Annotated in this window: 49 protein-coding genes, 1 CRISPR repeat array and 1 riboswitch (2 of these 51 cut by a window edge); of the genes, 41 read left to right on the top strand and 8 right to left on the bottom strand. The window is 36.2% G+C overall.

Going from position 1 to position 57,671, the window contains the following annotated elements:
* From THEXY_RS11540 to THEXY_RS11445, 20 genes are all read left to right on the top strand, one after another.
* Positions 1 to 466, top strand: the 3' portion of a protein-coding gene (locus tag THEXY_RS11540) for an RAMP superfamily CRISPR-associated protein (RefSeq protein ID WP_013789016.1). The gene continues 86 nt to the left of window position 1, outside the view; the window shows 466 of its 552 coding nt (coding positions 87-552); the start codon falls outside the window, past its left edge; the stop codon is at positions 464 to 466.
* Positions 463 to 1,584, top strand: coding sequence for an RAMP superfamily CRISPR-associated protein (locus THEXY_RS11535; RefSeq protein WP_013789015.1), 1,122 nt, complete (start codon positions 463 to 465; stop codon positions 1,582 to 1,584). The genes THEXY_RS11540 and THEXY_RS11535 overlap by 4 nt, the downstream gene beginning before the upstream one ends.
* 3 nt (positions 1,585 to 1,587) lie before the next feature.
* Positions 1,588 to 2,058 (top strand): hypothetical protein, encoded by a 471-nt coding sequence (locus tag THEXY_RS11530; protein WP_013789014.1) that lies wholly within the window; start codon positions 1,588 to 1,590, stop codon positions 2,056 to 2,058.
* A 5-nt stretch (positions 2,059 to 2,063) separates the two neighbouring features.
* Positions 2,064 to 2,813 carry a type III CRISPR-associated RAMP protein Csx7 gene (gene csx7, locus THEXY_RS11525; protein ID WP_013789013.1) on the top strand — a complete coding sequence of 250 codons (750 nt, stop codon included), beginning with the start codon at positions 2,064 to 2,066 and terminating at the stop codon, positions 2,811 to 2,813.
* Positions 2,806 to 3,585, top strand: a complete 780-nt coding sequence (locus THEXY_RS11520; protein WP_013789012.1) for an RAMP superfamily CRISPR-associated protein — start codon at positions 2,806 to 2,808, stop codon at positions 3,583 to 3,585. Before csx7 ends, THEXY_RS11520 begins: the two co-directional genes overlap by 8 nt.
* Positions 3,572 to 4,426 carry an RAMP superfamily CRISPR-associated protein gene (locus THEXY_RS11515; RefSeq protein WP_013789011.1) on the top strand — a complete coding sequence of 285 codons (855 nt, stop codon included), beginning with the start codon at positions 3,572 to 3,574 and terminating at the stop codon, positions 4,424 to 4,426. Before THEXY_RS11520 ends, THEXY_RS11515 begins: the two co-directional genes overlap by 14 nt.
* Positions 4,427 to 4,439: 13 nt before the next feature.
* The gene (locus tag THEXY_RS11510; protein WP_013789010.1) at positions 4,440 to 4,811 is read left to right on the top strand and encodes a hypothetical protein; all 372 of its coding nucleotides are present in this window, start codon (positions 4,440 to 4,442) and stop codon (positions 4,809 to 4,811) included.
* Positions 4,812 to 4,963: 152 nt separating this feature from the next.
* Positions 4,964 to 5,704: a CRISPR-associated endoribonuclease Cas6 gene (cas6, locus tag THEXY_RS11505; protein ID WP_013789009.1), complete on the top strand. Its 741-nt coding sequence runs from the start codon at positions 4,964 to 4,966 to the stop codon at positions 5,702 to 5,704.
* A gap of 14 nt (positions 5,705 to 5,718) precedes the next feature.
* The gene (locus THEXY_RS11500; protein ID WP_013789008.1) at positions 5,719 to 7,476 is read left to right on the top strand and encodes a TIGR02556 family CRISPR-associated protein; all 1,758 of its coding nucleotides are present in this window, start codon (positions 5,719 to 5,721) and stop codon (positions 7,474 to 7,476) included.
* Positions 7,476 to 8,387, top strand: a complete 912-nt coding sequence (gene cas7b / locus THEXY_RS11495; protein ID WP_013789007.1) for a type I-B CRISPR-associated protein Cas7/Csh2 — start codon at positions 7,476 to 7,478, stop codon at positions 8,385 to 8,387. Before THEXY_RS11500 ends, cas7b begins: the two co-directional genes overlap by 1 nt.
* A gap of 64 nt (positions 8,388 to 8,451) precedes the next feature.
* Positions 8,452 to 9,165: a type I-B CRISPR-associated protein Cas5b gene (gene cas5b, locus THEXY_RS11490; RefSeq protein WP_013789006.1), complete on the top strand. Its 714-nt coding sequence runs from the start codon at positions 8,452 to 8,454 to the stop codon at positions 9,163 to 9,165.
* Entirely contained in the window at positions 9,143 to 11,506 is a 2,364-nt protein-coding gene (locus tag THEXY_RS11485; RefSeq protein ID WP_013789005.1) for a CRISPR-associated helicase/endonuclease Cas3, read from the top strand. Before cas5b ends, THEXY_RS11485 begins: the two co-directional genes overlap by 23 nt.
* 163 nt (positions 11,507 to 11,669) lie before the next feature.
* A CRISPR array of direct repeats spans positions 11,670 to 17,297; the repeat unit is 30 nt; unit sequence GTTTTTAGCCTACCTATAAGGAATTGAAAC.
* 42 nt (positions 17,298 to 17,339) lie between these two features.
* The gene (locus tag THEXY_RS11480; RefSeq protein ID WP_013789004.1) at positions 17,340 to 17,645 is read left to right on the top strand and encodes a hypothetical protein; all 306 of its coding nucleotides are present in this window, start codon (positions 17,340 to 17,342) and stop codon (positions 17,643 to 17,645) included.
* 36 nt (positions 17,646 to 17,681) lie between these two features.
* Complete coding sequence (gene cas4, locus THEXY_RS11475; protein ID WP_013789003.1) at positions 17,682 to 18,185, top strand: CRISPR-associated protein Cas4; 504 nt, start codon at positions 17,682 to 17,684, stop codon at positions 18,183 to 18,185.
* Entirely contained in the window at positions 18,182 to 19,174 is a 993-nt protein-coding gene (gene cas1b / locus THEXY_RS11470) for a type I-B CRISPR-associated endonuclease Cas1b (protein ID WP_013789002.1), read from the top strand. The genes cas4 and cas1b overlap by 4 nt, the downstream gene beginning before the upstream one ends.
* Positions 19,175 to 19,186: 12 nt before the next feature.
* Positions 19,187 to 19,450, top strand: a complete 264-nt coding sequence (gene cas2, locus THEXY_RS11465) for a CRISPR-associated endonuclease Cas2 (protein WP_013789001.1) — start codon at positions 19,187 to 19,189, stop codon at positions 19,448 to 19,450.
* Between the two features lie 168 nt (positions 19,451 to 19,618).
* Positions 19,619 to 21,187 (top strand): ClC family H(+)/Cl(-) exchange transporter, encoded by a 1,569-nt coding sequence (locus THEXY_RS11460; protein ID WP_013789000.1) that lies wholly within the window; start codon positions 19,619 to 19,621, stop codon positions 21,185 to 21,187.
* A gap of 135 nt (positions 21,188 to 21,322) precedes the next feature.
* On the top strand, positions 21,323 to 21,805 hold the full coding sequence (locus THEXY_RS11455) for a MarR family winged helix-turn-helix transcriptional regulator (RefSeq protein ID WP_013788999.1): 483 nt from the start codon (positions 21,323 to 21,325) through the stop codon (positions 21,803 to 21,805).
* The gene (locus THEXY_RS11450) at positions 21,799 to 24,024 is read left to right on the top strand and encodes an ABC transporter ATP-binding protein (RefSeq protein WP_013788998.1); all 2,226 of its coding nucleotides are present in this window, start codon (positions 21,799 to 21,801) and stop codon (positions 24,022 to 24,024) included. Before THEXY_RS11455 ends, THEXY_RS11450 begins: the two co-directional genes overlap by 7 nt.
* The gene (locus THEXY_RS11445) at positions 24,024 to 25,895 is read left to right on the top strand and encodes an ABC transporter ATP-binding protein (protein WP_013788997.1); all 1,872 of its coding nucleotides are present in this window, start codon (positions 24,024 to 24,026) and stop codon (positions 25,893 to 25,895) included. The genes THEXY_RS11450 and THEXY_RS11445 overlap by 1 nt, the downstream gene beginning before the upstream one ends.
* A 39-nt stretch (positions 25,896 to 25,934) precedes the next feature.
* Here the strand turns inward: THEXY_RS11445 and THEXY_RS11440 are convergent, their stop codons facing one another.
* Both THEXY_RS11440 and THEXY_RS11435 read right to left on the bottom strand, forming a co-directional pair.
* A complete protein-coding gene (locus THEXY_RS11440) occupies positions 25,935 to 26,783 on the bottom strand; it encodes a 2-oxoacid:ferredoxin oxidoreductase subunit beta (protein WP_013788996.1) in 849 nt (282 codons plus the stop codon).
* 20 nt (positions 26,784 to 26,803) lie between these two features.
* A complete protein-coding gene (locus tag THEXY_RS11435; RefSeq protein WP_013788995.1) occupies positions 26,804 to 28,492 on the bottom strand; it encodes a 2-oxoacid:acceptor oxidoreductase subunit alpha in 1,689 nt (562 codons plus the stop codon).
* A 394-nt stretch (positions 28,493 to 28,886) separates the two neighbouring features.
* On the opposite strand from THEXY_RS11435, the gene THEXY_RS11430 reads away from it, so the two are divergent.
* A complete protein-coding gene (locus THEXY_RS11430) occupies positions 28,887 to 29,666 on the top strand; it encodes an MBL fold metallo-hydrolase (protein ID WP_041592146.1) in 780 nt (259 codons plus the stop codon).
* A 7-nt stretch (positions 29,667 to 29,673) separates the two neighbouring features.
* On the opposite strand, the gene THEXY_RS11425 is transcribed toward THEXY_RS11430, so the two are convergent.
* Positions 29,674 to 30,591, bottom strand: a complete 918-nt coding sequence (locus tag THEXY_RS11425; RefSeq protein ID WP_013788993.1) for a DUF4830 domain-containing protein — start codon at positions 30,589 to 30,591, stop codon at positions 29,674 to 29,676.
* Positions 30,592 to 30,792: 201 nt separating this feature from the next.
* Here THEXY_RS11425 and THEXY_RS11420 point away from each other — a divergent pair, with 201 nt between their 5' ends.
* From THEXY_RS11420 to thrB, 4 genes are read left to right on the top strand one after another with little or no spacing between them, the layout of a single operon-like run.
* Positions 30,793 to 31,233, top strand: coding sequence for an ACT domain-containing protein (locus tag THEXY_RS11420; RefSeq protein WP_013788992.1), 441 nt, complete (start codon positions 30,793 to 30,795; stop codon positions 31,231 to 31,233).
* A gap of 29 nt (positions 31,234 to 31,262) precedes the next feature.
* Complete coding sequence (locus tag THEXY_RS11415) at positions 31,263 to 32,522, top strand: homoserine dehydrogenase (protein ID WP_013788991.1); 1,260 nt, start codon at positions 31,263 to 31,265, stop codon at positions 32,520 to 32,522.
* The gene (gene thrC / locus THEXY_RS11410; RefSeq protein WP_041592145.1) at positions 32,522 to 33,577 is read left to right on the top strand and encodes a threonine synthase; all 1,056 of its coding nucleotides are present in this window, start codon (positions 32,522 to 32,524) and stop codon (positions 33,575 to 33,577) included. The genes THEXY_RS11415 and thrC overlap by 1 nt, the downstream gene beginning before the upstream one ends.
* Complete coding sequence (gene thrB / locus THEXY_RS11405; protein ID WP_013788989.1) at positions 33,570 to 34,475, top strand: homoserine kinase; 906 nt, start codon at positions 33,570 to 33,572, stop codon at positions 34,473 to 34,475. Before thrC ends, thrB begins: the two co-directional genes overlap by 8 nt.
* Before the next feature lie 223 nt (positions 34,476 to 34,698).
* Here thrB and THEXY_RS11400 read toward each other — a convergent pair whose 3' ends face one another.
* Positions 34,699 to 35,937, bottom strand: a complete 1,239-nt coding sequence (locus THEXY_RS11400) for an IS110 family RNA-guided transposase (RefSeq protein WP_195890962.1) — start codon at positions 35,935 to 35,937, stop codon at positions 34,699 to 34,701.
* Between the two features lie 505 nt (positions 35,938 to 36,442).
* On the opposite strand from THEXY_RS11400, the gene THEXY_RS11395 reads away from it, so the two are divergent.
* From THEXY_RS11395 to serA, 4 genes are all read left to right on the top strand, one after another.
* Positions 36,443 to 37,804, top strand: coding sequence for a S41 family peptidase (locus THEXY_RS11395; RefSeq protein WP_013788987.1), 1,362 nt, complete (start codon positions 36,443 to 36,445; stop codon positions 37,802 to 37,804).
* Positions 37,805 to 38,108: 304 nt separating this feature from the next.
* Positions 38,109 to 39,227, top strand: coding sequence for a glycerate kinase (locus THEXY_RS11390; protein ID WP_013788986.1), 1,119 nt, complete (start codon positions 38,109 to 38,111; stop codon positions 39,225 to 39,227).
* 127 nt (positions 39,228 to 39,354) lie between these two features.
* Complete coding sequence (locus THEXY_RS11385) at positions 39,355 to 40,440, top strand: pyridoxal-phosphate-dependent aminotransferase family protein (RefSeq protein ID WP_013788985.1); 1,086 nt, start codon at positions 39,355 to 39,357, stop codon at positions 40,438 to 40,440.
* Positions 40,441 to 40,462: 22 nt separating this feature from the next.
* Positions 40,463 to 42,064: a phosphoglycerate dehydrogenase gene (gene serA / locus THEXY_RS11380; RefSeq protein WP_013788984.1), complete on the top strand. Its 1,602-nt coding sequence runs from the start codon at positions 40,463 to 40,465 to the stop codon at positions 42,062 to 42,064.
* A gap of 33 nt (positions 42,065 to 42,097) precedes the next feature.
* Here the strand turns inward: serA and THEXY_RS11375 are convergent, their stop codons facing one another.
* Both THEXY_RS11375 and THEXY_RS11370 read right to left on the bottom strand, forming a co-directional pair.
* Positions 42,098 to 42,316, bottom strand: coding sequence for a type II toxin-antitoxin system HicA family toxin (locus THEXY_RS11375; protein ID WP_013788983.1), 219 nt, complete (start codon positions 42,314 to 42,316; stop codon positions 42,098 to 42,100).
* Positions 42,295 to 42,720: a hypothetical protein gene (locus THEXY_RS11370; protein ID WP_013788982.1), complete on the bottom strand. Its 426-nt coding sequence runs from the start codon at positions 42,718 to 42,720 to the stop codon at positions 42,295 to 42,297. Before THEXY_RS11370 ends, THEXY_RS11375 begins: the two co-directional genes overlap by 22 nt.
* A gap of 142 nt (positions 42,721 to 42,862) precedes the next feature.
* Positions 42,863 to 42,946: riboswitch (cyclic di-GMP riboswitch) on the top strand.
* Positions 42,947 to 43,090: 144 nt separating this feature from the next.
* On the opposite strand from THEXY_RS11370, the gene THEXY_RS11365 reads away from it, so the two are divergent.
* Both THEXY_RS11365 and THEXY_RS11360 read left to right on the top strand, forming a co-directional pair.
* Positions 43,091 to 43,435: a nucleotidyltransferase domain-containing protein gene (locus THEXY_RS11365; protein ID WP_013788981.1), complete on the top strand. Its 345-nt coding sequence runs from the start codon at positions 43,091 to 43,093 to the stop codon at positions 43,433 to 43,435.
* Positions 43,419 to 43,820 (top strand): HEPN domain-containing protein, encoded by a 402-nt coding sequence (locus THEXY_RS11360; protein ID WP_013788980.1) that lies wholly within the window; start codon positions 43,419 to 43,421, stop codon positions 43,818 to 43,820. Before THEXY_RS11365 ends, THEXY_RS11360 begins: the two co-directional genes overlap by 17 nt.
* A 34-nt stretch (positions 43,821 to 43,854) precedes the next feature.
* Here THEXY_RS11360 and THEXY_RS11355 read toward each other — a convergent pair whose 3' ends face one another.
* Positions 43,855 to 44,673 (bottom strand): histidinol-phosphatase, encoded by an 819-nt coding sequence (locus THEXY_RS11355; RefSeq protein WP_013788979.1) that lies wholly within the window; start codon positions 44,671 to 44,673, stop codon positions 43,855 to 43,857.
* Between the two features lie 559 nt (positions 44,674 to 45,232).
* Between THEXY_RS11355 and pyrG the strand changes: the two genes are divergently transcribed.
* From pyrG to THEXY_RS12850, 4 genes are all read left to right on the top strand, one after another.
* Positions 45,233 to 46,831: a CTP synthase gene (gene pyrG, locus THEXY_RS11350; protein WP_013788978.1), complete on the top strand. Its 1,599-nt coding sequence runs from the start codon at positions 45,233 to 45,235 to the stop codon at positions 46,829 to 46,831.
* A gap of 82 nt (positions 46,832 to 46,913) precedes the next feature.
* Positions 46,914 to 47,336, top strand: a complete 423-nt coding sequence (mntA, locus tag THEXY_RS11345) for a type VII toxin-antitoxin system MntA family adenylyltransferase antitoxin (protein WP_013788977.1) — start codon at positions 46,914 to 46,916, stop codon at positions 47,334 to 47,336.
* Positions 47,326 to 47,757 carry a type VII toxin-antitoxin system HepT family RNase toxin gene (gene hepT, locus THEXY_RS11340; RefSeq protein WP_013788976.1) on the top strand — a complete coding sequence of 144 codons (432 nt, stop codon included), beginning with the start codon at positions 47,326 to 47,328 and terminating at the stop codon, positions 47,755 to 47,757. The genes mntA and hepT overlap by 11 nt, the downstream gene beginning before the upstream one ends.
* A gap of 32 nt (positions 47,758 to 47,789) precedes the next feature.
* Entirely contained in the window at positions 47,790 to 48,242 is a 453-nt protein-coding gene (locus tag THEXY_RS12850) for an acyltransferase (protein WP_013788975.1), read from the top strand.
* A gap of 598 nt (positions 48,243 to 48,840) precedes the next feature.
* On the opposite strand, the gene THEXY_RS11330 is transcribed toward THEXY_RS12850, so the two are convergent.
* Entirely contained in the window at positions 48,841 to 49,701 is an 861-nt protein-coding gene (locus THEXY_RS11330) for a polysaccharide deacetylase family protein (protein ID WP_013788973.1), read from the bottom strand.
* Between the two features lie 99 nt (positions 49,702 to 49,800).
* Between THEXY_RS11330 and THEXY_RS11325 the strand changes: the two genes are divergently transcribed.
* From THEXY_RS11325 to THEXY_RS11300, 6 genes are all read left to right on the top strand, one after another.
* A complete protein-coding gene (locus THEXY_RS11325; RefSeq protein ID WP_013788972.1) occupies positions 49,801 to 51,339 on the top strand; it encodes a DUF4127 family protein in 1,539 nt (512 codons plus the stop codon).
* A gap of 272 nt (positions 51,340 to 51,611) precedes the next feature.
* A complete protein-coding gene (locus THEXY_RS11320) occupies positions 51,612 to 53,960 on the top strand; it encodes an S-layer homology domain-containing protein (RefSeq protein WP_013788971.1) in 2,349 nt (782 codons plus the stop codon).
* 193 nt (positions 53,961 to 54,153) lie between these two features.
* A complete protein-coding gene (locus THEXY_RS11315; protein ID WP_013788970.1) occupies positions 54,154 to 54,837 on the top strand; it encodes a response regulator transcription factor in 684 nt (227 codons plus the stop codon).
* Complete coding sequence (locus tag THEXY_RS11310; RefSeq protein ID WP_013788969.1) at positions 54,834 to 56,222, top strand: sensor histidine kinase; 1,389 nt, start codon at positions 54,834 to 54,836, stop codon at positions 56,220 to 56,222. The genes THEXY_RS11315 and THEXY_RS11310 overlap by 4 nt, the downstream gene beginning before the upstream one ends.
* Before the next feature lie 83 nt (positions 56,223 to 56,305).
* Positions 56,306 to 56,887, top strand: coding sequence for a Uma2 family endonuclease (locus THEXY_RS11305; protein WP_013788968.1), 582 nt, complete (start codon positions 56,306 to 56,308; stop codon positions 56,885 to 56,887).
* A gap of 301 nt (positions 56,888 to 57,188) precedes the next feature.
* Positions 57,189 to 57,671: the beginning of a glycosyltransferase family 39 protein gene (locus THEXY_RS11300; protein WP_013788967.1), read on the top strand. 1,125 nt of this gene lie beyond the right edge of the window; 483 of the gene's 1,608 nt are visible here — the first part of the coding sequence; it begins with the start codon at positions 57,189 to 57,191; its stop codon lies beyond the right edge, outside the window.

Genomic DNA, 57,671 nt, shown 5'->3' with positions numbered 1-57,671 from the left:
ATACTTTGTAAAAGATAGAAGTGGAAAACCTTATATACCTGCATCCACAATAAAGGGAATCATGAGGCAAAACTTCATGTCTTTAATCGATGAAGAGCATCATGACGATATGAAGTGCATATGTCCTGTATGCAAGGTTTTTGGTTCACCTGGTTATAACCCATCTAAATTATATATAGATGACTTATTATTAGATGATGATGTGACTAACATTGGCAGTAGAACTGTAAGGCATTCAACGTCTGTTGATAGGTATAGAAAAGTGGCAAAAGACAATTCTCTAAATTCAATGGAAGTATACGAAGGCGGTACATTCAAAGGGACAATGGACTTATACTTGGATGAAAGTACAGAGAAATATGAAGAACTCATTTTGATATCTTTAAAAATGATAGAAAGCATTGGGGCGGGTAAAAGCAGAGGATATGGATGGGTCCATGTTGATGTTAAGGAGGGGGATGAATGATAAAGGTAAAACTAAACCTGATTTCACCTCTTATAGTAGGTGGCAGAAATTTGGTAGGAAATTTTTTAACTACTAAAGATTACATACCAGGCGACGTTATAAGGGCAGCTATTGCAAGAGAGATTTTGAGAAATTGTCTACTGTACGATGTAGATAAACCAGATAAAGATGGCAGGTACAACTGGATATACATAAGAGATGACGAAAAATGCAGCAGATGTAAGTATAAAGATTGGTGTAGGAATTTTAGCAATATAAGATTTTACAACTTCTATTATGATGGTGCAAGGCCGTTTCCGCTTTCTGCAATGAAATGCAAGTATCACAATGACCATGGTCTTGTAGATGTGCTCTTTAATAAAGAGAGTGAATGTCCAATATGCAAAGGGAGAATAGAGTTTGCTACAGGGTATTATAAAGATGGGAAAATGGTAGATGTTCCTAAAAGACTTTTTACAAGAACAGCCATAGATCCGTATACAAAGACAGCAAGAGATGGAGGATTGTATAGTATATTAGCAATAGAGGAAGGTCTAACATTTGAAGGGTATGTAGACGGAATAGATGAACTTGAAGAATTTAAAATGCTTAGGATTGGCGCAGATACTTCCAGTGGATTCGGCAAATGCAAGATCGAAATATGCAGTGAAGGTGCAAGGAATGAAGTTGATTTGATAGAAAGAATCGAAAAGTTAAATAAAATTGTTGGCAAAAGGCAGTACGGTGGTAAGACATATAAGTCGCTTATAACACTTGATTTTTATTCAGACATGATACCTGATATAGACTATAATATTCCTTTAAAGACGACAGATGATTACAAAGAATTGTGGAAGAAAATATTAAATCTTGGATTTCAATATGACGTGATAAAAGTTTACTCAGAAAGCAATATATATAGAGGTTATGATACATCAAAACAAATGGACGATATGAGGGAAAAACCATCAGTTTATATAGAGAAAGGTTCTGTTGTTTTGATTGGCACAGATGAAGATATTGATGATATCAAAGACAAGCTGTATTTTGTGGAGAAGTCAGGTATCGGCCAAAATACCATAAATGGATATGGGTATGTGAAGATTTGCGATGAAATACATTTGAATGGGGGTAATTAGACAATGAATATAAGTAAAGAGTTAAAACAAAAGCTAATTGAGTATTCAGACGAAATAGCGTCAAAAAAAGACTTTCTATCAATTCACACAAATGATGAAAAAGGTAGAGAAAAAGACAAGATTGGCATATCCCAATACAGGACATTAGCTGAGATTGCCTCAAATATTGATTCTTATGATGAATTTGAACTTTACATAAAGTACAAGGAATCAAAGCGCAATGGCTGGGATAACATCTTTGATGGCATGAAGTATGGAGACAAGATAATAGAATACATGAGGAAAATAAAAAATGATGCAACTGAAGATATTTTGCCAAAGGCTTTAAGCCTATTTTTTGGGTATTTGTACTGGCAATCATCCTACAGAGTAAAGCCAATAAGAACTGATGCAAGTCAAAATAACACTGGATTTGGAAAACAAAACAACAATTCGAAAAATGGGAATAAGTACTATAACAGCAATAAGAGGTGATGTAGATGTTTGATAAATTTGAAAATAGGTATATTGTGAAAGGTACAATTGTAGCTTTAAAGCCTATTCACATAGGTAAAGGTCAAGAAAGCATGGATCCGACTGAAGTTGATTCACCAGTAATAAAAGATGAAAATGGGCGACCTTTAATACCTGGCTCAAGTTTAAAAGGTGTCCTTAGAAGCTTTGTTGAAAGAGTCCTTTCAAGTGGCGCTTTTGAAGGTTATAGGTCATGTCTAATAGTTAATGATGAACCTTGTGTAAATGGTGATTATGTTAAAAAGTTAAAAGATAAGTACGACAAAGATTATAAAAAAATTGCTGAAGAAATATATGAAAGGTCGTGCAATGTATGCAGACTGTTTGGCTCAAACAATTTAGCAGCAAAACTTACTATAAAAGATTTAAACTCGATAGATGAAAAGACTTTTTTTGACATGAGGGATGGCGTTGGGATAGACAGAGATACAGGCACTGCAAAAGATGGAAAGAAGTACAATTACGAGATCACTCCATCAGGTACGAAATTCGAGCTTTATATGACAGGGGATAATTTGGATGACGACGATTTAGAGCTTTTAAAACTTTGCCTAAATGTGCTTAAAAATGGGCAGATATCAGTAGGAGGAATGACAAGCAGAGGTTTAGGAACTGTTAAGCTTATTGACGAGAAGATCTACAAAGTCGATAAATCCAATCTAAAAGAGTACGTATCTAATGGTTTAAGTGAAGAAATGAGGTGGAATGATGTTTAAAGAACTGCACAATGAAGGATATCTTAAATTTTATTTAAAGACGATGAGCCCTCTTTCAATAAAAGCGGCTGACAACAATGATTTTGATCCGACGGTGCCTGACAACAAATTTTTAAGGTCTTATAAAGATGGTAAGTTAACGGTAGTAATGCCTGGCAGCAGTATAAAAGGTGTATTTAGAAGTAGGGCAGAGAAAAAGTTAAAAGGCTGTGATATATTTGGATCTGAATATTGCGGAAAGAAGCTTAGTAGCAGTATGGATGGAAAAGAGCGGTACAAAGAAAGCTGTCCTGCATGTAAAATGTTTGGCAATACTGCTTTAAAGAGCCGAATTCTATTTAAAGATGCTTATCCAATAGGGGAAGTTAAGATGGGCAAGAGAAAGAATGTAGCCATTGATAGGATAACAGGGGCATCGAAAAGAAATGCGTTATTTGAGCCTGAGGTTGTAGAAGATGGTACATTTGAATGCGAAATAAAAATGGAGAATGTGTTTAATTGGCAGATTAAAGTGCTTACGGAAATATTAGATGAAATCGACGATGGGTATGTGGTCTTTGGAGGTATAACATCAAGGGGGTTTGGTCGTATGGCTGTACAAAATGTTCAGTTTACAATGAGATACTACGATAGAAAAAATATATCGGGTTATGATGATTATGGATTTTACATAGAAAGAAAGTTTGACAGGGAAATGTTAAGAGAAAAGTTGTCCAAGTTGGCATTGGATGATGAGTGTTTTGGGAAGGTGGAGTTTGATGAAACCTTATAACTTCGTACCTATATTAGGTGCTAAAAAATACGTAAAATCGCATGAATTAAAAAGTGGAAAGGTTAGAGTAAGTATCGAAGTTGTGACGCCAGTCCACATATTTTCAGGATATTACAATGAAAACGGCAGTACTGTGTATAGAGAATTTGCGAAATACAATGGCAAATACATAATACCTGGTTCATCTTTGAAAGGATGTGCAAGGGCTATAGCTGAGAGCGTATCAAGAAGCTGTATAAGCACAAAACAAGACATACGCAAGATTGGAAAAGATATAAAGGACCAAAATGACTGCATAATATGCGATATGTTTGGCTCATTAGGCAAGAAAAGTAGATTGCGGTTTACTGATTTGGTACTTGTGAAAAATAGCGGCGTAGATATAATAAATATCCCAGCATTTTACGGACCAAAGCCAGAGAACAAGAACTATTATGATGCCGATGGGAAATTTAAGGGTGTAAAATTTTACAACCATGGAGATGTGAATATAATAGAAAAAGGCACAATACCTTGTGAATTTGTGATGCCGGGCAGTATATTTGAGGGGGACGTGTTTTTTGATGATTTAGACGATAATGAATTAGATCTCTTGTGCTTTTCATTAGGATTGAGTGGTGATATATACCTTAAATTAGGTTATGGCAAACCTGCTTATTACGGCTCTGTAAAGGTGAAATCAATAGATGATGATATTGATGCATTGAAAAGAGCTAATAGGTATGGGGAAAATGATGGCGATGTGGCTAAGAATGTGAAAAGATTGAAAGAGCTGCTTTCATGGGACAAAAGACACACAAAGAGTGTATGGCATACTGTAAACAATCAAAGAGGATATTGAAGGCGGTGATAATGTGAAAGATGGTCTCTATGATATGGCAGTAAATATGGGGCAATATTTCGTAAAAAATAAATTGACAAATATATTAGACGTTGTCATAAACCTCTTTGAAAGTGCAAGAAAAACAAGTGCTAATGAAAATGAAGCAAAAACAAAATTTTTTAGCATGCTTAATCTTATAAATAAAGATCCTTTTATGTTAGGCGGCGGGAAGCCATATAAAGAAGCTTTTAAAAAGTTTGTAGAAGGGTATTTATCCATTTTCAAAAACGCAGAGTGTCGCAATAGAGATTTTGCAAGGCTTACTACAGATGAAATGTTTTATGTTTTGTGCTGGGCTAATAGATATGTAAAGTCCTTTGAGCATAGCAAAAGATCTTCTTAAAAAGCGGTATAATCCGCTTATTATTTTTTTCTAAAAATTTTCCATAACTTTAGCAGGAAAATAGAGGATTTTGGAGAATATATTACATTGGAAAAATTTTTAATGCGTATGTGGCGTGGAAATTCTTTCTGAAAATAAGGGGGTAACAAGTGATGAGGGTGGTACTGGAGTTCAGCGGTGACAAAGAGTTGCGCCTGCCTATACAGTACAATCACATAGTGCAGGGATTTATATACAACAGTATGACAGATGGAGATTTCAGCGCATTTATGCACGATGAAGGTTTCAAATACGGGAAAAGGCAGTTTAAATTATTTACGTATTCAAGGCTTGAAGGAGAATTTAGACTTCTAAAAAGAGAGGACAAGATATTGCTAAAGCCGCCATTTAAGCTTACTGTATCTTCTCCCATTGACGAGTTTATATACGACATTTCACAAAACATATTTAAAAAAGACTATTGCGTATTCAACAACCAAACATTTAAGCTTAATTCAATAAACATCGAAAATCCACCTGTATTTAGAGAAAAGGCAAGAATAAAGTTTTTGTCGCCTGTTGTCACATACTCTACAATCGAAGACAAGGGAGTAAGGTATACTTATTACTACTCACCTTGGCATGAAAACTTTTCTGATATTTTGCTAAAGAACTTATTGAAAAAATATGAAGTGATTTACGGCGAGGAGGTAGAAGATCCATATTTTAAACTATACCCTATTGGCGACGAAAATATGAAATATCAAAAAGTCATGAAGTACAAAAATACAGTCATAAAAGGCTGGATGGGAATATATGATGTGGAGTGTAGTCCGGATCTTTTGAAGGTTGCTTACTACTCAGGACTTGGGGCCAAAAACTCTCAAGGCTTTGGTTGCTTTGAGATATTGTAAAAGGGGTGCGCAAAATGCTGGATGCTGTGAAGGACATAGGTGAGATGTCTATAAGTACTGGAAGGAAGAGCCTTTTAGATGTTCTTATAGAGGATCCAAATCAAAATGGTTCGTATAAAAACGTCATAGCCATTAATTTTACAGTAGATGGCGATGACGTGAAGTACAAAGATGTGACGATAGAGGAGACAGACAGCCAAAAAATATCAAGGTACTTGTACTCAAGCGCTGGTGGCAATGGTCCTGGTTATATGCCTGTCGCAAAGATTACAGAGCCTGACAAGACATTTAACGGTAAGATTCTAAGTTGGTTTAAAATCCTTAGCAAAAAAGGATTAAACATCGATGAAGATGAAAGGCGATTTCTCGAAAATTTGAACAGCGCTATTCAAGAAAATAAAGATGAGATATTAGAAAAGATCATAAAGTTCAGAGGGGAATTCCCTAAAAAAGATGGACTTTTGCTCATGCTGAAATTCGTAGAAGGCAGTACATACAAATACATCGGCGATATACCGCTATTTAGAAAACTCCTCGTAGATACAGACAATGAAAAATACAATAAACTTTCAGCAAATGACAAAGTATGTTCAATATGTGGTGAGAAGAAGGATTTGGTTTTTGGCAAGGTTGACACGTACGCTTTCTACACGATTGATAAAACAGGATACATAGTCGGAGGGTTTGACGAGAAAAAATCGTGGAGAAACTTCCCTGTTTGTCCTGACTGTAGATTAAAGCTTGAAGAAGGCAAGAAGTACATAGAAAATAATTTGACGTTTAAGTTTTATGGGCTCAAATATCAACTAATACCCAAATTTCTAATAGGTGAAAGATTTGTAAAAGAAGAAATATTGGACATATTCAAAGAGACAACAAGGCTTGTATCATTAAAAGAATCAACGAAAAAAAGAGTCATAACAGATGAAGACGATATAATGTATTTTTTGAAAGACGCTGATGACTCAATTTCATTAAATTATCTATTTATAGAAAAGCAAAATTCTGCTGAAAGAATACTGCTTCTTATAGAAGACGTATTTCCATCACATATTAGGGAGATTTTCAAGGCGAAAGACACAGTAGATGGCATTTTTAATGAGAATTTTACTTTCAGAAATATACGCAATTTTTTGTCTAAGTCTGACATGAAGAAGCGAGACAGCGATCTTGACGGTTACTTTTTAGATTTAACAGACAGGATTTTTAGAGGCAGGAAAATTGACATAAACTTGATACTAAAATTTATAATGAAACGGGTAAGAGATGAATTCATTCAGAACAAATACTATCAAAGTGCTATAAAAGACGGAATGATGGCAATTAAGTTTTTACAAAATTTAGGATTAGTAGAAATGGAGGTTAAAGCCATGGAGGAAAGACCATTATCAGATTTCTTTAAAAAGTACGAAGAAAACTTCGAAACGCCTATCAAAAGAGGACTTGTGCTATTAGGTGCTCTTACAGAGTTGCTTCTCAGAAAGCAGTGCAAAGATAGAGGTGCAAAGCCTTTCATGAAAAACCTAAAAAGTCTCAAGATGGATGAAAAAGACATAAGAGGGCTTTTGCCAAAAGTTCAGAATAAGCTTGAGGAGTACGATTCATTTGATAAAGGCAAGAGGCTGCTGGCAAAGGAGGTATCAAATTATCTTCTTTTAGCAGGAGATGATTGGCATATGCCAGTAGATGAAATAAACTTCTACTTCGCCTGTGGATTAAATCTTGCAGACGAAATAGCATCAATAATTTATAGCAAAGAGGAGGAACAATGATGAGTAACATTATAAACAACCGCTCAGAGATACTTTTTCTTTATGATGTAAGCTTTGCAAATCCAAACGGAGACCCTGTGGATGAAAATAAGCCAAGGATCGATGAAGAGACAGGTATAAATATAGTGACAGACGTAAGACTTAAAAGAACCATAAGAGATTATTTGGCAGAGTATAAAGGGATGGATGTATTTATCTTGGAGACGAGAGATGAAAGCGGAAAACTGCGGACAAAAGATGATAGAATAAGCGACTTCGGTTCGAATGATGATATCATCAATAAATGCATAGATGTGCGGCTTTTTGGAGCTACAACAGCAGTGAAGGACAAAACTATGACTTTAACAGGTCCCGTTCAGTTTGGATTTGGAAGATCACTTCACAAGGTCAACATGACTTACATAAAAGGCACAACCGTAATGCCGTCACAAAGTGGCAACAGTCAAGGAACATTTACAGAGAAGTATATACTTCCATATTCACTTATCTCATTTTATGGCATTGTAAATGAAAATGCAGCTAAAAATCAGAACATACCTCTTACAGATGACGATGTAGATTTGATGTTGGAAGCAATGTGGAATGGCACCAAAAACCTTATGTCCAATTCAAAGATGGGACACATGCCGAGATTTTTGCTTCAGGTAGTCATGAAAGAAAAAAATTATCAGATAGGTGAGTTAAATAAAAGGATAAAATTTGTCCACAATGTAGAAGACGAAGAATTGAGGGACATTAAAGACGGAAGGATCGAGATAAAAGAATTAATCGAAAGCCTTAATGCAAACAAAGGCAAAATAGAAAAGCTAAGATATGCAGTAGATGAAAGGGCAGTTTTTGCAGTAGATGGTGTCGCATGTGATTTTGGTGATGTGGTAAAGGACTTTCCTGTAGAAAAATTAGGCTTTTAAGATAAATTTAGAAAATATCTCAGGAAAAGATAGTAGCGAAGTTCTTGAGAAAGGAATGTATAGAATGAAACTATTGATATTTGACGTATACGGTGATTTTGGGCATTTTAAGAAGTACTATACCACATCATCGCCGCTTACCTTTTCATTTCCCCCGCCGCCGACTATAAAAGGATTAATAGGTGCGATAGAGGGAATAGGGAAAAAAGATTATTTAAAAGTTCTAAGCTCTGAAAAATGCAAATTGGCGGTGAGAATTCTAAATCCGGTGAAAAAAATCAGGATGGGCCTCAACTTAATAAATACAAAGGATAATTTTTGGATCCCATTTAAAAAGAAAAATCACGAAGCCCGAACGCAGGTAAAGATGGAGCTTTTAAAAGACCCTATGTACAGGATATATTTTTATCACACAGATGAAGATCTTTTTAATGACATAATTGAAAAACTAAAAAATCATCAAAATGTGTACACAGTTTCTTTAGGATTAAGTGAAATGATTGCAGATTATAGATTTGTGGGCGTAAAAGATGCTTTTGAGGAGAAAAATTCAGAGGTTTTTGTATCTTCCGTTTTACCATATAAGTATATTTTGGAAGATAAGATAGTTTTTGAAGATGGTAAAAAATACTTTAAAGAAAAGATTCCTGCCGATATGGATGAAGAAAGAATTGTATTGGATTATGCTGATGTAGTATATGAAGCGAATGGCAAAAGCATAAGATCTTATGTATCAAGTAGTTGGGTGATAGATGATGAACACATCGTGTTTTTCTGAGCTTTATTCACATCCTGATAAATATTTAGAGGAGCATTTGGTAGGATGTGCAGAGCTGGCAGAAAAGTTTTTAGGTGAAGCCAAGGTTAATTTAATGGATGAGGAGTTGTTATCAAGCCTTATCAAGATTGTGGCTTTATGCCATGATCTTGGTAAGTCTACAAGCTTTTTTCAAGAATATTTAACTTCACAAGACGACAATAAGAAAAAAGATCTAAAATCAAAGAAAGAAACACATCATTCGTTGATTTCGGCGATTATAGCTTATTTTGCTGTAAAGCAGGAGATAAGCGGATTAGACATCGACAATGATACTAAAATATTGCTTCCATTTATATCTTATATAGCTGTGAAAAAGCATCATGGAAATCTAAATGATGTAGTGACAGAAGCTTCTTTAGAAGACAGCGACATAGAAATAATGAAATCTCAACTTCAAAGCATAGATGACATAAAATTTAAGATATTAAGCGATAATTTAAGGAAAGTTGGATTAAATATTGATCTTAATAAGACAACTGTAGCTAATAATATAGAGGATATAAAAAATGAGATGAGAAGCATAAGGTTATATTTAAGGAAGATAAGACAAAAAGAGGATTTGACTTATTATATTCTCATAAACTATGTATTTTCGTTGCTTATAGATGCAGATAAAAGCGAAGTCGTGATTGGAAAGATTTCGTCATCTTATACGGAATTGATGGATGATGCAGTTGATAAATACAAATCAAAGATTAGATACAAAGATAGTAAAATAAATGTATTAAGGGAAAATGCGTATAGAGAAGTAAATGAAAATGAAATAAATGTAGATGAAAGAATTTTATCCATAAACCTTCCTACAGGGCTTGGGAAAACCTTGGCATCTATATCTTTTGCGTTAAAACTGAAAAAGAAGCTTCACGATGTGTATAACAAAAAATTCAGAATTATTTACTCATTACCGTATTTAAGTATAATAGAGCAAAATTATCAGGAATTTGAAAAGATATTAAAAACAAACAACATAAATGTTAACACAAGTGTATTACTTAAGCATCATCATCTTTCAGAAGTTAAATACAGTGATGATGAAACAGAATTTGATACAGAAAAGTCAAAAATAATGATTGAAGGTTGGAATTCGGAAATCATAGTTACGACATTTATACAGCTTTTTCATACGTTTTTGTCTAACAGAAACAGTGCATTAAGAAAATTTCACAGAATAGCAAATTCCATAATAATACTTGATGAGGTTCAGTCAATACCATTTTATTACTGGAAGCTTGTGAAAGAAGTCTTAAAAGCAGTTGCATATAAATTGAATTCATACATAATATTTGTTACGGCAACACAGCCTATGATATTTGACGATAATGAAGTTAGGCAGCTTACAGACAAAACAAGGTATTTCAATCAAATGAACAGAGTAGTGATAAAGCCGGTCTTTCAAAAAGACATGCACCTTGATGAGCTAATAGACGTGTTTGACTTAAAAGATGGAAGAAGCTATCTTTTTATACTAAACACCATATCATCAGCGAGACAATTTTATCAATTATTAAAAGAAAAGTTGCCAGATGAAGAAATAATATACATGTCTACCCATGTAATACCGCATGAAAGGCTTGAAAGGATAAATCTTTTAAAGACAAAAAGCATAAAATATGCTGTTACGACGCAACTTGTGGAAGCTGGTGTAGACATAGACTTTGACGTTGTTGTAAGAGATTTGGCACCGATGGATTCTATAAATCAATCAGCAGGTAGATGCAACAGAAATTGGGAGAAAAAAGGAGAAGTATATGTAGTGTCGCTGATTGATGAAAAAAATAGAAAATACGCTTTAAGGATTTACAATAAAGTTATGCTCAATATTACTGAAAGGATATTGTCAGAGTACGAGATAATATCAGAAAAAGATTTTTTAGATATAATAGATCGTTATTATAGAGAGATATCACAAAACCTTTCATCAAAAGAAACAATTGACATTTTAGATGCTGTATTCAAATTAAGGTACGACAGTGATGATGGTATGCCAAGTATAAGCAAATTTAAACTTATTGATGATGAATATTATAAAGTAGATGTGTTTATAGAGTATAACGAAGAAGCAATAGAGTTATGGCAAAGGTATATTGACCTTAAAAAAATAAAAAATTTGTTTAAAAGGCGGAGTATATTTGACGAATTTAAAGCTGATTTTTATAAATACGTGATATCAATACCAGAGAAAACAGAAAACATGCCTGCAGAAGTAGAAGGCTTCAAATATGTCAATGCTGCTTCTTTAAAAGATTATTACGATAGTGAAACAGGGTTTAAAACGAGCGATGTATTAAGCATTTGGTGAATGTCGTCGATGTACAATAGTGCAAAAAATGCTGGATATCGACGACACATTGTCATAACGATAAGTTGAATTTTCGGAAGTTTGTGGTATAATAAAGTCATAAGCTTTACACGAGATAAATTTTATGCAAGATAAGTGTATTGAATTTTCTATGTTCTAACGTGTTTTTAGCCTACCTATAAGGAATTGAAACTTTCCTGAACTGAAATATATTTCAGTTCAGGAATTTCGTTTTTAGCCTACCTATAAGGAATTGAAACTATGCCTCCTTTTATGCAATGGATGCTGTTGGTACATGTTTTTAGCCTACCTATAAGGAATTGAAACGAAATTATTTACTTGATGTTGAAGAAGTTGCGAATGTTTTTAGCCTACCTATAAGGAATTGAAACTTGAAAATTATAAAAGCAACGACTCCTGAAGAAAAGTTTTTAGCCTACCTATAAGGAATTGAAACATTTATTTTGTAATATAACAAGAACAAGCATTAAAGAGTTTTTAGCCTACCTATAAGGAATTGAAACATGTACATGGTTGGTAATTCACCTAAACTTAAAGCTGTTTTTAGCCTACCTATAAGGAATTGAAACTTATTTCGCTGTTTTGTATGTCCCGTTTAAGCTGTAAGTTTTTAGCCTACCTATAAGGAATTGAAACTATTTAAACGTTAGGCCTCCTTGCGACCTGAAAACTGTTTTTAGCCTACCTATAAGGAATTGAAACATCGTATCCCCTGCTTTGTTGACAGGAGTATAGCCGTTTTTAGCCTACCTATAAGGAATTGAAACACAGATTCCGAAGTAGAAGAACATCCTGAAAAAGAATAGTTTTTAGCCTACCTATAAGGAATTGAAACTAGTTGGTCCAATGGGAGCAGGAAAAACAGAATATGGTTTTTAGCCTACCTATAAGGAATTGAAACATGATAATAAAGTATTGGAACACCTTGAGAAGCAACACAACGTTTTTAGCCTACCTATAAGGAATTGAAACCCTGTACTTCCTTTTTGTAACATAGAATTACCTCCTCTAGTTTTTAGCCTACCTATAAGGAATTGAAACTATAATTACAATTGATGACACAGGAACAATTGTAGGTTTTTAGCCTACCTATAAGGAATTGAAACTGTATAGGTTTACATTTAAAAGATAAAATAAAAGCGGTTTTTAGCCTACCTATAAGGAATTGAAACCCAAAAACCCTTTGGAGGATAGCCCTCCTGATAGTTTGTTTTTAGCCTACCTATAAGGAATTGAAACAGGCCTTATGCATAACCTCAAAGTCGGCCATACTTCTAAGTTTTTAGCCTACCTATAAGGAATTGAAACACTTTATATTGAACATGCACTCCAACCACAATCAGCGTTTTTAGCCTACCTATAAGGAATTGAAACTAAAAGTCTTGGCACTTATAATTTGAGTAATGTTACTAGTTTTTAGCCTACCTATAAGGAATTGAAACCCTTTACATTACTAATCCATACATCGCCAATGCGTAGTTTTTAGCCTACCTATAAGGAATTGAAACTTAGATTGGGGTGATAAGTCGAAGGTTCTTTATGGAGGTTTTTAGCCTACCTATAAGGAATTGAAACTGCATAAGAATAAAAATATTGAATATGCTAATAATGTTTTTAGCCTACCTATAAGGAATTGAAACTTCATCATAGGAATTTGTCGAGAGTAAGCGATTCGGTTTTTAGCCTACCTATAAGGAATTGAAACAAAAAATCTATTATATGCGTCCCAGTTCTGCCGATAGTTTTTAGCCTACCTATAAGGAATTGAAACCTTTCACCTGCTTTGAAAATACACCACTCTCCAAACAAGTTTTTAGCCTACCTATAAGGAATTGAAACCCACTACCCCTATCTTCATTAACAAAAACAATATTTCGGTTTTTAGCCTACCTATAAGGAATTGAAACTATTCTTTCAAAAGTTTACCTCTGCCTCTTTTACTGCGTTTTTAGCCTACCTATAAGGAATTGAAACTACTCTCCTTTCAAAATGGTAAATCTTCGTCTATAGTTTTTAGCCTACCTATAAGGAATTGAAACCAGTTACAAGAGCATTAATACCATTCATGATAGCAAGTTTTTAGCCTACCTATAAGGAATTGAAACGCATAACATAACCATTGCATTACATTGCCCTGCCAGTTTTTAGCCTACCTATAAGGAATTGAAACATGTACAATGACCCAAATGCAATGGCAGTAATGAAAGTTTTTAGCCTACCTATAAGGAATTGAAACAACGGAACACCGACAGCAAAATTTACACTTGCAGTAAGTTTTTAGCCTACCTATAAGGAATTGAAACTCTAACTTGCTTCTCAAGTTCTTAATCTTTAGCTGGGTTTTTAGCCTACCTATAAGGAATTGAAACGATATACCGGAAACGCTTAATGTAACCTTCTTCTCTTTGTTTTTAGCCTACCTATAAGGAATTGAAACATCTTTTCGATTTCTACCATTTTCTGCCCTCTGTCGGTTTTTAGCCTACCTATAAGGAATTGAAACCAAAAAGATTATGTTTTTGCTTGAAGTAAATGTTAAGTTTTTAGCCTACCTATAAGGAATTGAAACGACCCATACTGTGTTATGCGTGTTACAAGTCTTGGGTCTGTTTTTAGCCTACCTATAAGGAATTGAAACTTCTTGCTGCTGGCACTGGCTTGCCTGGAATGACTATTTTGTTTTTAGCCTACCTATAAGGAATTGAAACATTTGCCTTGTTGTCGCTTTAATTCCTTGTGAATACAGTTTTTAGCCTACCTATAAGGAATTGAAACTTTGCTATGGTTGGCAAGGCAACTATTGGAAAATACAAGTTTTTAGCCTACCTATAAGGAATTGAAACATGGCTACAGACGTTTCTCCTTTTTTAGCAAGACGTGTTTTTAGCCTACCTATAAGGAATTGAAACTCATACGCAAAGACCTCTTTTTTAGGAAGTCTTTGGTTTTTAGCCTACCTATAAGGAATTGAAAAACAATATACCGCTTCTAAAACAATTATTTCTGAATAGTTTTTAGCCTACCTATAAGGAATTGAAACTTAGTAATTTTTTGCAGTCTTTCAAAATATATATCAGTTTTTAGCCTACCTATAAGGAATTGAAACGTTGGATTTGGGTAGAGGACAAACGTTTGCTATAAAGTTTTTAGCCTACCTATAAGGAATTGAAACTAAATAGAGTGTCTAACGGAAATGATTATATTGCAAGTTTTTAGCCTACCTATAAGGAATTGAAACTAATTTTTGTCACGTTTGTAATACTCCACTTCAAAGTTTTTAGCCTACCTATAAGGAATTGAAACCTGTAAGTCCTTCAAGTGGTGATGTTGTGCTTGATAGGTTTTTAGCCTACCTATAAGGAATTGAAACACTTTAATTCTTCTTTGCTAATTTCATTTATTTTATTAGTTTTTAGCCTACCTATAAGGAATTGAAACGTTTCTTTATATTGAATAACGTCATAATTAACAATGGTTTTTAGCCTACCTATAAGGAATTGAAACTGACGATGTTGTAAAAGGATTAAATCTCTTAGAGAAGTTTTTAGCCTACCTATAAGGAATTGAAACTGTCTATTTCTTTATTTGTCAAGTAATTGTCTGCGAGTTTTTAGCCTACCTATAAGGAATTGAAACACAAGCGAAGAAGTAGTTTTTAGCAATATATCAAGATGTTTTTAGCCTACCTATAAGGAATTGAAACATAGTGAGGTGGATAAAGTGTTAAAATTGGTTAAGAGGTTTTTAGCCTACCTATAAGGAATTGAAACCTGCGCACCTCCAAAAAGCTTGCGAGTAACAAGAATAAGTTTTTAGCCTACCTATAAGGAATTGAAACTACATAGAATTTGTGCAAGGCTGGAATAATATTCCGTTTTTAGCCTACCTATAAGGAATTGAAACAATACAAATCATCGTTTTTGTCGTTGATAATTTTTGGGTTTTTAGCCTACCTATAAGGAATTGAAACTAAGTCTGAACTTGCGTTATATTTGGAACAGAAGGCAGTTTTTAGCCTACCTATAAGGAATTGAAACGGATCAGAATAGTGAGTAAGACTAACAGTCAAACCACGTTTTTAGCCTACCTATAAGGAATTGAAACTTTCCAAATACTGGTATAGCTAAAAGCAGGATATATAGTTTTTAGCCTACCTATAAGGAATTGAAACTACGCAAGTCTTGAGCAACAAGAATTATATCATAGCCGTTTTTAGCCTACCTATAAGGAATTGAAACTTTGTATGTTGACATTGTGTTGTGCGTGTGTTATAAGTTTTTAGCCTACCTATAAGGAATTGAAACTCGCTTTCGGACATATTAAATGTTGTGCTTGTAAAGTTTTTAGCCTACCTATAAGGAATTGAAACACAGTAATTGGCTTGACAAATACGGCGTGAGTGAGTGTTTTTAGCCTACCTATAAGGAATTGAAACCGTGGAAGAAACCAGAATATAAATTTATCGTCGACTAGTTTTTAGCCTACCTATAAGGAATTGAAACCAGTATGGATATATATAAAAATGCCTTAAAAACCTTGGTTTTTAGCCTACCTATAAGGAATTGAAACAATTACATTACTAATGACAACAGAGACACAAGAGCCTGTTTTTAGCCTACCTATAAGGAATTGAAACGAGGCACCCTAAAGTATTCAACTTTTGTAGCAACTTTGTTTTTAGCCTACCTATAAGGAATTGAAACATGTTATATTAGGATCGTTTATGTTTGCTGGTGTAAGTTTTTAGCCTACCTATAAGGAATTGAAACTACCCTCAGTAACCGCTGCAAACACTGCATCAGCAGGTTTTTAGCCTACCTATAAGGAATTGAAACCAAAAAATGACTTTTTAGAAAAAGAAGAAGAATTAGAAGTTTTTAGCCTACCTATAAGGAATTGAAACAGAAAAAAAATAAAAGGGGATAAAAAGATGCAAAAGTTTTTAGCCTACCTATAAGGAATTGAAACCTACTGCTTTTAGTGGTATGACAGATCAAATTGTTTCGTTTTTAGCCTACCTATAAGGAATTGAAACTTTCTATCATCAAAAGTATAGTTAAGTCTTAAATAACGTTTTTAGCCTACCTATAAGGAATTGAAACCCAACAAAGACAGTTTTAACGTCACTTTTGCAAGGCAGTTTTTAGCCTACCTATAAGGAATTGAAACTTTAAAAATAGGCAAAAAAATAAAAGAGGAATTTTATTCGTTTTTAGCCTACCTATAAGGAATTGAAACAGCTACAAAGCTGCCTTTATTAAAAAACATCCAAAGTTTTTAGCCTACCTATAAGGAATTGAAACCAACAACGCAATCAAAAACTTAGAGCAACTTAAAATGTTTTTAGCCTACCTATAAGGAATTGAAACTTTGCAGGCGATGAGTTAAGCATCAGTTTTACGATAGGTTTTTAGCCTACCTATAAGGAATTGAAACTTTTTTAACATTTTTATCAATCTCCTTTTTTAAAATTGTTTTTAGCCTACCTATAAGGAATTGAAACATTGAAATTATAACATATTTCATTTTCAAAATCTCCGTTTTTAGCCTACCTATAAGGAATTGAAACGCAATATGGATATATTTTTCTAAAGCCTCTACATCCGTTTTTAGCCTACCTATAAGGAATTGAAACTACGAAATATTTGTTTCGTATAATAAGTTTTTTAAAGCGTTTTTAGCCTACCTATAAGGAATTGAAACATTCTAGCTTTATATAGTCTTTTTTCTTCATCGTTCAGTTTTTAGCCTACCTATAAGGAATTGAAACTAATTTTTTATTGCTGCATTGGTTACGAGGAGTTGAGGCCTAATGGACAAAAAACATTTAATTAAAGGCTATGATATTTTTGTCAATGGTGAATGGGATCTCAGTCCATTTGAACATTTATATGAGTTAGAATGCAGAGATGTTATTCAGGAACATATTAATGACTTTAATGAAACAGAAAAAGAGGAAATTAAAAAGCTGGAGGAGATTCTTGTTAAGAGAGCCCCACTGTTTTATAAGGCATTAAAAGGTTTTTTAAAAGCAAAGCAAAAGAATAAGCCTAAGTCCCATTGGTGGTGGTATCTTGATGAAATAGCAGATAATAAGTTAAAACCACAGATTAAATGAGTTTTTATAGTTTCCTATTTTTAAGAAGGTGTTTTTATGTATGGCTATGAAGATGTTACAGGTTCATTGATACAAAGTTACAGCATTTGCAAAAGGCAGGTATGGCTTATGGCCCATCAGATAATTCCTGACCAAGAGCATCCATACATTGAGATGGGACGCTTAATAGACGACATATCTTATGACAGAGACAGGAAGAAGATAAATTTTGAGAATGTCGTCATAGATCTTGTGAGAAATGACAATGGCAATTTGTTAGTAGGCGAGATAAAGAAAAGCTCAAAAGCCTTAGATAGTGCCAGACTTCAACTTCTTTTTTATTTGTACAAATTGAAGCAAAACGGTATTGAGGCAAAAGGACAACTATTTTTCCCAGAGGAGAGAAAGAAGATCGATGTGTTTCTTACGAGCGAGTTAGAGGCGGGAGTTGTTAGTGTTATAAATGAAATAAGAGATATTATAAATATGGACAAGGCGCCAGCTTTTAAGAAAATACCTTACTGCAAAAATTGTGGATATAAGGAGTTTTGCTTATCATGAAAAAGCCTGTTTATATTTTTTCTGATGGAGAATTGCATAGAAAAGATAACACATTGTATTTTGAAGGAGAAAACGGAAGAAAGTTTATTCCTGTTGAAAATACTTCTGAAATAATGATTTTTGGTGAGGTTAGCCTCAACAAAAGATTTTTGGAATTTATCTCACAATCGGAGATAATACTTCACTTCTTCAACCACTACGGCTACTACGTTGGATCTTTTTATCCGAGGGAACATTTAAATTCCGGATATATGATATTAAAACAAGCGGAAAATTATATTGACGAGAAGAAACGTTTATACATTGCACAAAAATTTGTAGAAGGTGCATATAGAAACATCCGACAAGTTTTAAAGTACTATCAAAACCGAGGCAAAAGCTTGGACGACATCATTTACGCCATAGAAAGATTAGGAGATATGATAGATGGAACATCTGATATAAATGAGCTTATGGCTATTGAAGGAAATATAAGAGAGTATTACTATAAATCATTTGATGAGATATTGGGGAATGGTGATTTTGAGTTTGATGTTAGAAGCAAAAGACCGCCGAAAAATTCCCTAAATGTTCTTATAAGCTTTGGAAATTCTCTCATGTATACAACAGTACTAAGCGAAGTTTATAAGACACATTTGGATCCAAGGATAGGGTATTTGCACTCCACAAATTTTAGAAGATTTACACTAAATTTAGATATATCAGAGATATTTAAACCTATTATTATAGATAGAGTCATATTCACAGTTATAGGCAAAAACGTCATTAAAAAAGATGATTTTGATGAAGATGCAGAAGGACTCTTGCTTAAAGATAAAGCGAAGATGGCATTCATAGAGGAATACGAGAATAAACTAAAGACTACGATAAATCATAGATCGTTAGGCAATAATGTTTCATACCGTAGGCTTATACGGCTTGAACTTTATAAACTGGAAAAACATCTTATGGAAGAACAAAAGTACACGCCATTCGTTGCTCAATGGTAAAAAGGTGATATTATGTTTATCATACTTGTATATGATGTCAATGAGAAGCGAGTAAATAAAGTTTTAAAGACATGCAGGAAGTACCTTAATTGGGTGCAAAATTCGGTGTTAGAAGGCGAAATATCTGATGCAAATTTTAGAAAGTTAAAGAGTGAGATCTCAAGGATAATCAATAAAGATGAAGATTCGGTTATTATATATATTTTGCGAACTACTAAGTATTCAGATAGAGAAATAATAGGGCTTGAAAAAGGCGGCGAAAGCTTGTTTGTATGAGATGCCAAAGGGAATGGCTATTTATTATTTTTAAAGCTATATCAAGGATATTTGTGAACTTTTGCTTTCCACTGGCGCCATAGAGAAGGCTTTTGTTCTGGATTATGTCTTAACATATATATAAATTTGTTGTATAATTTTTTTATGAAACTTATGGGAGGCGTACTGATGGAAGGCGGCAGCCGCATTTATGAAATGCTTAAAAACAGGGAAAATTTCAAAGACAGGCTTATATTAGAAGGGATAGTTGTTGGAGTTTTGATAGGATTGGTCGTATCACTTTTAAGGTTTATGTTAGAGAAAACCGGTATATACCTTTTGTCTATGTATAAACTTTTAGAAACGAAGATTTACCTTTTGCCTATATGGCTTATATTTTTAGTTGCGATAGGCATATTTACAAACTACATACTTAAATTGGAGCCTATGATCAGTGGCAGCGGCATACCTCAGGTGGAAGGGACGATTATAGGCTATTTTAAATTAAATTGGCTAAGAATCTTTGTATTGAAGTTTGTAGGGACAATATTGATGATAGGTGTTGGGCTGTCTTTAGGACGGGAAGGTCCATGTGTACAACTTGGTGCATCTTTAGGTCAAGGTGTCAGCAGATCATTAAAGAGGATGCGCTTTGAGGAGAAATACCTTATAACGTGCGGCGCTGGCGCTGGTTTAGCTGCGGCATTCAATGCACCGTTAGCGGGGGTTATATTTTCTTTGGAGGAGCTTCATAAAAATTTTTCTCCAATCGTTCTTGTATCATCAATGGTATCATCTCTTACTGCGACATACGTCGCAGATACTTTTTTGGGACTTAAAACGGTATTTGATATTACTAATATGCCGATTGTTCCTTTTTCTCAATATTTTTATCTGCTGCTTTTGGGAGTGATAATAGGATTTGGAGGCATCATATTCAACAAATCGCTTCTAAAAGCACAAGATTTGTACAATAAATATGTAAAAATGCCCCAATTAAAGGTCTTTGTGCCTCTTTTGCTATCAGTCATCGTAGGGCTTTTTCTGCCAATGGTACTTGGCGGTGGTGAAGGTCTTGTAGATAAGATAAGTGGTGCGGACTTAGGTTTTGCATTTGTTGTCATATTGCTTATATCAAAATTCCTTTTTACAATAATAAGTTATGGGTCTGGAGTGCCGGGAGGCATATTCATGCCACTTCTTGCAATAGGTGCGCTTATAGGCAATTTATACGGTATAACTATCATTCATGCGTTTAATATAAATAGCATATACCTAAAGGACTTTGTTGTTTTAGCTATGGCTGGATATTTTGCTGCTATCGTAAGAGCACCTATAACAGGAAGCCTCTTAGTTACGGAGATGACAGGCTCATTTAGCCATTTGCTTGCCTTAAGCACTGTATCAATAACGGCTTACATTGTATCTGGTCTTTATGGAAATGAGCCAATATATGAATCGCTGCTTGATAGGATAATAAAAAGCAAAGGTAATATGGCTAATATCGATGAAAATGATGATGTGGCTAAAATATTATTTGAGATGCCTGTTGCTGTCGGGTCTTTTGTAGATGGCAAAAAATTAAAAGACATAGAATGGCCGCATAGTTGTCTTGTGGTTGGAATAAAAAGAGGTGGGAAGGAGATAATACCAAAAGGAAATACAAAGATACTGGCTGGTGATTATATAGTGTTGCTTGGCAATGAAAAAGATGTTGTAAATATAAAAAACAATATAAGAAAGATGACAGAAATGTGATATGAAAAAAGTTAATGGGATTTTCAGAAAGCCTATTGACTTTTTTATTTTGCGGCGATATAATTATTTAGCATACAAAATATTCGCGTACAAAATATACGATTTAGAAGTGTAGTGAAAGAAGGTGAAGAATTTTTGAAGGAGTACAACGAAAGAATAGATGTTTTAAAGACATTAAAATCCATAATGAATATGATTCACAAAAACATGGAAAGTGAGTTTAAAGATCTTAAGATAACGGGACCTCAAGGCATGATCATTGGAATCCTTATGCAACATGGGGAGATGAAGATAAGCGATTTAAGTGAAAAGATGGGGCTATCAAGCAGCACTGTCTCTGGCATAGTAGACAGGTTGGAGAAACAAGGTATGGTAAAGAGAATAAGGAGCAGCGATGACAGGAGGGTTGTCTATGTGAAAGTAGACGAGGATTTCAAAAAGAGGTCTAAAGAAAGCTTCAAGAATATTTATGAGAGATTTGAGGCGATAATGAGTAAAGCCACAGATGAAGAACATGCTGATATCGTAAAGGGGCTTAATACCCTTAAGAAATTGATTGAATCAAGCAGTGGTCAAAGTAGCGATAATTTCAAGAAAGGTGGTTTTGATGGATGCTAAAATTACGGAAATACTTTAAGCCATATATATTTATAACTATTGTTGCCATACTATTTATATTTGTTCAGGCTATGAGCGACCTGTCCCTTCCTGACTACATGTCAAACATAGTAAACCAAGGAATCCAGCAGGGAGGCATTGTCAATGCTGTGCCAGATGCTGTAAGAAAAAGCACCATGGATAAACTGACATTATTTATGAATGACAGCGATAAAAACAATGTGTTAAATTATTATGTGTTAGTTGACAAAAACAGCTCAGATTACGATAAGTACGTAAAAAAATATCCTGATTTAAAGAAAGAGCCCATATACGTACTAAAGAACATAGATAAATCAGAGATAGACAAGATAAACCTTCCAATGGGCAAGGCGTTTTTAGCTGTATCAGGTGTTGAAAAGATGAAGTCCAACGCAAAAGGCGGATTTATCACATTTAACAACATGAAGATACCAGCAAATGCCGATCTATTTGCGCTTTTTGCAAGGATTCCTGAATCAGAGAGACAGAAGATAACTGATGACATGAATAAGAAGTTTACATCCCTTGGTGACAACATGGTTATACAAGCTGCTACATCGGCAGTGAAGTCTGAGTACAAGGCATTAGGAGTGAATACTGACAAAATTCAGACAAACTACATTTTGTCGACAGGGCTTATAATGCTGCTGATTACTCTTTTGAGTGCGGCATGTTCTATAATGGTGGGATTTTTAGGTTCCAGAGTTGCCGCTGGTTTTTCAAGGGATATAAGAAAAAATCTTTTTACAAGGGTTGAGAGCTTTTCGAATGAGGAATTTGACAAGTTTTCTACTGCGTCTTTGATAACAAGGACCACAAACGATATAACCCAGATACAGATGCTTATTGTCTTTATGATAAGGATGATATTCTATGCTCCTATGATAGGCATAGGCGGTGTAATAAGAGCCATAGGCAAAAGTGCGTCGATGTCATGGATAATAGCTTTGGCAGTCATAGTGCTTTTAGGTTTGGTTTCGACTGTGTTTTCTATCGCATTGCCTAAATTCAAGTCTGTGCAGAAATTGGTAGACAGGTTGAATCTTGTGGCTCGCGAGAATCTTGCTGGCATGATGGTTATAAGGGCTTTTAATACTCAAGAGTTTGAGGAAAACAGGTTTGACAAGGCAAATCGCGACATTACAAGCACGATGCTTTTCATAAACCGCGTCATGATTACAATGTTTCCAGTCATGATGCTTATAATGAACGGTATAACGCTTCTCATCGTATGGGTAGGTGCTCATGATATTGCCAATTCGTCAATGCAGGTTGGCGACATGATGGCGTTTATGCAGTACGCTATACAGATAATATTTGCCTTCCTCATGATGTCTATGATGTTTATCATGATACCGAGGGCATCTGTGTCAGCATCCCGTATTGCGGAGGTATTAGAGACACAGCCTACCGTTGTGGATCCTAAGGAAAGCAAAAAGTTTGACGATACGCAAAAAGGTGTTGTTGAGTTTAGAAATGTTTCATACAGATACCCTGGTGCAGAAGAAGATGCTATAAAGGATATTACGTTTAAGGCTGAGCCTGGGAAGACGACGGCTATCATTGGTTCAACGGGCTCTGGGAAATCTACACTTGTAAACTTGATACCGAGATTTTACGATGCCACAGAAGGGCAAGTTTTAGTAGACGGAGTAGATGTAAGGGATGTGAAGCAGCACGATTTGAGAGAAAAAATTGGCTATGTACCACAGAAGATTTCCCTTTTTAAAGGTACTGTCATGTCAAACATAAAATTTGGAAATGAAAATGCTACAGATGAAGAAGTCAAAAAAGCTGCAGAAGTGGCTCAGGCAGCAGAGTTTATAGAAAGGCTTCCAAATGGCTATGACAGCGAAATATCGCAAGATGCCACAAATATCTCAGGTGGACAGAAGCAAAGGCTGTCTATCGCAAGAGCCCTTGTCAAAAAGGCGGAGATTTATATATTTGATGAAAGCTTTTCAGCTCTTGATTTCAAGACAGATAGGGCCTTGAGAAAGGCTTTAAAAGAATACACGGAAAACAGCACTGTGATAATAGTTGCACAGCGCATATCTACGATAATGAATGCAGATCAGATTATTGTATTGGATGATGGCAAAATAGCTGGAATAGGCACACACGAGGAACTCATGAAATCCTGCGAGACATACAGAGAGATCGCTTATTCGCAGCTTTCAAAGGAGGAATTGGCATAATGGACGGAAGAAACGCAAATACTCCAAGGCGGCCTGTCATGAGAAGACATGGTCCTATGGGTGGCCATGGACCTATGGTAGGCGGTGAGAAAGCCAACGACTTTAAAGGAACAATGAAGAAATTGATGAAATATCTTGGTGAGTATAAACTTTCCATATTTTTCGTCATACTTTTTGCGGCAGGAAGTGCGGCACTGTCTATAGCAGGACCTAAGATACTCAGCAAGGCTATAACGAAGCTTTACGAAGGTGTCATGGCAAAGATAGCAGGTACAGGCAATATTGACTTCGACTACATCGGCAGAATAATCCTTCTACTTATAGGCCTTTACATCTTAAGCTCAGGCTTGGGATATATACAAGGTTGGATAATGACTAATGTAGCCATGAAAGTCACGTATAAATTTAGGCGTGACATAATGGAGAAGATAAACCGCATGCCGCTTAAGTACTTTGATGGTACAAATCACGGTGAAATATTATCCCGTATAACAAACGATGTTGACACAATAAGCCAGACGTTGAACCAGAGCATTACACAGATTATCACATCTGTCACATCGGTAATTGGTGCCTTAATAATGATGCTTACCATAAGTGTGGAGATGACAGGTGTTACATTTTTGATGATACCTATATCTATGGGAATCATCGCCCTTATAGTCCGCTTTTCTCAGAAGTACTTTAGAGAGCAGCAGGATTACCTTGGCCATGTTAATGGTCATGTAGAGGAAATGTACGGTGGTCATGTTGTCATGAAGGCATTTAACTACGAAGAAAGAAGCGTAAGGAAATTTGACGAGTACAACAATGAGCTTTACAAGGTGGCGTGGAAATCTCAGTTTTTAACAGGTCTTATGATGCCTATAATGAATTCCGTAAGCAACTTAGGATATGTAGGTGTCGTCGTATTAGGCAGCTACCTTGTCATAAATGGTACGATACAAGTCGGCGACATACAAGCATTTATACAGTACGTAAGGTCATTTACACAGCCATTGGCGCAGATCGCCAATATATCCAATATACTTCAGCAGACGGCTGCATGTGCCGAGAGGGTGTTTGAGTTCTTAGACGAGGAAGAAGAAGTGCCTGAGACAGAGCATCCTGTAAAACTCGAAAATGTGGAAGGGCACGTGCAATTTGATCATGTGCACTTTGGATACAAGCCAGATAAGATAATAATAAATGACTTTTCAGCCGATATTAAACCGGGTCAAAAAGTAGCCATAGTGGGACCAACAGGTGCTGGCAAGACTACGATGGTAAAACTCTTAATGAGGTTTTACGATGTAAACTCAGGAAGGATATTGATAGATGGACATGACATTAGAGAATTTACCAGAAGCGATTTAAGATCATTATTTGGCATGGTACTGCAGGATACATGGCTTTACAACGGTACGATAATGGACAATATAAGGTACGGAAATCTAAATGCCACAGATGAGGAAGTCATAAAAGCCGCAAAAGCAGCACATGTAGATCACTTTGTCCACACGCTGCCAGAAGGGTACAACATGATTTTAAACGAAGAAGCATCAAACGTATCACAAGGGCAGAAACAACTTATAACTATAGCCAGAGCCATACTAAAAGATCCTAAGATATTGATACTGGACGAAGCTACCAGCTCTGTTGATACACGTACAGAAATCCTAATACAGAAGGCTATGGATAACCTTATGAAAAACCGCACAAGCTTCATCATTGCCCATAGGCTTTCTACCATAAGAGATGCGGATCTCATACTTGTCATGGATCACGGTGACATTGTAGAGCAAGGCACTCACAAAGAGCTTCTTGCAAAAGGCGGATTTTACGCTAAGCTTTACAATAGCCAATTTGAAGACGAAGAAGTTGCAAGCTAATAAAAAGGGAACTATCCAAATGGATGGTTCCCTAACTTTTTATCGAAAGTCATCTAAGTATTTTTCTGCCATCATCGGGTCCAATTTAGCATCTACCAATGGTGGACCATCTTTTAAAAAGCCTATATTGTCGATATACGTAGGTTTTTTTACCTTGTATATTATGCCTATCGGTATCCTGTCGCCCCATTCATCAGCTACTTTGAAGGCATTGTCTAAATCGGTGTAGTCGTAGTCATCTGGAAGCTCATACACCCTGTCATTGTACCATTTAAACGTATTTACCCTGTTAAATGTAACACATGGCTGGAAGATGTCTAAAAGAGCATATCCGTCGTACATTATGGCTTCTTTCATCATCTTCTTAAGATGTTCATAATTTCCAGAAAAGCTTCTTGCTACAAATCCAGCTCCCATTGTAAGGGCCAGCTTTATTGGCTTTACAGGATCTAAGATTACGCCGTCAAACTGCAAACTTGTCTTTTGCCCTTTTGCCGTCGTAGGTGATGCTTGACCTTTTGTCAAGCCGTATATTTGGTTGTCGTGGACGAAGTGGGCGATGTTTGCATTTCTCCTAATTGCGTGTATAAAGTGGTTTCCGCCTTCGCCGTACGTATCCCCATCTCCAGAGTCTATTATCACTTTAAGGTCTTTGTTTACGATGTTTATGGCTGTTGCAGGAGGCAAAGCCCTTCCGTGAAGTCCATTAAATCCATTTACGCTTATGTAGTGTGGCATCTTTGCGGCTTGTCCTATTCCTGATGCTATCACAACTTGATGGGGTTTTAGGCCAAGCTCAGTAAGGGCGTCCTTTAAAGCATTAAGTATGCCGAAGTTTCCACATCCAGGGCACCACGCCGTTTCATAGGTTTCAAATGCGGTATTCATTAAATCATCCCTTTCTCAATTTAATACAAGCTTGACGATTTTGTCATTTCTCTCACTTTGTCGTAGATGTATTTGGAGCTCATCATGCGACCGTCGTATTTAAGTATGTGTTCATCAGCCTTTATAAGGGCATTTTCTCTCATGAGGCTGTCAAGCTGTGCTGTGGCATTTTGCTCAACATCAATTATCATCTTTGCAAATTTTCCGTACTTTTTTATAAGCTTTGTAGGAAATGGCCATATATCGCCGAAAGATAATGCTCCTACTGACATTCCATCCTTTAAAAGCATGTCTACTGCTTCTTTTACAGGACCGTACGTTGAACCCCAGCAGGTTATGAGTACATCAGGATTTTCAGCACCCATAAATAGAGGCTCTTGAATTTCTTCTTTTAATAGCTTAAATTTTTTCATCCTCTTATTTACCATCTTTACCCTTACATCCTGTGACTCTGTAATGTGGCCAAATTCATCGTGTTCATCGCTATCTATAAGGACTGTAGCACCTTCTACTTTGCCTGGTATTATCCTTGGCGATATGCCGCTTTCTGTCAGTTTGTACCGCTTATACACGCCATTTTCCAACGCTTCATCGCCTGATATATACCTTTCTATCTTTATCTTAGTAAAATCAAAAGGCTTTACAGTCACACCTGAATCTGCCAGGTACTGGTCGCTTACAAGTATGACAGGTACCTGGTACTTGTCTGCTATGTTAAATGCCCTTGCAGTCTGATAAAATGCATCTTCAGGGTTTCTCAATGATATCACCATCTTTGGAAATTCACCGTGGCCTGAATGGATTATGAACCTTAGATCCCCTTGCTCCGTCCTTGTCGGAAAGCCCGTGGCAGGTCCCGGCCTTTGAACTTCCGTTATGACGATGGGGATTTCTGTTATTCCTGCTAAGCTTATGCCTTCCACCATCAGCGCAAATCCTCCACCTGAGCTTCCTGTCATGGCTCTTACTCCGGCGTAGGAGGCTCCTAATGCCATGTTTATGGCAGATATCTCATCTTCTACTTGCTCAACTACTATGCCTGCATCATGAGATTTCTTAGCTATGTAGATCATGACGCTGGTAGATGGTGTCATAGGGTATCCTGAGTAAAATTTGACTCCTGCAGCGATAGCTCCCAATGCGATAGCTTCATTGCCGCTTATGTAGATGTTGTCATCCTTTTTTCCAAGCGGCACGTTAAAAATCTGCTTTGCCATGCTGTAGCCAGCGTCGATAGCCTTTAGATTTGCGTTTAACACATCGCCTTTGAATTCATCGTTTAAAACTGTGTGAGATACGTCTAATGGAATGCCAAAAAGTTTAAGCAGTACGCCTACGGCAGCAGTGCCTAAAACACGGGGATTGCCGCATTCTTTTGCAACTTCTTTAAAATCAAATGACATGTATGCGCTGTTATTTGAAAGGGATTTGTCTAAGATGAGTTTTCCTGAAGGTTTCAAACTTTTAGAGTGCAAATTTACAGTGTCTTCATCGAGAGCGATTATGGCATCAAACTTCTCATCATGTGAATAAATCGGTTTGTCGCCGAACCTTACCTGAATGAAATTGTGACCGCCTCTTACCCGCGACATGTAATCTTTCGTGGAAAATACATACAAGCCGCATCTTTTCAAGGCTTTTTCGATTATGTATGACAAGGTGTCTATTCCCTGACCGGCAGCACCGCCGATCAATACATTGTAGTCCATACATTAGTCCCCCTTTATTTACAATATCTTGTAATTCAATTATACCACTATTGATAATTATTATCAATAAAAATGGAATATTATCTTTAAATAAATATATTTTACAGATGAAAACAGCTAAAATAATTCGCCTGTGATTATCCCACGAGTTATCCACATGTAAATGTGAATATGTGGATAAGTCCTGTGTTAAAAAGTTTGGATAAAGATGCACTAAATTTAGACAAAAAACGACTGTAGAAGTGATGTGAAAAAAGTTGCTCACATTTTGTATGTTGATAAGTCTTGAAAACAGACTTTCTTCAAGTTGCCATAGAAAAAGGGTTTTACTTGTTATATAATATTAGAGGACTTATGAAATTTGGAAGGGGGTAGCCCCGTTTTTGGGTATCTTATGAGGTTCTGTTCACTGAGATCTGGAAGCAGCGGAAACGCTGCATATATCGGTTATAAAGATGTACATATACTTGTGGACGCAGGTTTAAGCGGTAGTACAATAGAAAAAAGCCTTTTAAACATAGATGTAAATCCCCACAGTATCTCAGCAATTTTGATAACGCATGAGCACAATGACCACATAAAAGGTGCTGGTATATTGTCGCGAAGGTACGATATTCCCATATATGCCAATGAGGCAACATGGTCTTCGATGGAAAGCTTCATAGGAGATATCGAGCCTCACAATAAGAGGTTTTTCAAGACGGGCGAAGATTTTACATTGGGCGATGTAAAGATACGACCATTTAAGAAGTCCCACGATGCGTCAGAACCTGTAGGTTTCTCGTTTTTTTGCGGTCAAAATAAAGCCACAATTGCTACAGACTTGGGGTATATAAGTAGAGGGGTGGCAGCGAACATAATGGACTCTGACGTGGTGCTATTAGAGTCAAATCACGACGTGGACATGCTGATGAACGGCACGTACCCATGGCCTTTAAAGAAAAGAATACTTTCGCCACATGGACATCTTTCCAATAAAGATGCGGCAGAGGCCATAAAGAAGTTTATAAAGCTTAAGGCGATAGGCAAAATCTACTTAGGACATCTAAGCCAAAACAACAACAAACCTGAAATAGCGTACAAGACGGTTGTAGATGCGCTTAAGGAAGAGGGCATAGACTACGAGATAAATATGGCATTAAGGTATGCAGAAAGCGACATTGTGGAAATATAAAAGGGCCTTATGGCCCTGTTCCTATTGATTCTATCTTCCACGGTGAGTCTTTTGTTGACTTTGCTATTATAAAGAAGAACGTGTTTCTTCCGTTTTTTGTAGGTGTATTATCTTCATTTTTTAATGTCAGATTTACTGTCACTTTGTACTCTTTGCTTTCGTAGATATTTCTATTCTTTGAAGGTGTGTAACCTTTGTTTTCATCTATGCTTAATACTGTTGCAGATTTTGTATTTAGTTCGAGGCTGTTTGACTCAAAATCGGTATTGTAAAGGACGCCTGCAGGCCTATTGATGTAAAGCATGTCGTGCAGCATATTGATAGATAGAGTTGAATATATTAAGCTTTTGTCGCCTTTGTTTATGCCGTTAAAATATGCGTATATTAGCTCTTCAGGTGTAAGCTTGTCTGTAGATGGAGATGACAATTGCTTTAGGAAACCGTGGGATGCGACCCAGTCTATCCAAGGCCTTTCTGTAAGTGTTTCAATGTAATTTTTCTTAAGCGAAAGAGGCGTCGATGCGTTGAATTCAAGCCATGCCCCTATTATATTTTCTCCATCCCTTAAGATGACTGCATTGACAGGGTACGTGTACTTGCTGCTTTCACCCTGTCCAGGAAGCTTTTCATTAAGCCTGTAGATCACAGCTTTTACTGTCTTGCCTTTGTACTTTTCTATATTATACCCTATGTCTCTCGACAAAAAATTCACTTCAGTCCAATAAAGTCCCACAGGCATAGATGTGCTTTGGATTTTCCAATCCGTTGGTATTGTCACATCAAAATAAGGCGATTCTTTTTCGGGGCTAAAGCCGTATTTAAGCAAAAATTTCGTATCATCATTATAAACATTAAATTGGCCGCCAGAACAAGCAGTCAAAAATAGCGTCAAGGCAATACACGCGAAAATCAAAAACTTCTTCAACTTCATCTCCCCTTTAAAACATTTACCTATATTATATAACAAATTAAATGCTAATTCGTTACAAAATTATAAATTTTTTAAGGCACATTTATGTCCAAAAGATAATTTGCACTTGATTTTTTTAAGAAGCTGTGATAAAATGTTCACAATACACGGATATATGTACACTATATAGATACATAATTGAAAGGGGGCGGAACCTTGCAGGAAGAAAGCAAATTTTACATCATAAGGGAAGAGGTACTATCTGAAGCACTGAAAAAGACCATCTTGGCGAAAGAGCTTTTGGAGACAGGGCAAGCTAAGACCATAAATGAGGCGGTAAAAATGGCAGGCTTATCAAGAAGTGCGTTTTACAAGTACAAAAACTATATTTTTCCTTATTCCAAATTTTCTAAGGGAAAGATAGTGACGCTTTCGCTTTTGTTAGAACACATGCCGGGGATACTGTCGTCAATACTGGATGCAATCGCCATGATGAAGGGCAATGTAATAACTATAAACCAAAGCATGCCGTCCCTTGGCGTTGCCAGCGTCTCTATATCCATAGACACGCAGTACATGGTAAAAGGCATCGAGGAGCTTATAGAGAAAATAGAAGAAGAGCACGGTGTCAGAAAAGTAGAGATTCTCGGTGAATAAATATTGTTTTAGAGAGGAAGGAATTTGCTGTGAAGATAGGTTTAATGGGGCTTGGAACTGTTGGTTCAGGTGTTGTCCACCTGATAGAAGAAAATGGGGATGCCATTGAGAAAAAGATTGGCCAGAAGATAGAGATTAAAAAGATACTTGTGAAGGATCCAGAGAAGAAAAGGATCAAAGAGGCACAAGGCAAAATAACCATAGATCCCTACGACATCTTAGATGATCCAGAGATAGATGTGGTAGTAGAAGTTATGGGGAAAGAGCACCCAGCACTGGAGTACATGAAAGAAGCCATATTAAGAGGTAAAAATGTCGTTACAGCCAATAAGGAAGTCATCGCAAAACATGGCAAAGAGCTTATAAAGCTGGCAAGTGAAAACAACGTAAATCTCCTTTATGAGGCGTCAGTAGGTGGTGGCATACCTATCATAAGGCCATTGAAAAGCTGCCTTGCTGCCAACAAGATATATGAGATAAAAGGGATCTTGAATGGAACCACCAACTATATACTGACAGAGATGAAGTCGAGGGGGCTAAGTTTTGAAGGAGTATTGAAAGAGGCACAGCAGAAAGGGTATGCTGAGCTGGATCCCACAGATGATGTGGATGGGTTTGATGCTGCAAGGAAGCTGGCTATACTGTGTACACTTTCATTTAACAAGTACGTTATGCCTGATAATATATACACAAAAGGAATTAGGACCATATCAAAAGAAGACATAAAGTACGCCGATGAATTGGGCTTTACCATAAAGCTCATAGCTTACGGCAGACTTGACGAAAATGAAAAGTTGGAAGCATGGGTACATCCTGTCATGATATCAAAGAAAAATCCGCTAAATGGCGTAAACGGCGTTTACAATGCTATTCTCGTGGAAGGCAATGCGGTTGGAAGGCTTATGTTCTACGGACAAGGCGCCGGCATGATGCCTACAGCCAGTGCAGTTGTAGCTGATGTCATCGATGTGGCAAATCATATACCTACTCAAAACGGCTACGATGATGCAGCGATGAAAGACATTGTGGATACAGTATCCAAATACTATATAAGGATAATAGCCCTCGATAAACCAGGTGTCATGAGCAAAGTCACAGGAGTTTTAGGGCAGGAAGGCATAAGCTTAGTGTCTGTCGTTCAAAAAGAGGTTTTGGGAGAATATGCTGAGATAGTCCTTATAACCCACAATGCGTTGACAAAAAATCTTTTTACGGCATTGGATGAAATAGAAAAGCTAAAAGAGGTTGACAGAGTCGCCAGCGTAATAAGAGTGGAGGGGGAAGAATGATGGAATGGGATGGAATAATAAAGTCGTATAGAAGATACATGCCTAAAATAGACGATGAGAATATAATCACGCTAAAAGAAGGAAACACACCCCTTATAGAAGCTGAAAACATCGAGAAGGATTTTCCGGGGTTAAAGATCTATTTAAAGTACGAAGGTTTAAATCCGACAGGCTCTTTTAAAGATAGAGGCATGACGGTAGCCGTATCAATGGCAAAGCAGGAAGGCTCGCAGGCTGTCGTGTGTGCATCAACAGGCAATACATCCGCATCGGCGGCTGCTTATGCATCAAAAGCCGGACTTAAATGCGTCGTTCTGATTCCAGGTGGAAAGATAGCGTTAGGAAAATTAGCTCAGGCAATAGCGTATGGTGCAGAAGTCGTCGCCATAAACGGCAATTTTGATGATGCATTAAACCTTGTGAGGGAGATATCGAAAATGCACCCTATAACCGTAGTAAATTCCATAAACCCGTACAGATTGGAAGGGCAGAAATCATCGTCGTTTGAAATATGCGATACGCTTAAGAAGGCTCCTGATTATCTGGCACTTCCTGTTGGCAATGCGGGAAATATTACGGCGTATTGGATGGGCTTTAAAGAGTATTACTGCAATGGCATGATCGACAGTCTGCCTAAGATGATAGGATTTCAAGCGGCAGGCGCAGCCCCTATCGTGGAAAATAGGGTATTTGAGCACCCTGAGACGATAGCAACAGCCATAAGAATTGGAAACCCAGCCAGTTGGCAGAAAGCCGTTGCAGCAAGGGACGAATCAGGTGGCCTTATAGATAAGGTGACGGACGATGAGATATTAGAGGCGTACTCGTACCTTGCCAAGAGGGAAGGGATCTTTGCAGAGCCTGCCTCATGTGCTTCTATTGCAGGCGTCATAAAGAAGTACAGAGAGGGTCTTTTCAAAGAGGGTGATACTGTCGTGTGCGTCTTGACAGGAAATGGGCTTAAAGATCCTGATACAGCCATAAACTTAGGCGGGAAAAGCGTAAAGACTGTGGATGCTGACTTAAAATCATTGGAAGGTGCAATATATGGTTAAGTCTGTCTGCGTGAGGGTGCCTGCATCTACAGCTAACTTAGGCCCTGGGTTTGACTGCCTGGGTATTGCGCTAAATCTTTACAATGAAATCTACATGGAGATAAAAGGCCATAAACTGGAAATTGATGTTGAAGGGGAAGGCATTTTAAATATAGAGCGAAACGAAGAAAATCTGATTTATAAAGCAGCCAAGAAAATTTTTGACAAAGCCAATATTTCTGTAGATGGGCTTTACATAAAGTCTAAAAATGGCATTCCGACGGGAAGTGGCTTAGGAAGCAGTGCGGCGGCTATAATAGGCGGACTTGTAGCTGCAAATGCTTTAATCGGAAGTCCTGTAAGTAGAGATGAAATATTAGACATAGCCTCATCGATGGAAGGCCATGCTGACAATGTATCTCCTGCTTTAAACGGCGGCTTCAATGTGGCTACTTTTGATGGGAAAAAGACTTATTTTGTAAAAAAAGAGTTGGACGACCACATTGCGTTTTTAGCCTTTTACCCTAAAAGAGAGCTTTTGACTTCAAAGGCAAGAGGCGTGTTGCCGTCTATCATCGAATTTAGAAGCGCAGTATTTAATGTAGGAAGATCATCCCTTTTTACGGCGTCCATATTCTCAGGCAGATATGATTTGCTTAAATACGCCTCGCAGGACATGCTGCATCAAGTGTACAGGAAAGAATTCATTAAAGAGATGTACTACGTAATAGAGGAGGCGTTGGATAAAGGGGCATATGCTGCATTTTTAAGCGGTGCAGGGCCTACCATGATGGCTATGGTTGATAAAAGTGCCTTAAGCCATGTAGAAGAAGCCATAAAGAAGGTGTACGAAGATAGAGGTATAGAGTGTAGCGTTTATAAATTAAAGTGCGACAATGACGGCGCTACAATCATATAAAGGTCTAATATTAGGCCTTTATTTTATATTTACGTAAGATGGTTGAAAATTTTGTGGTATAATTAAGGTAAATTATTCTTAAGTATTTCGGTAATATGTCAAGGGGTGATTAAAAAAATCAAAAAATTTTTTAAAAAAATAGCTAAAAAAGAGTATAGCAAAGCTAACCATTACCAAAAACAGCAATGGAAATATATGTTAATTATGGGAATAGAATAATATGTTATTCTTTACAATCATCTCCTTTCATTGCTGGTGGTTTATAAAGTTTTTCTTCGCGCAGCAGAGCAAAGACTAACCTTACAGCTTTGCGTGCCGTTAAAACTAAAGCACGTTTGTGTTTATGAGTTTTACTTTCATTAAATTTGCGAGCATAGTATTGTGAAAACTCAGGACAATATTTCCTAAGTTGGTCGGCTGCTTGAATAAAGTAATATCTGAGATACTCATTACCAGTGCGTTTTAAATAAGTGTCCTCTGCTTTAAAATCCGCAGACTGGTATTCTGACCAATATATGCCGGAAAACTTTGCAAGAGCATTATCATTATCAAACCTTGATATTCCGCCTATCTCAGATATTAGGCCAGCTGCTATAGTTGGACCAATGCCATTTACTGAAGTAAGACAAAGAAATTGATTCTTAAATCCTTTGACTTCATTGGCAATGGTCTTTTCAGAAGCTTTCTTCTGCTTTTCAAGATACTGTATATTATCAAGACAAGACTTGATAACAAAATTCAAAGAATCATTTACATTAGCGTTGATTCTATAAGATTTGCGTACAGCCTGTTGGAGTAATTTAGCTGTAGCATTAGGGTCATTAAAGTGGTCTCTACCTTTATCAACTAAAAAGGCAACAAGATCTTCAAGCGGTCGAGCCGCAATATCATCAAGAGTTAAAAACTCATTAAATATTTCAGTAGCAGTCGTACCAAAATTATTGCTAAAAACTTTAATCTGACATAAGCCACTAAATTTAAGAAACAGATTGCTTAGGAAATAATTTTTCTCTCTGACAATACTATCAACAATGTGAAAGCGATGGCGGGTAAGCCTTTGGAGAGCAAGGTATCTAAAATCTACAGGACAAGATTTAGGAAGCCTTCCAAACCTTAATTTTTCAGCAATGACAAAAGCATCAACCCAGTCATTCTTAGGCAAATTGCCAAGAGACTTTTTAAAAGCCTTGACAGTATTAGCATTAAAAGTAGTTACAGAAGGATTAAAAGGCTTCAAAGAAGCATGGTCAGCTAAATAATACTGAATATGCCAACCATAGACTGAAGTAGATTCTAGGCCAATAAAAACCTTCTGAATGTTGTATTTATTACAACAATCCAATATATGAGACACTAAAATATTGCAACCAGAAGGATTATTATCTATAGAAAAACGAGAGCAAGCATCAATGCCGTCTTGGTCGAGAATATGAACCTTGACATCATCCAAGCTTATATCCATGCCTACAAAAAGTTTATTCAAAGCTATAGCACCTCCTTTCAAAGGGTAATGGTGTAGATAAAAGTTAATTTGAGATAACCTAGCGACCAGATTATGTAGCAACCTCGCAATTAGCTATTAATATATAAACCTTAATCCTCTGCTGCCAGGGGTTTATATACGACAAAGCAGATTTCGCGTGAGAAAAGGCAAATCTGGTGTAGGGACCATACTTAAAAGAGCGGAAAACCCGCAAGGAGGACAAAAGCCTGTCCCATATTAACTTTACAGTATAATAATGCTACAAGTTATCTCAAAAGTAAACATAAAGGCCGTAAAATAAAAGATGTGACGGCCTGTGCCATGTACTTAATCATTTGATATTTTAGATACATGGCAATAGATGTGATTTCTAAATAAGGTTTTAAAGAAGAGATAATTTCCAATTATAAATGTGTTTTATTAAGTTTTAAGATGTGAGACAAATTTATTGTCTTTAATAATAATTATACGAGGAGGCTATCTTATGAAAAGGCATTTATCAATTTTTATGGCATTTGTAATCGTATTGACACTTGTTTTATCTGCACCTATGGCGGCTTTTGCTGCAACAGCAACACAAGACGACATAAGCAGTTATTTAAATGATTTAGGCTCATTTATGCAGTTTATAAAAGAAAATTATGCAGGTGATGTTACGTACGATCAAATGGAGGAAGGTGCCATACAAGGCATACTATCTTCACTTGATAAGTACAGCACATATTTTACAAAAGATGAGATGGATTCATTTATGGAGTCTACTTCGGGCACATTTACAGGAGTGGGTTTGCAAGTAGAAGAAAGAGGTCAAGACATAGTAGTCGTATCTACTATAAAGGGCTCTCCAGCCTATAAGGCAGGCATACAAAGCGGTTACATAGTAGAGTCTGTCGACGGCAAAGACGTAAAAGGCATGGACATTGCAGATGTCACAAACCTCATAAAAGGTGATAAAGGCACAACTGTCACCATCGACTTTCTTGCAAACGGAAAGACCGTTGAATACAAGCTTGTAAGGGATGTAATAAGCATAAATCCTGTCACATATAAAATAATAAACGGTGTTGGATACATAAGCATAAGTGAGTTTAATGGAAACACTTATGACAATGTTTCAAAGGCTCTTGATTACATGGACCAAAATAATATAAAGAAGCTTGTCATAGATTTAAGGGATAATCCTGGCGGATACCTTCAAGAGGCTGTAGATGTAGCTGGCTATTTCGTGCCGGCAGGCCCTGTTGTAACTGTTGCCATGAACAGCGGAAATGAAACGTACTATTCATATTTAAAAAACCCTAAGTACAAGATAGCAGTTCTCATAAATGGAAACACTGCATCTGCTGCGGAAATACTATCTGGTGCAATACAAGACACAAAGGCGGGAATTCTTGTAGGGGAAAATTCCTATGGCAAAGGGACAGTGCAAGAGGTATTTCCATTTTCTGATGGCAGTGGCATGAAGCTTACAATCGCGAAGTATTTGCTTCCATCTGGCCGCTCCATAAACGGAGTAGGGCTTAAACCTGATGTGGAAGTCAATGACAGCAGAGTGTTTTTGCCTCAGCTTATATACATAAATGATGTAAAAAAAGGCGATACAGGTTACAATGTGAAGCTTTTGCAGTCGTACTTAAGTCTTTTAGGCTACTACAAAGGTGAGCCAAATGGGTACTTTGGCAATGACACATACGATGCACTTATAAGCTTTCAAAAATACGCAGGAATTCCAGCAACAGGTGTCATGGATAGAGGAACTGTCGATGCACTTTCATACTTCTACGGTTTGACACTTAGAAACGATGCACAGCTTGACAAGGCAATTGAGCTTTTAAATCAACAATAGAGAATAATAACTCATTGATATTATTGAAAAAGACAATTTTGAATGAGTGAAGCGACTTGTTGGAAAGCGATAACTAAACTTGGCGAGATCGATGAACGAAAGCAGGGTCGAAGCCATGGATGGCTGAGACGGGCACTTGAGGCATGGACGCCGAATGTGCCCGGAACCCTGCTGAAGTTCAAGATCGAGCTTTAGTTTAGTCGCTTTTCAACTCTGAGAGCAAACGAATCAAAATTGTCTTTTTATCAAAATTACCTACTATTATAGAAAAGATATTTCATTATTTAATACAGGTGGTGAAACAGTGAGGATATTAGTTGCACCTGACTCTTACAAAGGAAGCTTGTCATCAAAGGAAGTCATAGAGGCCATGACGGAAGGCATAAGAAGGGTTGTAGATGCTGAGATTATAAAAGTGCCTATAGCTGACGGCGGAGAAGGCACAGTAGACGCATTGATTTCTTTATCAGGAGGGAAAATCGTAGAGACAGAAGGGATAGGCCCTCTTGGCAATACTGTAAAAAGCTTTTTTGGAATCTTAGATGATGGCACAGCGGTCATAGAGATGGCTGCATCATCTGGTTTAAACCTTGTGCCAGATGACATGAGAGATCCTTTAGTCACTACTACATACGGTGTAGGGCAGCTTATAAAAAAAGCCCTTGACGAAGGATGCCGCAGGTTTATCGTAGGCTTAGGCGGCAGCGCCACAAATGACGGCGGTGCAGGCATGGTTCAAGCTTTAGGAGCAAAGCTCTTGGATGAAGACGGAAAAGACATACCTTACGGTGGGGGGAATCTTTCAAGGCTTAAGGAAATAGACATAGATGGCTTGGATAAGAGGATATACGAAAGCAGCTTCATGGTAGCATCAGATGTTACAAATCCTCTTTGTGGCAAAAACGGTGCATCTTACATTTACGGTCCTCAGAAAGGCGCTACACCTGAAATGGTAGAAATTCTTGATAACAATTTAAATCATTATGCAAATGTTGTAAAAGAAACATTAGGCAAAGATTTTAAAGATACAAAAGGTGCTGGAGCGGCAGGAGGATTGGGTTTTTCATTGATAGCGTTTTTAAATGCCAAAGTAAGATCTGGCATAGAAATAGTTATGGATGCCGCAAATATGGAGGAAAAGATAAAGTCATGTGATATTGTAATAACAGGCGAAGGCAATACAGACTTTCAAACTGCATTTGGCAAGGCGCCAGCAGGTATAGCGAAAATCGCCCAAAGATACGGCAAGAAAGTCATAATCCTTTCAGGCGGTTTAGGCTATGGATACAAAGAGCTTTATAAAATAGGTGTTACAGCAATGTTTAGCATAGTGGATAGACCTATGACGATAGATGAAGCCGTACATGATGCCAAAAGGCTTATATCTGACAGGATGGAGGACATAATCCGCTTATTTGTCTGATTTTTGTATAAAGTAAACTAATACATACCATAATGTCTACTTATAGTAGACATTTGTTTTTTACTATTGCATTTTTTTCTTTAATAGTTTATCATATTAAATAAATATTTAAAAAGGTGTGAAGCTTATGAAAAATAGGATTCTCATGACACCGGGACCTACTATGGTGCCAAAGGAAGTGTTGGACGTATGCCATCTTCAGCCGTATCACCATAGGACGCCGGAATATTTTAAATTATTTTCAGATCTTAATTCAAACCTTAAAAAGATATTTAAGACAAACATGGATGTGTTGACGCTGACATCGTCAGGTACAGGCGGTATGGAGGCCGTCGTGGCAAATCTTTTTAAAAGAGGCGATAAAGTCTTGGTGGCCAGCATAGGCCATTTTGGAGAGAGGTTTTACGACATAACAAAAGCCTACGGACTTGATTCTGATATCATTGATTTTGGTTGGGGCAATGCAGTCCATCTTGACATTTTAAATGATGCATTGAAAAAAGATAAGTACAAGGCTTTGATTGTGACACAGAATGAAACGTCAACAGGTGTCACAAACGATGTAAAATCAATAGCTGATGTAGCCAAAAAGCACGGTACGCTTATCGTAGTTGACGCTGTAAGCTCATTAGGCGGCATACCACTTAATATGGATGAGTGGGGGTTAGATGCAGTTATTACCTGTTCACAGAAGTGCCTGATGTCTCCTCCGGGATTAAGCTTTGTGGCTTTAAGCGAGAGAGCATGGCAGATGGCAGAGGAGTCTGATCTTCCTAAGTATTATTTTGACCTTAAGAAGGCGAGAAAAGGCGTGCAGAGCGAAAAGCCGGAAAATCCGTATACACCAGCGGTTTCCACAATTATGGCCGTAAAGAAGGCTACAGACATGCTTCTTAATATAGGTATGGACACAGTATACAAAAATCAACATGCAATCGGTGAAAAGGTGAGGAAAACCGTAAAAGACATGGGGCTTAAGCTTTTCCCAGATGAAGCCATATCGTCAGATCTTTTGACGGCAGTACAAGTGCCAGAAGGATATAAAGCAGGCGATATAATAAACTATATGTCAGAAAAAGGTATACTGGTGACAGGTGGACAAGGGCATTTAAAAGGTAAAATAATCAGGATTGGCCACATGGGATATGTTACAGATGAAATGCTTAATTTGACATTTAATGCATTAAAAAGTGCACTTTTAGATTTATCTTAATTTTGTTTAAGGGGGATTTATTGTGAAAGTATTGGTGACGGAGAGAATTGCCGAAAGCGGCATAGAGTACCTTAAAAATCATGCGGATGTGGATTTTAAACTGGATCTATCAAGAGAAGAACTCTTAAATATCATAGGCGATTACGATGCAATAGTCGTAAGAAGTGTTACAAACGTAGATAGAGAGCTTATATCAAAAGGGAAAAACCTAAAAGTAATAGGAAGGGCAGGCAATGGCGTCGATAATATAGACCTTTTGGCAGCAACGGAAAAAGGCATAATTGTCGTAAATACTCCTGAAGGCAACATCATATCGGCTGCAGAGCATACGATTGGGCTTATGCTATCTATTGCCAGAAACATACCGCAGGCTTACATTGGTGCAAAAAATGGCGACTTCAGGAGAAACAAGTTTAAAGGCGTAGAGCTAAGCGGCAAAACAGTAGGCATAATTGGACTTGGCAGGATAGGATCATTAGTTGCAACGAGGCTTGCAGCATTTGACATGAAGGTAATCGCTTATGACCCTTATATACCAGACAGCCGCTTTGAAAAGTTTGGCGCAAGAAAAGTATCATTTGACGAGCTTTTGCAAGAATCCGACTTTATAACTATCCATACACCAAAGACGGAGGAGACCATTGACATAATAAGCCATGAGGAATTTAAAAAAGTCAAAAAAGGTGTAAGAATTGTAAACTGCGCAAGAGGCGGTCTTATAAATGAAGAAGCTTTGTACGACGCAGTCAAAGAAGGAATTGTTGCTGCGGCTGCATTGGACGTATTCAAAGTTGAACCGTCTTATGACAGGGAAAAGCAGGATTTTCACAATAAACTTTTAGAGCTTCCAAATGTGGTAGTTACTCCACATTTAGGTGCTTCAACTATAGAAGCGCAAAACAATGTAGGCATATCTGTCGCAAAAGAAGTGATAACGGCATTAAGTGGGAAACTTTACGGCAACATAGTAAATCTCCCTGATGTAAAGGCCGATGAATTTGGAGAATTGAAGCCATACATGAAGCTTTGCGAAGCAATGGGTTCACTTTACTATCAGATAAGCGATGTGCCTGCAAAAACGGTAGAGATAATATACAGAGGAGAAATATCCAGTCTAAATACAGAAGTCGTCACGCTTCACGCATTGAAAGGACTTTTAAAACCTGCCTTAAAAGAAGGCATAAGCATTGTAAATGCAAGGCTAAGGGCAAAGGAAATGGGTATAGAAGTCATAGATGGCAAGATAGAAGAAATAGATCACTATTCAAGCCTTGTCACCATAACTGTGATTGACACAAAAGGGGAAGCTTATAAGTTTTCAGGGACAACTTATGGCGATGAAATACGTATCGTAGAATACTTGGGGCACAGGGTTAACTTTGAGCCTACAGAGTACATGCTTTTTGTTAAAAATAAAGATGTGCCTGGGGTAATTGGACACATCGGAAATGTATTGGGGGACTTTGGCATAAACATATCTTCCATGCATGTAAGCCCCAATAAAAACGACGGGACTGCTCTCATGATCGTAAATACAGATAGAGAAATCCCTATTGAGGCCGTAGAATCATTAAACAAACTAAACAGCATATTGAGGGCAAAGGCAGTCAGAAATTTGATATGATAAATCTCCCATCTATGTAGATGGGAGATTTATTTATATCTTGCTGTTAAAATAATCTTCCGTAACTTGTAATTGCTTTTTTAGGATCTCTTGCCATAAATGCTTCTTTATTTCGCCGCTACCCATTGAAACCTTTGTGCGTCGTATATTTCCATCTTTATCGCGCTTTATATAAAAGTAATGATCTGTTTTTTTATACAATTCCCAACCGTCTCTTTCTAAAAAGCGTTTTAATTCTTTCCATGTTGGCATTTAATAAGCTTTTTAACTCCTTCAGGATTATCTTGAAGCAGTATATTTAAGACATAAGGTAGATGTTCTCTGCGGTTGGGAGCCGAATACCAATATTGAAAGTCGTTATAAAAATCTTCTGCATATTCAATCATGTCATCAACAAGCAAATTTAAGGCTTCATTTTCGTCTTTGCCATTGACAACAATGTCGATTTCATTTAAAGAAATTGTTACAGTACCATCATCTTCATTTAGAATATTTGCTGTAAATGTATAAGCTGTTAGCATTTCTTTAATCATGTCTATATTAGAAACAAAGACGTAATCTTTTGTGCGTTTTATAATTTTAGGTTTTTCCCGAACAACTGAATTGATGAAATCTGCCCATTCTTTGCGCACATCTGTAGCATTAACTGTAAACATCTTATTCATTCCCCCTTATCACCTCCCATTATATCATATTATGTATATTATGTACACTATGTACATTTTATACATCTGATATAAAAATTTTTTATCAAAGAAGGAAAATTATGTTTTATGTCGAATATTAAAAATATAAACAAAATATATAGGATTCTGTGAAGCATAACCTGTATTTGGGCACCTGGGTTATGCGGAGATAGTGGTGCAACCGGCCGTAGTTTTTACTGCGGTTTTTTCGTCTTATGGGGATAGGGGTTTATATACGGCAAAAGGATAAGCTTAAGCTTATCCTTTTAGCGCATATAGCATAAAAATATGCTTATATATGCTATAATATAATTAAAGATTGATTTTGAGGTGAATTATTATGCAAGCTGCGGAGTTAATTGATTATTCACTGGAAAAGGAATTAAAAATTATAGTTGATGCAATTATAGAAAAGTGCAATCCTGAAAAAATAATTTTATTTGGTTCGATGGCCAATGGAAAGTCAAATGTCTGGAGTGATATAGATTTAGTAATTATAATGGATACAGATTTAAGGTATATAGATAGGCTATTATATGTTTCTAAAGCCATAAAATCTGATTTACCTATTGACTTTTTGGTATATACGCCTGAGGAAGAAAGACGTTTTATAGAGACTAATAACTTATTCTACACGAAAGAAGTAATAGAGAAAGGTAAAGTTTTATATGAAAGAAAATTATGATGAATATAAACAATGGCTTAATTATGCAGAGGATGATTATAAAGCAGCCAATGAATTATTAAAAGCAAAGTTATACAATGTTGTTTGCTTTTATTCTCAGCAATCAATAGAAAAATACTTAAAAGCATATCTAATATATAACGGAATAAATCCGCCTAGGGTACATCATTTAATAACTTTAATAAGAATTATTAATAAATTTTCAGATGCTTTTGATGAATTTATAGACGATGTAAAAACTGTTGATATGTATTATATACCGTCTAGGTATCCAGATGCTCCTATAGGGAGCCTTCCTGATGGTATGCCTAATGAGGATGATGCAAAAAAAGCATTAGAGGTTGCTGCTAATATAAGGAAGCGTATTAAAGAAATTATAAGATAAAAGCAGGGCAAACAAAATCTCCCTGCCTTTATTTTTATATCTTGTACGGTATTCTCTTTCTCTTGTCAAAATAATTAAGAGTGTCAATCCCAAATGATTTCACATAATTATATGCTTTGTCAAAATCTCTTGCTATATCTTCTGGCGTATGTGCATCGGAGTTTACAAGAATAGGGATATTGTACTTTTTAATCAAGGACATTATCTCTTTCGAGGGATATATTTCACCTACAGGTTTTCTCCAACCTGCTGTTGAAACTTCTACAGCTATCCCGGTTTTTGCTATATTCTTAATATTTTCTTCTATTTTATCATAAACCATTGGTGTTGGTCTGTACTTAAAAATTTTAACCAAATCGATATGGCCTATGAAGTCAAAGATACACGTTTCAGCCATCTTTTCAACCATATTAAAATACTCTAAATATACAGAGTCCACATCGCATGACTCCCAGATATCAAGACACTCGTCAAGATCTATACCCCAGTCACCTATCCAGTGTATAGAGCCAATCACATAATCCCACGGATATGGCTTTAAGAAATCCATAAGCTCTTTTTCTTTGCCTGGTATATAGTCTGCTTCTATGCCTAATTTTACAGGAAGTCCCATAGACTTTGCTTCATTTATAAGAGATACATATTCATCGATGTCTTGACCATTGTACTTTTTAATCCATTCCCCTCTAAAGCCGTCGCTTCCAAATGCGTCGTATCCCTTATCAAATCTGTATCCATGCTCTGATATACCTATCTTTGTAAGGCCTTTATCTAATGCCGTATCTACAAATTTTTTAAGCCAATCAATCGTGTACGGTCCTCTTTCTATGTGTACGTGATAATCTGATGGCATATATTTTCCCCCTTTACATTGATAAACTAATTATAATATCAAAACAAAAACATTGCAACAACGTAAGAAAACGTATGATATAATAATGATAGCCTCCAAGAAAGGAGGTGGCAAAGTGTCTACAGGTGGCAAAGGGCGGAGAGAAAACCGCCCAATAGACTGGTACAGGATCACAGAAATACTGCTTAAGTTATTAGAGATAATAATTAAGTGGTACACAAAGTGATATGTACATAGTCGAGAAAAAGGTGAGGGTACCATCCTCACCTTTTTCTTTGCAAAGTGTCCACAGGCTTTAAATTTGTCTATATATATTATACCATATTATTTTATTTTTCAACCCCCTTTACATTCAAAAAAATCTTATATATAATATAAAAGTATTTATATTATTGGGGTGTTTTGAATGAGTCATTATCGAAGAAAATTTAAAAAACCATCAAAAAATTAAAGGGATAAGAGTCTCTATTTTTAAGAATAGAGATTTTTTTAATGCCTTTCACTTAATTAAATGCATTTTGCGTTCGATATAAGATAAAATAAAAGATGAGGTGAGATGATGTCGAAGTATATATTTGTGACGGGCGGTGTTGTGTCATCATTAGGCAAAGGAATTACAGCAGCGTCATTAGGGAGGCTATTAAAAAGCCGCGGTATTAGCGTGGCGGTGATAAAATGCGATCCGTATATAAACATAGATCCGGGGACAATGAGCCCATACCAGCATGGCGAAGTATTTGTCACTGAAGACGGTGCAGAAACGGACTTAGATCTTGGCCATTATGAAAGATTTATCGATATAAACCTTACAAAAAGCAGCAATATAACGACAGGTAAGGTGTACTGGTCTGTCATATCAAAGGAGAGAAAAGGCGATTATTTAGGCGCAACAGTTCAAGTAATTCCCCACATTACAAATGAGATAAAAGACAGGATAAGGCGGGTAGGGAAAGAGCAAAACGTTGATTGTGTCATCGTAGAGATAGGTGGCACTGTAGGAGATATAGAAAGTTTGCCGTTTTTGGAGGCTATAAGGCAGATAGGTGTTGAAGAAGGAAAAGACAATGTCATGTTCATACACGTTACACTTGTACCGCACCTCGGCAAAACCGGTGAACTTAAGACAAAGCCTACACAGCACAGCGTAAAGGAATTGAGATCTATTGGTATACAGCCAGATATGATCGTCTGCAGGACAGAATTTCCTCTTACAGATGATATAAAAGAAAAGATAGGCATGTTTTGCAATGTTAAGCCAGATGCTGTCATTGAAAATATCGATGTAGACTCCATCTATGAAGTACCGTTGGAGCTTGACAGGCAAAAAGTAGATGAATACGTCATAAATAGGCTTAATCTGCCGGCTGATGAACCTGATCTTAAGGAATGGAGAGCATTTGTTGAAAAAGAGAAAAATCTAAAAAGAGAAGTAGAGATTGCTTTAGTTGGCAAATACGTCGAGCTGCACGACGCATATATAAGCGTTGTAGAGTCGTTAAGACACGCAGGCATATACAATGATGCCAATGTCAAGATAAGATGGGTAAACTCTGAAAATGTAAATGACGATACGGTTGATGAACTTTTAAAAGGTGCAAAAGGCATCCTTGTGCCTGGAGGATTTGGCGATAGGGGCGTAGAAGGGAAGATAAGGGCAGCTCAGTACGCCAGAGAAAACAAGATACCGTACTTAGGACTTTGCTTGGGAATGCAGTGCGCTGTTATAGAATTTGCAAGAAATGTAGCAGGACTTAAAAACGCCCATTCTACAGAGTTTAACGGCGCGACACCATACCCTGTCATCGACCTTATGCCTGAACAGAAAGACATAGATGAAAAAGGTGGCACAATGAGGCTTGGGTTATATCCTTGCAAGCTAAAAGAAGGCACAAAGGCATATGAAGCTTACAAAGACGAGCTTATATATGAACGCCACAGACACAGATACGAGTTTAACAATGAATATAGGGAGCTTCTCACATCAAAAGGACTTGTACTGTCAGGTTTGTCGCCAGATGACCGCCTTGTAGAGATAATAGAAGTAAAAGATCATCCATACTTTGTAGCATCACAATTCCATCCAGAGTTTAAATCAAGGCCATTAAGACCACATCCACTATTCAGGGATTTCATAGCTGCGGCATTATTAATGAAATAAAAGGATCCGCTTTTGGGTCCTTTTTTGATTTGTACCTTTTTTGTGATATAATGACAATGAAAATTAATAAACGGTGATAATTATGAGAAATTTAACAAATATAAAAAAACAGATTGATTTGCTTGTGGATTATGTAAAACAAAATCCCAATATATTAGCTTTGTACATCTTTGGATCGTATGGGACGGAATATCAAAATGACAATAGTGACATTGATTTTGCCGTTTTATATGAACGTATGCCAAGCCTTAATGATGAGCTTTCCTTAGAAGTAAAATTTTCGGAAGTATTAGGCACAGATGATATAGATTTAATAAATCTAAACAAAGCATCTCTTGAGTTTAAACATAAGGTAATCTATACAGGAGATCTATTGTATTGCAGGGATTATTTACAATTAGCTGATTTTAAAGAAAATGTTTTTAAATTTTACGGTGATTATGGAATAACAATGAAATTTTTTTACGACGATTATTTGAAAGGACTGAATGAAAATGCCCTATGATATTGAAAAAATTCTAAAAAAAATAACTATCATAAGAAATTGCATAAAGAATCTTGAAGAACTAGCAAATTTAAAGCCAAAGGAATTTGTATCAGATTTTATATATTATGATTCTGCTAAATATAATTTGCAAATAGCTATAGAGGCGATGATAGATATAGGGAATCATATCATATCAAGGAAGGGATTAGATTCCCCAAAGACTTATGCTGATACTTTTGAAATTTTAGGGAAATACAATATTCTGCCTATTGATATGGTAAATACATATAAGCAAATGGCGAAATTTCGCAATAGAATCGTACATTTTTATGATGATGTTAATGAGGAAGAAATTTATAGTATCCTACAAAATAATTTAATTGACTTTAAAAAATACATAAATTCTATAGGCGTGTTTTTAGGTGAGAAACTAATATGAGTTGCACATGATATTTTCAAGGAGAGAGATTAATGACAAAATCACGGATAGACGAGATTGATGTATTGAAGGGTATATCTATAATAGCGGTTTTGATGATACATACTACTTCAAATGCAGTTGTTCAATTAAACAAATTATCTTTATCTTATATCATATTTGCTATTATAAACAGGCTTTCACAGTTTGCAGTTCCAGCTTTTATATTCGCATCAGCCATGCTTCTCATGTACAATTACGGCGATGGGTGTGATTGGAGGTTATTTTATAAAAAACGGCTTAAAAACGTATTGATGCTGTATGCTGTCTGGACAATAATATACGGTGCATATTTGTACATAGCGCATCATGTGCCATTAAGATCGATATTGACAATTAAAAATATCTTGTTTGGTGGCATGTTCTACCATCTTTATTTCATAGTCATAATAGTGCAACTATATGTTTTGTTTCCTGTACTGCTTTATATATATATAGACTTATAAATAAAAACATACATACGATAGTGTTATCTATTATAATATTTCAGGCAGGGAGTATATTGCTGTTCAAATACTTCATAAGTAGATATTACCAAAATTCTGGCGATCTTTTTATAACTTACATATCGTTTATAATCGCAGGTATGTATGTCGGTGAAAACATACGTGAGTGGGGAAAATATTACCATAAAAAATTGCTTAATTCGTTTTTTGCTGTAATTGTATTTGGCTATCTTTTTATTGATATATCATTAAAAGTATTTGCAGATAAACAGATAGACTCTAATCTGTACAATATTTATTATTATGCGTTTACGCTTGTGGCATTGTTGTTTTTTTTTCGCTTTATCGACGAAAATATTAAATTACCATGCTTTAAGCGGCTTATTGTCAAATACAGGCAAGCTTTCATTTGGCATATATCTGTCCCATCCGCTCTTTTTAGATGTGCTAAATCACTTTTTAAATACAGGCAATCAATATCTATACGATATTTACATAATAATGACATTTGTTATAATTTATGTAGTGTCATATATTTTTGCAATGTCTATTAAAAAGCACAAATTTGCCGCGGTTGTCGTCGGCAAATGATGCTTCATCACTTTCCTTCATACGCCTCTATCTTTTTCACTATATCTTCACCTGTATCGGTATTTCTCACTGTTATACGCTTTACAGCGTATGTGTCGCCTTTATACACATTGACGCCTTCTTCCATAGTAAATATCACTTTATACCCTAATGACGCAGCCACATCTTTAGACGTATTGCTGCCGACGCCATATGGGTATGCTAAAGCAATAACTTCTTTCCCTAAATTTTTTTCTATTTCCATTTTTGCTTTTGAAAGATCATTCTTTATCCTTTCTCTGTATTCATCCATAGTTTCGAGCCTTCCGCCTATATCTATAGGTCCTGATAGCATAGGTATATCGTGATTTCCGCTTTTGGCATACCTGTGGGAATCGTAAGTATGGCTTTCAATCTCCATTACACCGCTTGAAGACATCTCCCTTGCTTCTATCCAGTCAAAATGCGGATATGGAGTCACCACTTTGTTGGTAGGAGATGGCACATTTTTTACTATGACATTTATGACACCTTTATAACCGATTTTTTTGAACAATGGATAAGCATATTTATAGTTCCCCAAATATCCGTCGTCAAATGTTATAAGTATAGGCTTCTTTGGAAGCATTTTGCCGTACTTCATAAAATTATACAAGTCCTCAACGGTTATAGTTTCATACCCATGTCCTTTAAGGTACAAAATCTGCTTTTCAAAGTTTTGTGGAGTGATAAGGACGCCGCTTTTGTTGGGAGGGATATTTCCAGCGTAGATGTTGTGATACATAAGTACAGGAACGCACTTTTTTAAATTTTCAGCTTTCTCATATCTATAAAAACCGAATGCGGCAATTATCATTATTAGAGAAAATACAATCACGAACTTTTTCACTTATTTCACCTCGCAATAGCATTATATCACAACATATTGTAAAATAATATAGAAGCGTACATAATAGCTGATAAATGATAAAAGGAGAAATAAGTGACAATGAAGAAATTTTTTGCATTCATAATGATACTTATGATGACAGTAAGCATAGTTTCCATTGACACATCTTATAAAGACAGTATGAAATATGTGTCAAAAGACAAGATAGTTTTTATACCTCTTGATACAAGGCCTGTATCTCTTCAAAATGTAGAGATATTGGCAAAGGCAGGCGGAAAAGAGCTATTAGTGCCTCCTATGGATGCTCTTGATGATTACAAGAAAAAAAGCAATCAAGATATGATTTATGATTGGCTTAAAGGATCTGTAGAAAGACCTGACGTAAGCGCTATAATAATATCTACAAATCAATTTATATCAGGTGGGCTTATAGGGTCGCGAAATTATGTAAATGATATTAATTACAAAGAAAGCCTTGAAAGATTAAAAGAGATAATAGGCTTGTCAGGAGATAAAAGGCTTTTTTTAATATCTATAATGCCGCAGGTATCACCAGTTCTTTATCAGCAGGACACAATATACGTCCAGAATAGCGCTAATATAGGTTATTATAATCAAATAAAGAAAGCCATATCAGAGAATGATACAAAAACACTTAAGAGATTGAAAGCAAACATACCTTCTTATTTATTTAATTACATAGCTGTAATAGCATCAGAAGTCATTATAAATGAACAAATAGCGTCAAATTTAAAGCCAAATGTCACTTTTACAATCGGACTTGACGATACCACGATGAAGAGCATGCTTAAATATTCCTACGACGACTTAAAAACCGCTATAAAAGGCTATAAAAATGTCTATATGCTTCATGGCGCAGACGAAATAAGCATGATGACTGTCGCAAAAATATTGAATGAAGAAAATGGCTTAAAACCATCTTACAAGATAGTGTACGAGGAAAGCGGCGATGAAAATAGTTATCTGCCTTTTGAAGGTGGGACAGTAAAAGAGATAACAGAGGAGAAAATAGGATACATAGGTGGAGTGGTGTCGCAAGACGCGAAAAATATCATCTACATTCACATGCACAAAAATTATAAAACAGGAATAAAAAATGTAGTAAGCAAATATAAAATTAGTGGACAAAATTTTGGTGTAGCAGACGTAGCCAAAACAAACGGAGGTGACAAAGATCTTGTAGAAGAAATACTTAAAGATAAACTTATAAAGCTTATTGATGCATATTCTGGGTGGAATACCCCCAGCAACACTATAGGGACAGTAGTATCAGAGTTAAGCATAAAATCATATATTGGTACGACAAAGGATAAAAAAGATTTCGAAGATATGCAGAAATACTACTATGCATTTACATTCATAAGATATGCTGACGACTACATATACCAGAGCATAGTGAGAGATGCGATGCAAAATTGGGCAAAATCAAATGGGTTAAACCCAGACAAATTGACAAACAAAAGTGAAGCAGACGCAGTGCTAAGAGAAAAGATGAAACCGTATCTTGATACGCTTATGTCTATATACGATGATTGCGGGGTCAAGATAAAAGGCGCAGATGTAGAATATCCATGGAGCAGGATGTTCGAAATAAAAGTTGCACCAATTTTGGAGTAATTTGTTAATAATTTTATGTTAAATTTAAGAAGGATATTTTAAAAGTTTGTCGTATATATCTAATTAATGCACTATTTGGCGGCATAAGCATTGTTAATCGATTATTACAGATTTATTACAAAATGGTAACATTTATTGACTTCATGATTGACACGATGATATAATTAACTCAGGTTGGCAAAGAGCCAGCTTACATAGTCAAAAGCTTTTTGGAAGGTACCACCTTTCAAAAGAAAAATATACACTATATATTAAGGAGGAGGATTTATTCCATGAAGAACCTTAAAAAGTTAATAGCAGTGGTTCTCACGTTCACATTGGTGTTCAGTGCAATGGCAGTAGGCTTTGCAGGAACATTCTCCGATGTGAGCAGTAGTGCACCGTATGCGAGTGCAGTTGCTCGTCTGCAATCGTTAGGTTTAGTATCTGGCATGCCAGATGGCACATATCAACCTAACGGTGTTGTGACAAGAGCACAGATGATCGCTTTTGTTAATGCAGCAGAAGGTTTACAACAAGCTGCTCAATTAGCAGTAGGTCCAACAAAGTTTAAAGATGTTCCAGCAAGCTATTGGGCATCAGGCGATATAAATATTGCTGATCCAAGTGGCTATCCAGATGGAACATTTAAGCCAGACAATGCTGTAACATATCCAGAAGCTCTTGCTTTGATATTGAGAGCATTAGGGTATACAGCAGATTATTCATGGCCGTATGGCGTAATAGCTAAAGCTACAAATGTAGGTATCACAAATGGTGTTACACTTGCGGCTAATGCAACAATAAATCGTGGCCAAATGGCTATGCTTATAAACAATGCATTAGATCTCGATATCAATAAATATGACAGCAATGGCAATGAAGTTGATTCGGGTACAAAGTTGATATCAAAAGCTACTAATGTGACAGAATATTTAGTAGTTGCAACACCAGATGTAGATAGCTCGGTACCAGCTGGGCAAGTAAAAGTACAAGCAATTGCTGGTACAAGTTCAACAGGTGTGATTTCTTTCAAGACACCTACTACAATAAATGCTGGTAGTGTTGATTTTAACAAATATTTAGGGGACTTAGTAAATGTATATTCGGATAAATCTGGAAATCCTGTAAGTGTGGATGTTGTTTCAAACGATAATACATTTACATCCGACAATGCAAATAATGTTGCAAATGTAGTGTATGACCAAAATGGTAATGTTATTAGTTTGCCATCAACAACACCGGTAGTATATAATGGTGTTAAGACAACGTTGGGAGCATCAGGTGTAGTAATATACAATGGTTCAAACGTAAAATTAGTTGATAACAATAATGATGGAAGTTACGATTATGTTGTTGTAACAAATGCATTTAAATATGGTCCTGCAACAGTTTCTACAGATGTAAAATCAGGTGATAGTTATATTAGCACATCTGCAGGTAGCTGGCAGGTAGCTGGTGGTTCAATAAAGACAGTAAATGTAACTGGTTCTGTTTCTAACTTAGCTGATATTAAAGCAAATGATGTATTGTATTATGCTGTAAGTGCAGATGGAACAAAAGTTACGCTTCTTGATGTAAGAAATAGTGTACAAGGTACAGTAACACAAGTTTCTCAGGCAAGTGATGGTACTTACACAGTAACAATCAATGGTACAAATTACACTGTATCAGGTAATTACACACCAAATGTTAATGACAACGGAACATTTGCACTTGACAAAGATGGTAAGATTGCTGCTTTCATAGGCACATCAGCTTCTACTAACTATGCGGTTGTATTAGCTGTTGATAGCTTAAATGCAGTTAATCCACAAATCAAGTTATTTACATCAGATGGTAGTACAAAGACATATACAATAGATACAACTAAAGTTTCAACATCTACTGATGTAAGAATAGGAGATCTAGTAAGTTATAGCTTAGATTCAAATAATAACATTGTAAGCCTAACAGCAACTAGGATACCAGAGGTTGCATCTAATTATGATACAACAAATACTAAGTTAACAGTGAATGGTGGCACATATTATATGAATCCATCTACTGTTGTTATAAATGTATATAACAATAGTGATAATGTTGTTAAGCCATCTGACATCAATGTGACATCATTAAATGTAAAGGGCTATATTGCTGATAGCTATGGCAACTTGAGTGCATTAGTTGTTGATAATTCATCATTATCAACAAGTTCAACTAATTCAACATTATATGCGATTGTTACTGGTGTAACATCAACGACTACAAGTAATGGAACAACATATACATTAACAGTGCTTGCTAATGGTTCACAGCAGACATATACAACAAATACAAGCATAGCTACAAAACCAGTTGTTAATGATAATTCAAGCAATACAACTCCGTACGTATTGTCGTTGGACAGCAATAATGTTGTGATTGGTGTATCACCATTCTCAGGAACTCCAATTACTGATACTATTACTGGACATAGCTCAAGTGGTATAACAACAACTGCTCATGGTAATTTAGCATTAAGCAGCAATGTAACAGTTGTTAAGTATGACACAGTAAATTCTGCTTATCAGCTTGTTGGTTTGAATGGATTGAGTGGTACTCAGAACGCAAAGATTTATGAAGATGCTTCTGGCAGAGTAGTGCTCATAGTTCTTCAATAAAATAAAAAAGTCCTCCTCCTTTGGAGGACTTTTTTATGCCTAAAAAAGAATCATTTTTACCGAAACATGGCGAACTTTTATCTATTCGCCATGCTTTTTTATTTTCACACACATTTCACACAATTTCTTTAAACATTTGTTATTTTTATATGATAAAATAATAGACGAAGTAAGTATAGTGTAAAAGCTGGTGATGAGATTGTCCAGAAAGATATATCTGGTAGAAGATGAGAAGAGCCTTAATCTACTTTTGCAGAAGTACCTTGAGAGGGAAGGTTATAATGTCACTACATTTTTTGATGGTAGTACTGCAATGGAGAGAATAAATGATATGCCAGATTTATGGATACTTGACATAATGCTTCCTGATGTAGATGGCTATGAGCTTATAAAAGCCATAAAGGAGCACAGCAAGTTCACACCTGTCATCTTCATGTCTGCCAGAAATGAGGAGCTTGACAGGGTGGTAGGCTTAGAGCTTGGTAGTGACGATTATCTTCCTAAGCCTTTTTTGCCGCGTGAGCTTGTCATTAGGACAAATAAGCTTATGGAGAGGATATACGGAAAAGAAGAGGATGGCAGCGATGACATTATGCAAGTAGGCGATTATACATTGAGTGAGAAGCAAAGGACTGTTTTTTTAGGTGAAGATGAGATACAGCTTACAAATAAGGAGTATGAGCTTTTTTGTTATCTTGTGAAAAATAAAAATATCGTCGTGTCAAGAGACCAGATATTGAATAATGTCTGGGGTGAAGACTACTTTGGCTCAGACAGGGTTGTTGACGACACCATAAGAAGGCTCAGGAAGAAAGTAGATAGATTGAATATAGAGACCGTATACGGATACGGTTATAAATTGGTGTGTAAATCATGAAGAAGATATTTAAATTTAGATCACTTGCAATGAGAATATGGATGACATTTACTGCTGTTATACTTATCATAGTGTGCAGCCTGTCGATGCTTTATATCTTTGCTTACAGGAGAGTTGAAGAAAACAACAAGATACAGGATTTAAAGGTTTCCCATGAGATGCTTCTCAAAAATGATAATTTCAGCGGCAACTACAACAATTTTTCCAGATTGAGAAATCTAAGAGGCGGAGACAATTTCATTGTTGATTTCGATACAGCCAATAGACCTTTAATCATAGATATAAACCATAGAGAACCTCCACCAGACGTTCATACTCCATCCTTTGATTCACTTGGCGTTAAGCTTTGGATGTCCAGTTTTATAAAAGGCGGAAACATGAATGAGAAGCTTTATAGAGAAGTTTATGACAACATGGAGTACTTCTTCATAATAAGCACAGTAAATTACGATTCGTCTAATAAAGCTTATCTTATATCGTATGTGCCAAATATCGTGGACAATACCATTCTTTATCTGGTCATTGCTGTAGGAATAATATTCATCATCATTGGATTTTTTACGTCTATAATCATCGCAGGATACATCTCAAAGCCCCTAAAAAAATTAGAAGAGTACACAATGAGGATAGCTCATAAAGACTGGAAAGAACCTATAAACTTAGATAGAGAAGATGAGATAGGTATGCTGGCAAATTCCATGAATATTATGCAGAAAGAGCTAAAAAGGGCTGACGAAGAGGAAAAAATGTTTTTGCAAAGCATATCACACGATCTAAAGACACCTGTCATGGTGATAATGAGCCATGCAGATGCCATAATAGACGGTGTGTACATCGATTCATTGGAAAAGACTGCCGGCATAATAAAGGACGAAGCCATAAGGCTTCAAAAGAAAATAAACCAGATGCTGTATTTGAACACCCTTGATTATGTACTGGAGAACGACACCAAAACTGACTATATAAATTTAAAAGATCTTGTGAGCAACATAATAAGCAGGTTTGAAATCATAAAAAGCAGTATTGAATGGGACTTAAGCTTAGATGAGGTGATAATAAAGGGCGACAGGGACAAGATAGAAGTCAGCATAGAAAACATCCTTGACAATGCCCTAAGGTATGCCAATGAAGTGATAAAAGTGACACTAAAAAAAGATGGCCAGTATGCATATCTTGAAATATATAATGATGGACCAAAGATAGATGAAAAGCACATGAAACATATATTTGATAGGATGTACAAGGATAAGACGGGAAATTTCGGTTTAGGACTTGCCATATCGAAAAAAATCATAGACTTTTATAAAGGTGAGATAAAAGCTGTAAATAGAGAAAAAGGCGTAAGCTTCATAATAAAATATCCTTTAAACTGTAGTCATGATTAAGAATAGTTTTAAATTTACAATTAGTGGTATAATTATTATAAAGTATATTCGGATAGTTTTGTTATTAAAAGAGGTGAAATAATATGGCAGTTGCAGATAAAGATGAACATATAAAATACACATATAAAGATTATTTGAGCTGGACTAATGATGAGAGATGGGAGCTTATAGAAGGAGTTCCATATAATATGAGTCCATCACCGACGCGGAAACATCAGAAAGTTGTAGGAGAATTATTTGCCTCTATCCATAATTATCTAAAAGGAAAGGCTTGTGAAGTTTACAGCGCTCCATTTGATGTAAGATTGTTTGCTGAAAATGTTAGCGATGATGATGTGACAAATGTAGTTCAGCCTGACATAGTGATAGTGTGTGATCCAAGTAAGCTGGATGATAAAGGCTGTAAAGGAAGTCCAGATATGATTATAGAGGTAGTTTCTCCTTCAACATTAAAGAGAGACTTAAAGGAAAAATTCTATTTGTACGAAAAAGCGGGGGTAAAAGAGTATTGGATCGTATTTCCTGATGAAAAAACTGTATTGTCTTACTATTTAGGTGAAGATGGCAAATACAAAAGACCTGAAGTGTATTCAGAAGAAGACAATATAAAGTTTAGGATTTTTGAATCATTTGAAATTGAATTGAAGGATATCTTTCAAAATTAAATGGCAAGGTGTGATTTTTGTGAAGATGCTTCCATTCTACAAAAATGTTCAGAAAGAAGGCATAAGAGTCTATGGATGATTTCAAAATGCTGTTGATTTTATTGAAGCCATGTACGAATACGTCAAGAAAAAAGTTAATTGATGCTTGTTGAAATTATGATTTATATTTCATTGAAAAAAGGCAATCAGCGTATGCTGGTTGCTTTTTTTTCACACAGAAATCACACATTTTTTTAATTTTTTTGCAACATTTAAGTCTTATAATTTCTATAGGTAGAATAAAAGAAAAGGAGATAAGGCGATGGGTAAAAAGATGCTAAAGTACAGCTTGTCATTTGTTTTGGTTTTGCTAGTGATTCTAAGTGTATACTCACTGTACCATTACAGTGGAAGCACAGAGGGGTTTATAGGGAATTTTCAGCACAGTTTCACACAGGGCAGCACAAATAGAAGTTGGGGAAGTGGAAGCACAAATCAAGGCGTCTGGCAAAGAGGCAACTTTTCTCAAGGGAATGGACAAAATGGCCAATCACAATGGCAAATGCCCCGCAGCAGAGCAGATTTTAGAGGATTTAGGGGGACATCATCAAAGCACGGCGTGTATATAATGGCATACGCGGCGGTAGTGTTTTTACTGTTTGTTTTAAGCTATTATGCTTTGAAGAATAAAAAGTTTAAGCTTGACTTCCAAAGTGACGCATTTATCATAGCTTTACTATTTTTGATAGGATTTTTCATGCGTCTTTACATAGCTGCAACTATTGAAGGTTTTTCAGGCGATATA

Origin of the sequence: Thermoanaerobacterium xylanolyticum LX-11, assembly GCF_000189775.2 — a bacterium.
In the GTDB taxonomy this organism is placed as follows: domain Bacteria; phylum Bacillota; class Thermoanaerobacteria; order Thermoanaerobacterales; family Thermoanaerobacteraceae; genus Thermoanaerobacterium; species Thermoanaerobacterium thermosulfurigenes.
Note: the sequence above shows the minus strand (reverse complement) of the source record. Positions and strands in the feature narration are given on the sequence as shown.

What these genes read in the sequence shown, in the direction of transcription:
- cas1b (WP_013789002.1), top strand. Translation starts at nt 18,182, where the DNA reads ATGAAAAAGCCTGTTTATATTTTTTCTGATGGAGAATTGCATAGAAAA.
- THEXY_RS11325 (WP_013788972.1), top strand. Translation starts at nt 49,801, where the DNA reads ATGAAGAAATTTTTTGCATTCATAATGATACTTATGATGACAGTAAGC.
- cas6 (WP_013789009.1), top strand. Translation starts at nt 4,964, where the DNA reads ATGAGGGTGGTACTGGAGTTCAGCGGTGACAAAGAGTTGCGCCTGCCT.
- THEXY_RS11520 (WP_013789012.1), top strand. Translation starts at nt 2,806, where the DNA reads ATGTTTAAAGAACTGCACAATGAAGGATATCTTAAATTTTATTTAAAG.
- THEXY_RS11485 (WP_013789005.1), top strand. Translation starts at nt 9,143, where the DNA reads ATGAACACATCGTGTTTTTCTGAGCTTTATTCACATCCTGATAAATAT.
- thrB (WP_013788989.1), top strand. Translation starts at nt 33,570, where the DNA reads ATGGTTAAGTCTGTCTGCGTGAGGGTGCCTGCATCTACAGCTAACTTA.
- THEXY_RS11450 (WP_013788998.1), top strand. Translation starts at nt 21,799, where the DNA reads ATGCTAAAATTACGGAAATACTTTAAGCCATATATATTTATAACTATT.
- cas2 (WP_013789001.1), top strand. Translation starts at nt 19,187, where the DNA reads ATGTTTATCATACTTGTATATGATGTCAATGAGAAGCGAGTAAATAAA.
- cas4 (WP_013789003.1), top strand. Translation starts at nt 17,682, where the DNA reads ATGTATGGCTATGAAGATGTTACAGGTTCATTGATACAAAGTTACAGC.
- cas5b (WP_013789006.1), top strand. Translation starts at nt 8,452, where the DNA reads ATGAAACTATTGATATTTGACGTATACGGTGATTTTGGGCATTTTAAG.
- THEXY_RS12850 (WP_013788975.1), top strand. Translation starts at nt 47,790, where the DNA reads ATGACAAAATCACGGATAGACGAGATTGATGTATTGAAGGGTATATCT.
- THEXY_RS11535 (WP_013789015.1), top strand. Translation starts at nt 463, where the DNA reads ATGATAAAGGTAAAACTAAACCTGATTTCACCTCTTATAGTAGGTGGC.
- THEXY_RS11375 (WP_013788983.1), bottom strand. Translation starts at nt 42,316, where the DNA reads ATGCCAACATGGAAAGAATTAAAACGCTTTTTAGAAAGAGACGGTTGG.
- THEXY_RS11435 (WP_013788995.1), bottom strand. Translation starts at nt 28,492, where the DNA reads ATGGACTACAATGTATTGATCGGCGGTGCTGCCGGTCAGGGAATAGAC.
- thrC (WP_041592145.1), top strand. Translation starts at nt 32,522, where the DNA reads ATGGAATGGGATGGAATAATAAAGTCGTATAGAAGATACATGCCTAAA.
- THEXY_RS11320 (WP_013788971.1), top strand. Translation starts at nt 51,612, where the DNA reads ATGAAGAACCTTAAAAAGTTAATAGCAGTGGTTCTCACGTTCACATTG.
- THEXY_RS11430 (WP_041592146.1), top strand. Translation starts at nt 28,887, where the DNA reads ATGAGGTTCTGTTCACTGAGATCTGGAAGCAGCGGAAACGCTGCATAT.
- csx7 (WP_013789013.1), top strand. Translation starts at nt 2,064, where the DNA reads ATGTTTGATAAATTTGAAAATAGGTATATTGTGAAAGGTACAATTGTA.
- THEXY_RS11315 (WP_013788970.1), top strand. Translation starts at nt 54,154, where the DNA reads ATGAGATTGTCCAGAAAGATATATCTGGTAGAAGATGAGAAGAGCCTT.
- mntA (WP_013788977.1), top strand. Translation starts at nt 46,914, where the DNA reads ATGAGAAATTTAACAAATATAAAAAAACAGATTGATTTGCTTGTGGAT.
- THEXY_RS11310 (WP_013788969.1), top strand. Translation starts at nt 54,834, where the DNA reads ATGAAGAAGATATTTAAATTTAGATCACTTGCAATGAGAATATGGATG.
- THEXY_RS11365 (WP_013788981.1), top strand. Translation starts at nt 43,091, where the DNA reads ATGCAAGCTGCGGAGTTAATTGATTATTCACTGGAAAAGGAATTAAAA.
- THEXY_RS11480 (WP_013789004.1), top strand. Translation starts at nt 17,340, where the DNA reads ATGGACAAAAAACATTTAATTAAAGGCTATGATATTTTTGTCAATGGT.
- THEXY_RS11400 (WP_195890962.1), bottom strand. Translation starts at nt 35,937, where the DNA reads ATGGATATAAGCTTGGATGATGTCAAGGTTCATATTCTCGACCAAGAC.
- pyrG (WP_013788978.1), top strand. Translation starts at nt 45,233, where the DNA reads ATGTCGAAGTATATATTTGTGACGGGCGGTGTTGTGTCATCATTAGGC.
- THEXY_RS11305 (WP_013788968.1), top strand. Translation starts at nt 56,306, where the DNA reads ATGGCAGTTGCAGATAAAGATGAACATATAAAATACACATATAAAGAT.
- THEXY_RS11530 (WP_013789014.1), top strand. Translation starts at nt 1,588, where the DNA reads ATGAATATAAGTAAAGAGTTAAAACAAAAGCTAATTGAGTATTCAGAC.
- cas7b (WP_013789007.1), top strand. Translation starts at nt 7,476, where the DNA reads ATGAGTAACATTATAAACAACCGCTCAGAGATACTTTTTCTTTATGAT.
- hepT (WP_013788976.1), top strand. Translation starts at nt 47,326, where the DNA reads ATGCCCTATGATATTGAAAAAATTCTAAAAAAAATAACTATCATAAGA.
- THEXY_RS11395 (WP_013788987.1), top strand. Translation starts at nt 36,443, where the DNA reads ATGAAAAGGCATTTATCAATTTTTATGGCATTTGTAATCGTATTGACA.
- THEXY_RS11355 (WP_013788979.1), bottom strand. Translation starts at nt 44,673, where the DNA reads ATGCCATCAGATTATCACGTACACATAGAAAGAGGACCGTACACGATT.
- THEXY_RS11515 (WP_013789011.1), top strand. Translation starts at nt 3,572, where the DNA reads ATGAAACCTTATAACTTCGTACCTATATTAGGTGCTAAAAAATACGTA.
- THEXY_RS11360 (WP_013788980.1), top strand. Translation starts at nt 43,419, where the DNA reads ATGAAAGAAAATTATGATGAATATAAACAATGGCTTAATTATGCAGAG.
- THEXY_RS11440 (WP_013788996.1), bottom strand. Translation starts at nt 26,783, where the DNA reads ATGAATACCGCATTTGAAACCTATGAAACGGCGTGGTGCCCTGGATGT.
- THEXY_RS11500 (WP_013789008.1), top strand. Translation starts at nt 5,719, where the DNA reads ATGCTGGATGCTGTGAAGGACATAGGTGAGATGTCTATAAGTACTGGA.
- THEXY_RS11385 (WP_013788985.1), top strand. Translation starts at nt 39,355, where the DNA reads ATGAAAAATAGGATTCTCATGACACCGGGACCTACTATGGTGCCAAAG.
- THEXY_RS11445 (WP_013788997.1), top strand. Translation starts at nt 24,024, where the DNA reads ATGGACGGAAGAAACGCAAATACTCCAAGGCGGCCTGTCATGAGAAGA.
- THEXY_RS11460 (WP_013789000.1), top strand. Translation starts at nt 19,619, where the DNA reads ATGGAAGGCGGCAGCCGCATTTATGAAATGCTTAAAAACAGGGAAAAT.
- THEXY_RS11370 (WP_013788982.1), bottom strand. Translation starts at nt 42,720, where the DNA reads ATGTTTACAGTTAATGCTACAGATGTGCGCAAAGAATGGGCAGATTTC.